Source organism: Rothia sp. HSID18067 (genome assembly GCF_003989445.1).
GTDB classification, from domain to species: Bacteria; Actinomycetota; Actinomycetes; order Actinomycetales; family Micrococcaceae; genus Rothia; species Rothia aeria.
This window is the reverse complement of record NZ_RBMF01000003.1, coordinates 172,598-228,717: the sequence shown is the minus strand read 5'-3', so window position 1 is coordinate 228,717 and position 56,120 is coordinate 172,598. Positions and strand designations below refer to the sequence as shown.

Annotated in this window: 60 protein-coding genes, 2 tRNA genes and 2 pseudogenes (2 of these 64 running past the window's edge); 28 read left to right on the top strand and 36 right to left on the bottom strand. The window is 49.7% G+C overall.

What is annotated here, in order from left to right; translation table 11 throughout:
• Together D8M23_RS09840 and D8M23_RS09835 are read left to right on the top strand one after the other, a co-directional pair.
• Positions 1-363: the 3' portion of a DUF4870 domain-containing protein gene (locus D8M23_RS09840; protein WP_126854628.1), read on the top strand. It extends 246 nt beyond the left edge of the window; 363 of the gene's 609 nt are visible here — the last part of the coding sequence; its start codon lies off the left edge, out of view; its stop codon occupies positions 361-363.
• A gap of 181 nt (positions 364-544) precedes the next feature.
• Positions 545-1,030: a DUF4870 domain-containing protein gene (locus tag D8M23_RS09835; RefSeq protein WP_006888032.1), complete on the top strand. Its 486-nt coding sequence runs from the start codon at positions 545-547 to the stop codon at positions 1,028-1,030.
• A gap of 91 nt (positions 1,031-1,121) precedes the next feature.
• Here D8M23_RS09835 and D8M23_RS12295 read toward each other — a convergent pair whose 3' ends face one another.
• The 3 genes from D8M23_RS12295 to D8M23_RS09820 all read right to left on the bottom strand — a co-directional run bounded on the left by D8M23_RS12295 (position 1,122) and on the right by D8M23_RS09820 (position 13,725).
• Positions 1,122-5,042: a S8 family serine peptidase gene (locus D8M23_RS12295; protein WP_274543025.1), complete on the bottom strand. Its 3,921-nt coding sequence runs from the start codon at positions 5,040-5,042 to the stop codon at positions 1,122-1,124.
• Between the two features lie 436 nt (positions 5,043-5,478).
• Positions 5,479-9,450 (bottom strand): S8 family serine peptidase, encoded by a 3,972-nt coding sequence (locus D8M23_RS09825; RefSeq protein ID WP_126854626.1) that lies wholly within the window; start codon positions 9,448-9,450, stop codon positions 5,479-5,481.
• A 339-nt stretch (positions 9,451-9,789) separates the two neighbouring features.
• On the bottom strand, positions 9,790-13,725 hold the full coding sequence (locus D8M23_RS09820; RefSeq protein ID WP_238693843.1) for a S8 family serine peptidase: 3,936 nt from the start codon (positions 13,723-13,725) through the stop codon (positions 9,790-9,792).
• 331 nt (positions 13,726-14,056) lie between these two features.
• Between D8M23_RS09820 and D8M23_RS09815 the strand changes: the two genes are divergently transcribed.
• The 6 genes from D8M23_RS09815 (at position 14,057) to D8M23_RS09790 (ending at position 18,835) form a co-directional block, all read left to right on the top strand.
• Positions 14,057-14,632, top strand: coding sequence for a DUF4870 domain-containing protein (locus tag D8M23_RS09815; protein ID WP_126854625.1), 576 nt, complete (start codon positions 14,057-14,059; stop codon positions 14,630-14,632).
• A gap of 243 nt (positions 14,633-14,875) precedes the next feature.
• Positions 14,876-16,162 carry an adenylosuccinate synthase gene (locus D8M23_RS09810; RefSeq protein ID WP_023134432.1) on the top strand — a complete coding sequence of 429 codons (1,287 nt, stop codon included), beginning with the start codon at positions 14,876-14,878 and terminating at the stop codon, positions 16,160-16,162.
• Positions 16,163-16,529: 367 nt separating this feature from the next.
• Positions 16,530-17,345, top strand: coding sequence for a class I SAM-dependent methyltransferase (locus D8M23_RS09805; RefSeq protein WP_126854624.1), 816 nt, complete (start codon positions 16,530-16,532; stop codon positions 17,343-17,345).
• Positions 17,346-17,563: 218 nt separating this feature from the next.
• A complete protein-coding gene (locus D8M23_RS09800; protein ID WP_126854623.1) occupies positions 17,564-17,794 on the top strand; it encodes a hypothetical protein in 231 nt (76 codons plus the stop codon).
• 242 nt (positions 17,795-18,036) lie between these two features.
• Entirely contained in the window at positions 18,037-18,360 is a 324-nt protein-coding gene (gene imm45 / locus D8M23_RS09795) for an Imm45 family immunity protein (RefSeq protein WP_080727416.1), read from the top strand.
• A 196-nt stretch (positions 18,361-18,556) separates the two neighbouring features.
• A complete protein-coding gene (locus D8M23_RS09790) occupies positions 18,557-18,835 on the top strand; it encodes a hypothetical protein (protein ID WP_202976135.1) in 279 nt (92 codons plus the stop codon).
• A 75-nt stretch (positions 18,836-18,910) separates the two neighbouring features.
• Here D8M23_RS09790 and D8M23_RS09785 read toward each other — a convergent pair whose 3' ends face one another.
• The gene (locus D8M23_RS09785) at positions 18,911-19,444 is read right to left on the bottom strand and encodes a CPCC family cysteine-rich protein (protein WP_126854621.1); all 534 of its coding nucleotides are present in this window, start codon (positions 19,442-19,444) and stop codon (positions 18,911-18,913) included.
• A 300-nt stretch (positions 19,445-19,744) separates the two neighbouring features.
• Between D8M23_RS09785 and D8M23_RS09780 the strand changes: the two genes are divergently transcribed.
• Positions 19,745-20,386 carry a hypothetical protein gene (locus D8M23_RS09780; RefSeq protein WP_126854620.1) on the top strand — a complete coding sequence of 214 codons (642 nt, stop codon included), beginning with the start codon at positions 19,745-19,747 and terminating at the stop codon, positions 20,384-20,386.
• Positions 20,387-20,660: 274 nt separating this feature from the next.
• Here the strand turns inward: D8M23_RS09780 and D8M23_RS09775 are convergent, their stop codons facing one another.
• The 3 genes from D8M23_RS09775 to D8M23_RS09765 form a co-directional block, all read right to left on the bottom strand.
• Complete coding sequence (locus D8M23_RS09775; protein ID WP_006887525.1) at positions 20,661-20,939, bottom strand: DUF7710 domain-containing protein; 279 nt, start codon at positions 20,937-20,939, stop codon at positions 20,661-20,663.
• Positions 20,940-21,299: 360 nt separating this feature from the next.
• On the bottom strand, positions 21,300-21,773 hold the full coding sequence (locus tag D8M23_RS09770; RefSeq protein WP_126854619.1) for a hypothetical protein: 474 nt from the start codon (positions 21,771-21,773) through the stop codon (positions 21,300-21,302).
• A gap of 756 nt (positions 21,774-22,529) precedes the next feature.
• Entirely contained in the window at positions 22,530-23,141 is a 612-nt protein-coding gene (locus D8M23_RS09765; RefSeq protein ID WP_126854618.1) for a hypothetical protein, read from the bottom strand.
• A 307-nt stretch (positions 23,142-23,448) separates the two neighbouring features.
• On the opposite strand from D8M23_RS09765, the gene D8M23_RS12290 reads away from it, so the two are divergent.
• Positions 23,449-23,577 (top strand): hypothetical protein, encoded by a 129-nt coding sequence (locus tag D8M23_RS12290; protein WP_274543024.1) that lies wholly within the window; start codon positions 23,449-23,451, stop codon positions 23,575-23,577.
• Positions 23,578-23,660: 83 nt separating this feature from the next.
• On the opposite strand, the gene D8M23_RS09755 is transcribed toward D8M23_RS12290, so the two are convergent.
• From D8M23_RS09755 to D8M23_RS09665, 19 genes and pseudogenes are all read right to left on the bottom strand, one after another.
• Positions 23,661-24,110, bottom strand: a complete 450-nt coding sequence (locus D8M23_RS09755; protein WP_126854617.1) for a hypothetical protein — start codon at positions 24,108-24,110, stop codon at positions 23,661-23,663.
• A gap of 108 nt (positions 24,111-24,218) precedes the next feature.
• Positions 24,219-24,806, bottom strand: coding sequence for an RHS domain-containing protein (locus D8M23_RS12205; protein WP_238693842.1), 588 nt, complete (start codon positions 24,804-24,806; stop codon positions 24,219-24,221).
• Between the two features lie 141 nt (positions 24,807-24,947).
• A complete protein-coding gene (locus D8M23_RS09745; protein WP_126854616.1) occupies positions 24,948-25,310 on the bottom strand; it encodes a hypothetical protein in 363 nt (120 codons plus the stop codon).
• 342 nt (positions 25,311-25,652) lie between these two features.
• Positions 25,653-26,138 (bottom strand): hypothetical protein, encoded by a 486-nt coding sequence (locus D8M23_RS09740; RefSeq protein WP_126854615.1) that lies wholly within the window; start codon positions 26,136-26,138, stop codon positions 25,653-25,655.
• Between the two features lie 43 nt (positions 26,139-26,181).
• A complete protein-coding gene (locus tag D8M23_RS12285; RefSeq protein ID WP_274543023.1) occupies positions 26,182-26,313 on the bottom strand; it encodes a hypothetical protein in 132 nt (43 codons plus the stop codon).
• 278 nt (positions 26,314-26,591) lie between these two features.
• Positions 26,592-26,948 carry a hypothetical protein gene (locus tag D8M23_RS09730; protein WP_126854614.1) on the bottom strand — a complete coding sequence of 119 codons (357 nt, stop codon included), beginning with the start codon at positions 26,946-26,948 and terminating at the stop codon, positions 26,592-26,594.
• Between the two features lie 322 nt (positions 26,949-27,270).
• A complete protein-coding gene (locus tag D8M23_RS09725; protein ID WP_202976134.1) occupies positions 27,271-27,867 on the bottom strand; it encodes an RHS repeat protein in 597 nt (198 codons plus the stop codon).
• A 49-nt stretch (positions 27,868-27,916) separates the two neighbouring features.
• A complete protein-coding gene (locus tag D8M23_RS09720) occupies positions 27,917-28,468 on the bottom strand; it encodes a DUF4303 domain-containing protein (protein ID WP_126854613.1) in 552 nt (183 codons plus the stop codon).
• 117 nt (positions 28,469-28,585) lie between these two features.
• Positions 28,586-28,921 carry a hypothetical protein gene (locus tag D8M23_RS09715; RefSeq protein ID WP_202976133.1) on the bottom strand — a complete coding sequence of 112 codons (336 nt, stop codon included), beginning with the start codon at positions 28,919-28,921 and terminating at the stop codon, positions 28,586-28,588.
• A gap of 206 nt (positions 28,922-29,127) precedes the next feature.
• Positions 29,128-29,805: a hypothetical protein gene (locus D8M23_RS09710; RefSeq protein WP_126854612.1), complete on the bottom strand. Its 678-nt coding sequence runs from the start codon at positions 29,803-29,805 to the stop codon at positions 29,128-29,130.
• A gap of 214 nt (positions 29,806-30,019) precedes the next feature.
• On the bottom strand, positions 30,020-30,790 hold the full coding sequence (locus D8M23_RS12200; RefSeq protein ID WP_238693841.1) for an RHS repeat domain-containing protein: 771 nt from the start codon (positions 30,788-30,790) through the stop codon (positions 30,020-30,022).
• Positions 30,791-30,999: 209 nt separating this feature from the next.
• Positions 31,000-31,332 (bottom strand): hypothetical protein, encoded by a 333-nt coding sequence (locus tag D8M23_RS09700; RefSeq protein ID WP_126854611.1) that lies wholly within the window; start codon positions 31,330-31,332, stop codon positions 31,000-31,002.
• On the bottom strand, positions 31,307-31,597 hold the full coding sequence (locus D8M23_RS09695; protein WP_126854610.1) for a hypothetical protein: 291 nt from the start codon (positions 31,595-31,597) through the stop codon (positions 31,307-31,309). The genes D8M23_RS09700 and D8M23_RS09695 overlap by 26 nt, the downstream gene beginning before the upstream one ends.
• A 19-nt stretch (positions 31,598-31,616) precedes the next feature.
• Positions 31,617-31,943 (bottom strand): annotated as a pseudogene (locus D8M23_RS11880) (RHS repeat-associated core domain-containing protein); the annotation flags it as partial.
• Positions 31,944-31,964: 21 nt separating this feature from the next.
• Positions 31,965-32,030 (bottom strand): annotated as a pseudogene (locus D8M23_RS11875) (RHS domain-containing protein); the annotation flags it as partial.
• A 317-nt stretch (positions 32,031-32,347) separates the two neighbouring features.
• Complete coding sequence (locus D8M23_RS09685) at positions 32,348-32,743, bottom strand: immunity 22 family protein (protein ID WP_126854609.1); 396 nt, start codon at positions 32,741-32,743, stop codon at positions 32,348-32,350.
• A 628-nt stretch (positions 32,744-33,371) separates the two neighbouring features.
• Entirely contained in the window at positions 33,372-33,734 is a 363-nt protein-coding gene (locus D8M23_RS09675; RefSeq protein ID WP_126854608.1) for a DUF4259 domain-containing protein, read from the bottom strand.
• 49 nt (positions 33,735-33,783) lie between these two features.
• Positions 33,784-34,146: a hypothetical protein gene (locus tag D8M23_RS09670; protein WP_126854607.1), complete on the bottom strand. Its 363-nt coding sequence runs from the start codon at positions 34,144-34,146 to the stop codon at positions 33,784-33,786.
• A gap of 209 nt (positions 34,147-34,355) precedes the next feature.
• Positions 34,356-34,520: a hypothetical protein gene (locus D8M23_RS09665; protein ID WP_006887054.1), complete on the bottom strand. Its 165-nt coding sequence runs from the start codon at positions 34,518-34,520 to the stop codon at positions 34,356-34,358.
• A 689-nt stretch (positions 34,521-35,209) separates the two neighbouring features.
• Between D8M23_RS09665 and D8M23_RS09660 the strand changes: the two genes are divergently transcribed.
• Entirely contained in the window at positions 35,210-36,685 is a 1,476-nt protein-coding gene (locus tag D8M23_RS09660) for an aldehyde dehydrogenase family protein (protein ID WP_126854606.1), read from the top strand.
• 104 nt (positions 36,686-36,789) lie between these two features.
• Here the strand turns inward: D8M23_RS09660 and D8M23_RS12385 are convergent, their stop codons facing one another.
• The 4 genes from D8M23_RS12385 to D8M23_RS09640 form a co-directional block, all read right to left on the bottom strand.
• Positions 36,790-36,951, bottom strand: a complete 162-nt coding sequence (locus tag D8M23_RS12385) for an IS3 family transposase (protein ID WP_390896176.1) — start codon at positions 36,949-36,951, stop codon at positions 36,790-36,792.
• A 277-nt stretch (positions 36,952-37,228) separates the two neighbouring features.
• On the bottom strand, positions 37,229-37,720 hold the full coding sequence (locus D8M23_RS09650) for a DUF1877 family protein (protein ID WP_126854604.1): 492 nt from the start codon (positions 37,718-37,720) through the stop codon (positions 37,229-37,231).
• A 452-nt stretch (positions 37,721-38,172) separates the two neighbouring features.
• Positions 38,173-38,619: a hypothetical protein gene (locus D8M23_RS09645; protein ID WP_126854603.1), complete on the bottom strand. Its 447-nt coding sequence runs from the start codon at positions 38,617-38,619 to the stop codon at positions 38,173-38,175.
• Between the two features lie 133 nt (positions 38,620-38,752).
• Positions 38,753-39,295 carry an SUKH-3 domain-containing protein gene (locus D8M23_RS09640; RefSeq protein WP_126500654.1) on the bottom strand — a complete coding sequence of 181 codons (543 nt, stop codon included), beginning with the start codon at positions 39,293-39,295 and terminating at the stop codon, positions 38,753-38,755.
• Between the two features lie 268 nt (positions 39,296-39,563).
• Between D8M23_RS09640 and D8M23_RS09635 the strand changes: the two genes are divergently transcribed.
• From D8M23_RS09635 to D8M23_RS09590, 10 genes are all read left to right on the top strand, one after another.
• Complete coding sequence (locus D8M23_RS09635) at positions 39,564-40,085, top strand: SUKH-3 domain-containing protein (protein WP_126854602.1); 522 nt, start codon at positions 39,564-39,566, stop codon at positions 40,083-40,085.
• Positions 40,086-40,347: 262 nt separating this feature from the next.
• On the top strand, positions 40,348-40,743 hold the full coding sequence (locus D8M23_RS09630) for an Imm32 family immunity protein (RefSeq protein ID WP_126854601.1): 396 nt from the start codon (positions 40,348-40,350) through the stop codon (positions 40,741-40,743).
• Positions 40,744-40,771: 28 nt separating this feature from the next.
• Complete coding sequence (locus tag D8M23_RS09625) at positions 40,772-41,005, top strand: DUF7660 family protein (RefSeq protein ID WP_126854600.1); 234 nt, start codon at positions 40,772-40,774, stop codon at positions 41,003-41,005.
• Positions 41,006-41,294: 289 nt separating this feature from the next.
• Positions 41,295-41,498: a DUF4926 domain-containing protein gene (locus D8M23_RS12380; protein WP_039954748.1), complete on the top strand. Its 204-nt coding sequence runs from the start codon at positions 41,295-41,297 to the stop codon at positions 41,496-41,498.
• Between the two features lie 382 nt (positions 41,499-41,880).
• Entirely contained in the window at positions 41,881-42,666 is a 786-nt protein-coding gene (locus tag D8M23_RS09615; protein WP_126854599.1) for a hypothetical protein, read from the top strand.
• 156 nt (positions 42,667-42,822) lie between these two features.
• Positions 42,823-43,434 carry a hypothetical protein gene (locus tag D8M23_RS09610; RefSeq protein ID WP_126854598.1) on the top strand — a complete coding sequence of 204 codons (612 nt, stop codon included), beginning with the start codon at positions 42,823-42,825 and terminating at the stop codon, positions 43,432-43,434.
• Complete coding sequence (locus tag D8M23_RS12375) at positions 43,435-43,704, top strand: DUF7683 domain-containing protein (protein WP_423816636.1); 270 nt, start codon at positions 43,435-43,437, stop codon at positions 43,702-43,704.
• 21 nt (positions 43,705-43,725) lie between these two features.
• Positions 43,726-44,088 (top strand): hypothetical protein, encoded by a 363-nt coding sequence (locus D8M23_RS09600; RefSeq protein WP_126854597.1) that lies wholly within the window; start codon positions 43,726-43,728, stop codon positions 44,086-44,088.
• A 76-nt stretch (positions 44,089-44,164) separates the two neighbouring features.
• Positions 44,165-44,752, top strand: a complete 588-nt coding sequence (locus D8M23_RS09595) for a hypothetical protein (RefSeq protein WP_202976132.1) — start codon at positions 44,165-44,167, stop codon at positions 44,750-44,752.
• An 81-nt stretch (positions 44,753-44,833) separates the two neighbouring features.
• The gene (locus D8M23_RS09590; protein ID WP_126854596.1) at positions 44,834-45,865 is read left to right on the top strand and encodes a magnesium and cobalt transport protein CorA; all 1,032 of its coding nucleotides are present in this window, start codon (positions 44,834-44,836) and stop codon (positions 45,863-45,865) included.
• An 80-nt stretch (positions 45,866-45,945) separates the two neighbouring features.
• On the opposite strand, the gene D8M23_RS09585 is transcribed toward D8M23_RS09590, so the two are convergent.
• Together D8M23_RS09585 and D8M23_RS09580 are read right to left on the bottom strand one after the other, a co-directional pair.
• Positions 45,946-46,605: a hypothetical protein gene (locus tag D8M23_RS09585; protein WP_094758380.1), complete on the bottom strand. Its 660-nt coding sequence runs from the start codon at positions 46,603-46,605 to the stop codon at positions 45,946-45,948.
• A gap of 152 nt (positions 46,606-46,757) precedes the next feature.
• The gene (locus D8M23_RS09580; RefSeq protein WP_238693840.1) at positions 46,758-46,934 is read right to left on the bottom strand and encodes an iron chelate uptake ABC transporter family permease subunit; all 177 of its coding nucleotides are present in this window, start codon (positions 46,932-46,934) and stop codon (positions 46,758-46,760) included.
• Between the two features lie 58 nt (positions 46,935-46,992).
• Between D8M23_RS09580 and D8M23_RS09575 the strand changes: the two genes are divergently transcribed.
• The gene (locus D8M23_RS09575) at positions 46,993-47,883 is read left to right on the top strand and encodes a YwqG family protein (protein WP_126854594.1); all 891 of its coding nucleotides are present in this window, start codon (positions 46,993-46,995) and stop codon (positions 47,881-47,883) included.
• Between the two features lie 90 nt (positions 47,884-47,973).
• Here D8M23_RS09575 and D8M23_RS09570 read toward each other — a convergent pair whose 3' ends face one another.
• On the bottom strand, positions 47,974-48,849 hold the full coding sequence (locus D8M23_RS09570; RefSeq protein WP_094758383.1) for a GIY-YIG nuclease family protein: 876 nt from the start codon (positions 48,847-48,849) through the stop codon (positions 47,974-47,976).
• A gap of 9 nt (positions 48,850-48,858) precedes the next feature.
• Positions 48,859-50,115 (bottom strand): MFS transporter, encoded by a 1,257-nt coding sequence (locus tag D8M23_RS09565; protein WP_126854593.1) that lies wholly within the window; start codon positions 50,113-50,115, stop codon positions 48,859-48,861.
• 279 nt (positions 50,116-50,394) lie between these two features.
• Between D8M23_RS09565 and upp the strand changes: the two genes are divergently transcribed.
• The 3 genes from upp (at position 50,395) to D8M23_RS09550 (ending at position 52,955) form a co-directional block, all read left to right on the top strand.
• Positions 50,395-51,033, top strand: a complete 639-nt coding sequence (gene upp / locus D8M23_RS09560) for a uracil phosphoribosyltransferase (protein WP_006887073.1) — start codon at positions 50,395-50,397, stop codon at positions 51,031-51,033.
• Positions 51,034-51,566: 533 nt separating this feature from the next.
• Complete coding sequence (locus D8M23_RS09555) at positions 51,567-52,322, top strand: winged helix-turn-helix domain-containing protein (protein ID WP_126854592.1); 756 nt, start codon at positions 51,567-51,569, stop codon at positions 52,320-52,322.
• A gap of 102 nt (positions 52,323-52,424) precedes the next feature.
• The gene (locus tag D8M23_RS09550; protein ID WP_126854591.1) at positions 52,425-52,955 is read left to right on the top strand and encodes a SixA phosphatase family protein; all 531 of its coding nucleotides are present in this window, start codon (positions 52,425-52,427) and stop codon (positions 52,953-52,955) included.
• 144 nt (positions 52,956-53,099) lie between these two features.
• On the opposite strand, the gene D8M23_RS09545 is transcribed toward D8M23_RS09550, so the two are convergent.
• Positions 53,100-53,188: transfer RNA gene (locus D8M23_RS09545), tRNA-Ser, on the bottom strand.
• Positions 53,189-53,582: 394 nt separating this feature from the next.
• Here D8M23_RS09545 and D8M23_RS09540 point away from each other — a divergent pair.
• Both D8M23_RS09540 and D8M23_RS09535 read left to right on the top strand, forming a co-directional pair.
• Positions 53,583-54,101, top strand: coding sequence for a DUF4190 domain-containing protein (locus tag D8M23_RS09540; protein WP_126854590.1), 519 nt, complete (start codon positions 53,583-53,585; stop codon positions 54,099-54,101).
• 330 nt (positions 54,102-54,431) lie between these two features.
• The gene (locus D8M23_RS09535; protein WP_006887091.1) at positions 54,432-54,797 is read left to right on the top strand and encodes a hypothetical protein; all 366 of its coding nucleotides are present in this window, start codon (positions 54,432-54,434) and stop codon (positions 54,795-54,797) included.
• Positions 54,798-54,874: 77 nt separating this feature from the next.
• Here D8M23_RS09535 and D8M23_RS09530 read toward each other — a convergent pair.
• Positions 54,875-54,962: transfer RNA gene (locus D8M23_RS09530), tRNA-Ser, on the bottom strand.
• 292 nt (positions 54,963-55,254) lie between these two features.
• Between D8M23_RS09530 and D8M23_RS09525 the strand changes: the two genes are divergently transcribed.
• Positions 55,255-56,120, top strand: the 5' portion of a protein-coding gene (locus D8M23_RS09525) for an NAD(P)H-quinone oxidoreductase (protein ID WP_126854589.1). The gene runs 142 nt beyond the window's last position; the window shows 866 of its 1,008 coding nt (coding positions 1-866); it begins with the start codon at positions 55,255-55,257; its stop codon lies beyond the right edge, outside the window.

The following is a 56,120-nucleotide window of genomic DNA, read 5'->3' as shown; positions in this document are numbered from 1 at the left end:
TGGGGGTTCACCCCGCTCATCCTATGGGCTGTGTACAAAGATAAGCCCGGGTACGGGTTTACTAGGCGAGCCTGCGCCCGCGCGTTTAACTTTACGATGACCGTAATGATTGCTGAGCTCTCGGTGATTGCTTTTAGCCTGCTGAGTTTTCTGGTCTTGATGGGTATAACCGCCGGTAGCCGAGATGCGGCGGCGGTGGCCGCAGTAGTATTCATGATCGGTCTTATAGCGGTGTTGGGGATCGTGACTGTCATGCTAATTCTGGCCCTCATCTTCCCCATTATGGGGGCGATACGCGCCAACCGCGGGGATGAGTACCGGTATCCCCTCCCGCACATAAAAATACTGGATGAAGACGGATAGGTGAACTGTCTCTCATAATACTCAAAAAACGCCCCCACCAAACCATCTGTTAGTGATGGGTGACACATATACGGTGTTGGGTGGCGTATCTACAAGACTATTCATCAAAATCTTGGTAGTCTTGCGGATATGGTACGTACCGCACCGTACCATTCACCGACCAACCGACCGAAAGTACATTATGAGTCAACAGAACTTTGACCCCAACCAGCCGAACTACAACTACAACCCAAATATGCAGCAGGGTATGGGGCAGCAGCCCTACGAGCAGGAAGCCCCGGACGCACGTTCCATGGCAACGTTTGCACACATTTCCCCGGTCCTGTCTCTTTTTGCGCCTCTGATCTTCTGGTTCATTTACAAAGATAAAACCGGGTATGGTCGCACCAAGGCTGCTGCCGCCCGCGCGTTTAACCTGGCGCTCACCTGGACCATTGTGGCGATTGTGTACATTATTGTGTGCGCCGTTATCTTCGGGGCAGGCGCGGCAGCATCAACATCTCGAAATGTTTCTCCCCTGGTGGGAATAGCATCCCTGATGTACTTGCTGATTATCCCTGCCGGTCTTGTAGTTCTTATTTTCCACATTGTGGCAGCAGTAAAAACTAATAAGGGAGAGGACTACAAGTACCCGGTTCCCACCCTTAAGGTTCTGAAGGATAAGTAAAATTACCGTCCACTCAGGTAATAATGAAGCTGTGGCCTGGATTTGTACTATACAGATCCGGGCCACAACTTTATGCGCACACTGGCGAGAATTATCCCCGGTGAAGCACCCGCCGGGCGTACCGGTGAATCATCGTTGCCGCAGCCTCACGCCGCACCGTGGCGGCAGGTTTGAGCAGGGAAGTCTCCTCCATAAATATCTTCTTCTCATACGCCCAGGTGATCTCCCGGTAGAAACGCGCACCGGTGGGCACATCCTCAAAGGGGCTCTTCTCCGGGGGCGTGTAGGCGGGGGAGCCTGCGGCACGGTAGAAGAACGCGGCCATGGCCTCACGGGTGGCAGCCTCATGCGGGCGGAACGTGCCATCCGCCCAGCCGGTAGTAATACCCGCCTGGTGCATCCACGCGATCTCCTTATAGAACGGGTGGTTTGTGGGAACATCCGTAAACGGCGACTGCTGCGGGGGCGTGTAGGCGGGGGAACCGGCCAGCCGGTAGAAGAACGCCGCGGCCGCCCCACGCTCGGTATCTTCACCCGGGTGGAAAGTGCCGCCCGGGTACCCGCGTGTAATTCTGCGTTCGGCCAGCCAGTCAATGTCGGGGGTGGCTGTGTTCGCATCGTTCACGTCCGTAAACCGGGCCCGCACCGTGTTGTGGGTGTTCTCCCCAGAGACATTCAGCACCTGCGCCCGATCACCTGTGGCACCCCGGGCGCCGTTCAGGTTACCAGTGGAATTATGCAGGTGCAGCAGAAGCAGCTTACCTTCTGCCCCTTCGGTGCGGTGCACCGTCAAAGACGCGTTGGGCGCATCAACGAACAGCCCCGGCACGCCTGAGGCGGTACCGGTGAACCAGAAGGCGGGTGTGAACGGGTTGAACTTTACCGCTTCGGTCGCATCAACAATGGGTGTGGTGGCGTACGAGGAGGTGGTGGCCACCGTGTATGAGAGAGCTCCCGGGTTTTGGGCGCTCAGCCCCAGCAGCCGCAGCGGCACCCCCATCATGAGGGTGTTGCTGTCCATGGTGTTCGTGTCGGTGCTGCCCCAGGTGTTATTGAGCGGGTAGAGCGCCCCGTCCACCGGAACCCACCGGCCGTTATCGGCCCGGGAGAGCTGCACCAGTGGGTAGTCCACCCCGGCGGCGCGCATCGTGTGCAGGCGGTAGTCGTTGGTGCCGTCCCCGTCAGTGTCAATAAACACGTAGTAGGTGCTGCGCGGGGTCACCTCGGACCAGTTGCCCCAGGTTGAAATACCAAAATAAAGCGAACCATCGTTCGGGTTTTTGCCTGCGGCGGCCAGTGCGGCAGCATCCGATGCGGCACCCGCGTACTGAATATCTGCCCGCTGGTCGCTGCTGACCGACAGGTCCTCGGTGGGAATATGCCCGCTCGTGACCCCCAGCTCAAAAGCCCCCAGCAGCGACCGGTACCCGCCTTGATCCACACCCGTACCGGAAAGCGGCAGCTGCGCCTGCTGCTGGCCTCGCTCAAACTGCACCTCCGCAGCGGCCACCCGCATCTGTGACACCAGCTTCGGGGCGGCGTGCACCGGCACCCGCAACGTAGTGTCGCCCTCGGTGAGCACCACCTGCCCGGATGCGCTCGTAACATACTGGCGCGCCCCAAAAGCAACCACCTGCCCGTCTTCACCGGTGGAACGCTGGGTGGTGTTTGCGGTCGCCTCAGCGGTTTTCGCCAGGGCGGCGGGGTCCACGGTGAGGGTGACGGTGAACGTTGTCCTCCCGCCCGGGGGCACCGTCACGCTCTCAGGCAGGGAGTAAGCAACCCCCGGGACTTCGGTGCTGGCAGTGTACGAAAGCAGGTAGGTGTGCGCGATAGTGTCAGTATTTTCCACCACCATTTCACGGCGGAGAACAGACACCGGCGCATCCGGGGCGTATTCGAGTACCCCGAACGTGTCTGAAACCTGCTCCGGGCGGGCGGCATTATAGACGAGCACACGGTTATTCACAGCCTTGGCGGAGTCGATGCGGCCAGAACCCACCCGATCCGGTGGGTAGGGGCGGTTGTGGGCATCATGCACGGGGTGCGCGGCAGTGTTCATCAGGGTGGCTTTAAGCTGCTGCGGGGTGTAGCTGCGGTGCTCTTCCACAAGCTGCGCGGCCACCCCGCAGACGTCGGCGGCAGACATGGAGGTGCCCGTGAGCGTACTGGCCCCTGCGCCTGAGCCCGCCCGTGCTGAAGCGATACCGGTGCCCGGGGCAGACACATCGGGTTTAATGCTGCCCCACGAGCCGTGAGCGCCCCGCGCCGATGCCGGGTTAGGCTGATCCGCCGCCCCGGTTTCGATGCGCGCACCGGTGCGGAGAGCATCGTCTAGTCGCAGGGTGAGGGTGCCTGAGGCCAGCGCTGGGCGGATCTTCTCGGCCTGCTCTGAGGGCAGCAGCACCCCGGGCAGGGCCGCAGTGCCGGCGATATCGGTCAGCGGCTGCCTGGTGCCAAGAACCACCCCAGCGCCGCCAGCCCGCTCTACATTGGCGAACCGTACCGCCGAACCGCAAGGCACGGCACCGCTTGTATTGTCCCAGTCAAGGTACACCCATTTCCCGTTGAGCCTGGCGGCCTCTTCAGCGGTGAACGGGGCACACCCGTACAGGTTCGAGGCGGGGGCTTTCACCACCTGGCCGGTGAGCTCACCCTCCCTGTGCCGTGCATAATCATACTTTGTGGTGTACCGGCCGTATATTTCGCTTGTGCCAGCGGGGGAGAGCACTTTCACCCGGTCGGCAGACTGCGTGGCGCCCATAGAATTCGCCACAGTGAGCGCGTACGCGCTGGTTGCCGGGCCACCGGAGATAGAGTAGGTGTCGCCAGCACCGTTCTGGGATGCGGCATTCCCTGCGGCGGTCACCGTAAGAACACCCTGCCGGTACAACTCACCTATTGCATAGTTAGTCGATTCATCGAATACACCGTAGTCGGTTCCGACCGAAAGGTTCACAATATCCGCCCGGTCGCTGAAATCCCCATCGTCGTTCGGGTCAAGCACCCGGTCGAGAGCCTTCAGCGTGAGCGCCGACGTTCCCGCACACCCAAAAATACGGAAGGCCACCAGGCGCGCCTCCGGGGCGGCCCCGGGGGCGATGCGCATCCTGTGCAGCTCATCGGCGCTGAGTGCGGAGTAATCCCCGTGAAAGGCAGTATTGTCCGCCGCCACACCGTACCCGGCGATAGTGCCCGCCACGTGGGTGCCGTGCCCGCTGCAGTCAAGAGGATTCGCGTCCGGGATGGGCAGGGCATGCTCCTTAGTGCTGGCATTGTAGCCATCCCCTGCCATATCGTACCCGCCCACAAGCTTCTGCGGATCGTATAGCCCATCCGGCAGGGTGGCCGAGTCCTTCGCCCGCCGGTGGGCCTCATCGGTGCCGGGCCCGCCCAAATCGGCGTGGGTGTAGTCGATGCCGGTATCAATGACGGCCACCGTAACGTTACGGCCCGTGTACCCGTACCCGCCGGTGTTGTTCTTCTGCGCCCAGGTGGTGAGCGTATCCGTGTGCACGGCGGTACCCGCGTTCTGCGGCCGCACGTTCGTAATAACGCTAATGCGCGCCACATCCTGCCGGGCCGCGAGCTTACGGATCTGTTCAATATCGCCGTAGAGCCCGACCCCGCGCACCGTGTTCACGGTGGTGTACAGTATTTTTGAGCTGGTGGCCTCAGCAGCCGTGCGTGCCCGCTCGTTGACCCAGGCGTGGATGGAACGCACTTCATCCCGTTTGGCCCCGTTCTGCTCCCGGGTGGCGCGGCCGGTCGCGGGGCGGGTGAGCTCATAGGCGCCGGTGCCTTTGAACTGCACAAAAACCGCTGTTTCGCCCGATGCGCTGGCGGCTGAGGGGCTAATAATATTCTGATCTCTGCTGGTTTCTGCGCCCTGCTGGACACTGCTATCCGGTGTATCTGCGGCGAAAACCGGGAAGGCGGTGGTGGTTACTAACGATAAACTCAACGCTGTGGCAAGAGTGCATCTTGCCTGCCCCATGAACTTTCTCACCATAGACAGCTCCTTGATATGTGGTTGGTGCGCAGAGTGAACGAGATAAGAGTACCGAAAACTTTCGATACGTATCGGGCGGCTGTGCAGGGGCACTCACGGTTTAACCACAAAAAACAACAGTAGACTAATAATTATTAGTGCTTCTCCTTGTTTTTACTGGCACTAAGACTAGAAAATATTCGGAATACTTGTGCAATATCACGGTATATGAGGCTTATTTTGAGGTGCGCCTCGCCTGCAGTTTTCTATAACTATGCGGCTCATCGTTAGCGCCCCCACCCGCAGCCACACCCACACCGCACAGAAAAACCCGGCCGCCAATAACCCCTCAGGGGCCACTGACGGCCGGGAAACCAGCCAAAGCGCCAGGCGTCCAGCCAATAGTAGGGCGCCCAATAGCGTAAGACTACGGCACAGACACCCGGCAGCTGGGGCGCTACCGCCTACTCAGCACCTTCTCGTGATATCGGTACAGGAACGCGGCCATCGCATCGCGGTGAATCGGCTCACTGGGGCGGTAGGTGCCGTCATCCCAGCCCTTCGTGATGCCCTGTTCGGCCAGCCACGCGATCTCCTTGTAGAACTGGCTGTCGGCAGGAACATCCGCAAAAGGCGCCCGGGCGGGTGCCGCAAACTGCGGGGAACCCGCATTCCGGTAGAAGAACGCGGCCATGGCGTCACGGTTCACCGAGGCGGAGGGGCGGAACGTGCCGTCGCCGTAGCCGGTGGTGATGCCGCGGGCGGCCATCCACTCAATCTCCTTATAGAACGGGTGGTTCGTGGGCACATCACTAAACGTCGGCTTCGTCGGAGGCGTAAACTGCGGCGAACCATTCAAACGATAGAAGAACGCCGCCATCGCCCCGCGCTCCACGTTCTCGCCCGGGCGGAACGTCCCATCCGGGTAGCCGAGCGTAATCTGCCGCTGCGCCAACCAGTTAATCTCTGTATAGAACTGGTTATCGGCCGGAACATCCTTAAACCGGGCGTCACGGCTATTAGCAGATGCGGCACTCACCTCAACCACCTGGGCACGCTCGCCATGCCCGGCACCAATGCCGCTCAGGTCACCGGTGCCGTTATGCATATGCAGGAACAGGGCCTTAGCCTCAAAAGCCCCCGCCTGCCGGTGCGCCGTCAGCTCAGCGCCAGCACGGTCAGCGAAGAACCCCGGCACACCCGCCGACTCGCCCTCAAACCACACCTTCGGCGCGAACGGGTTGAACGTGGCCTTCTCCGTGCGGTCCACATAATCAGAGCCCTCATTCAACCAGGTGTTCGTGAACACGGTGTAGCTAATGTCCTTCGCGTTCGCTGAGGTCAGGCCCAGATCCTTCAACGGGATGCCCAGCACCATCACATTGGAATCCATCATGTTCGTATCGGTATCACCCCAGGCACTATTGAGCGGGTACTGGTTAATGAAATCCCACTTGTCGCCGGTTGCCTTCCACACCTTCACCAGCGGGAAATCAAGGCCCTTCTCGCGCGCCACCTCAAGCACATAGTCCTGCTGGCCGTCCCCGTTCGTATCAACCGAAACCTCCACGCTGCGCCCAGAATGCAGCACATCCCAGTTCGACCATGTTGAAATCCCAAAATACAGGTTCCCCTCATCCGGGTTCTTCCCGGCAGCAGCCAGCGCCGGGGCATCCGAGGCGGCACCCACATACTGCACATCAACCACCTGATCCGACGCCACCGTGAGGTTCTGCGTCGGAATACGGCCGCTGGCGGCACCCAGCTCAAACACGCCCAGCATCGACCGGTACCCGCCCTGATCCAAGGTGGTGCCCGTAAGCTTCACCTTCTGCTCAGCACCGGTGCCGAACTCAATCTTTGAGGTGTCCGCGCGCATCGCCGAAACCGGTTTAGGGGCCACATGCACCGGCACGCGCATCGCCTCGGCGCCGTCCTCCTTAAACACCACCCGGCCGGATGCGCTCGCAACATACTGGCGGTCCCCCTCGGCGGTGGTTTCGACCTTATCGCCGACGACGTTGCGTGAGCTCTGGTGCTTTTCCAGCGCGGGGTCCCTGGTTTTCTCCAGTTTCGCCGGGTCGATGGTGACGGTCACCGTCACGTTCTTCTTCTCGCCCGCCCCCACGCTCACCGTGGACGGCAGGGAGAAACTCACTCCCGGGATGTCGGTGCTTGCCACATACTCCGGGGTGTAGGTGTGTGCCCGCGAGTCCGTATTGTCGAGGGTGATGTCGCGGGTTACGGTCTGCACCCCCGAGTCCGGGGTGTACTCCAGCACGCCGAACGCTGTTGATACGCGCTCAGGCTGTTTCGTATCGTACGCCAGCACCTTAGCCTCAACAGCGGCCTTGGCGTTAATCATGCCGGACCCTACCCGGTCCACAGCGTACGTGTGCCCCTGGGAGTCTTTCAGGTCGGTGTTCGCCCCGTTCATTAGGGCGGCCTTGAGCATGGTGGGGGAGTAGTCCTGATGCGCCTGCAGCACCAACGCCGCCACCCCCGATGCGTGTGGTGCCGCCATGGAGGTGCCCGTGAACGCAACCCCCTTGGTGCCGCCGCCCACGGCAGCTGAGACGATCTCAGCGCCGGGGGCCGCCACATCCGGTTTAATGTACCCGTCCGAGCCGTGCTGACCGCGCGCCGAAGAGGACACCAGGCTCAGTGCCTTACTGTGCGAGGTGCGGCCCCGAGCCTTGTAGTCGTTGTTCAGCTCAACCCGCAGGGTGCCGTCGTTGATTGCCGTGGCCAGCTTGTCGGTGGCGCTTTTAGAGAGCATAAAACCGGGGATCGTGGCGTTACCCGCGATACCGACCTCGTGCCGTTCCTGCACCGACCCCAGGATGACGCCTTGACCGCCGGCGGCCTCCACATGGTTGAACCGCACCGCTGAGCCGCACGGGAATTTTCCGGTGGCCGGGTCTTCCCAGTCGATGTACACCCACTTGCCCTTAAGCTGCGCCGCGTCCTGCTCGGAGAACGCTTCGCAGCCGTACCGGTTGGATGCTGGGGCTTTAACCACCTCACCGGTGAGCTTGTCGGCGCTTGCAGCGGCGTAGTTGAAACTGGAGGTGTACACGCCGTTCACGAATCCGGCCTGCTGTTCGGGGGCGAGCACTTTCATCTGATCCGTCGGCTGAGTGGTGCCGTAGGCGTTCGCTACTGACAGTCCTGCGGCGGCGTTGGCGGGGCTGCCCGAGTTGGAGTAGGTGTCGCCCACCCCGTTGTAGTTATTGGCGTTACCGGCTGCGGCGACCGTGAATACGCCCTGCCGCGCCATCGTGTTCACAATATACGATTCGGGGTCGTCTACGGGCGCGAATTCGCCGCCTAGCGACAGGTTCACAACGTTCGCCTTATCCGAGAAGTCGCCGTCGCCGTTGGGGTCCAGTACCGTGTCGAGGGCTTTAATGACCATGTGGGTGGTGCCGTAGCAGCCAAAAACGCGAACCGGCAGGATTTTAGCCTCCGGGGCGGTGCCGGGCCCGATTTTCATCTGGTTCAGCTGTTCTGCGGTGAGTTTGGAGTAGTCGCCGCGGAAGGTGGTGCCGTCCTGGTTTACGCCGTACCCGGCGGCTGTGCCGGCAACATGCGTGCCGTGGCCGCCGGACCCGAACCCATCAGGGCGGCAGTCCAGCGGGTTGTTGTCGGGGTGCGGGGTGTTCTGCTCGGTGTTCGTGGAGGAGGCGTTGTAGCTGTCTCCTACCAAGTCCACGCCCGCAGCGATCTTATTGCGGTCAATCAGCCCTGAATCTGCGGAGGGCAGCTCGGGCATGTCTTTCGCTTTCTGGTATGCTTCGGCCGTGCCGGGGCCGCCGAAGTCGGCGTGCGTGTAGTCCACGCCCGAATCGACCACGGCAATGGTCACGTCTTTGCCTGTGTACCCGGTGTTTTCGCGGGTCCAGGTGTTAACGGTTTTGGTGTCTACCACGCTGGAGGCGTTCTGCCGTTCCTTGGCAATAATGGGGGTGATGCGTTCCACATCGCCACGGCGCGCAAGTTCACGAATCTGCGCAGCATTCCCCTGAAGTACCACGCCGCGGGCGGCGTTGTGCACGGTGTACAGCGCCTGGGAGCTGGACTGGCGGGCCGCCGCCTGTGCCTGTGACTGCACCTGGGTTTTGATGGCTTGGACTTCGGCCTGCTTATTAATGGGTGCTTGTTTGTTTGCTAGTACTGCGGGGGATTGGGTTTGTTCGTATGCGCCTTTGCCTTTGAATTGTACGAAGACGACGATATTGCCTTCCGCTTTTTTCATGCCGGGGCTGAGTACGTCCTTGGCGGTATCCCCCGAGGTGACGATACCGGTTTCGTCAGCATGGGGCTGTACGGCTGAGGCCGGTGCTGCGGCGCTGAGGGTGAGGGCTAAGCCCATTGTTGCGGCCAGGCAGCTTTTGGCGAAAAGCCGTGGGGTGGATAGTGGTCTCATGATGGTTTCCTGACTGTAAATAACGTGATATGTGTGATTTATGGCATATCAGTGTGATGTACTTTAGCATGAGATTTAATAATTCCTGGGTGCTCTACTTATCTGTTTTTAAAGCATTGCCCGGGCAATAAAAATCCCACTATTTTTGGTACGCAACGTAAATATGCGGTGTGTAATACCCATCCTCCTCAAAAATATGGCGTTTTAGGTCTGACTAAACCCTGCCGCCCTATGGTGCGTAGCTTTTGGGCGGTACCGCATATGGCGCGGGGCGCCAGCTTCACCCGCACAGGAGAAGCCAGCGCCCCAAACGCAGTAGCGGCTAAGATCCGCTCGTACCTACTTCAGCACTTTATCGCTGTAGCGGTACAGGAACGCGGCCATCGCATCGCGGTGAATCGGCTCACTGGGGCGGTAGGTGCCGTCATCCCAGCCCTTCGTAATGCCCTGTTCGGCCAGCCATGCGATTTCCTTGTAGAACTGGCTGTTGGCGGGTACGTCCTTGAAGGGGGAGGCTGCCGGGGCTGCGAACTGCGGCGAGTTGGCGTACCGGTAGAAGAACGCGGCCATAGCGTCGCGGTTCACCGAGGCGGAGGGGCGGAACGTGCCGTCGCCGTAGCCGGTGGTGATGCCGCGAGCAGCCATCCACTCAATCTCTTTGTAGAACGGGTGAGACTTCGGAACGTCACTGAACGTGGGGTTATCCGGCGCGGTGAACTGCGGCGTGCCTGCTAGGCGGTAGAAGTACGCGGCCATTGCCCCGCGCTCCACGTTCTCGCCCGGGCGGAATGTCCCATCCGGGTAGCCGGTGGTGATGCGCCGCTGCGCCAACCAGTTGATTTCTGCGTAGAACTGGTTCTCGGCCGGAACATCCGTGAACCGTGACGGTGCCGGGTCGAGCCGCTGCTGCTCGGTGACCTCCAGCACCTGGGCACGGTTGCCTGCGGCACCGTTAAGCCCGCTCAGATCACCGGTGGTGTTGTGCATGTGCAGGAACAGGGCCTTCACATCAGTCGCACCTTCGGCGCGGTGTGCCACCAGCTCGGAGGAAGGCGCATCAGCGAAGAAACCCGGAACCGTCGCGGCGGTCCCAGAGAACCACAGCTTCGGGTCGAACGGACGGTAGTTAATCCAGCCGGTCTCGCTCACGTTAGTCCAGGCGTACTGGGTGGTGGCCGAGACACTGTACTTAATGTCTTTCGTCTTCTCGGCGCTGAGCCCCAGGTCCTTCAGCGGTACCGCCATCACGAGGGCGTTGGAGTCCATCATGTTCGTGTCGGTGTCGCCCCAGGCGTTATTGAGCGGGTAGTAGGCGATCTGCTCCAGGTTGCCGTTCTTGTACCCGTACAGGCGCACAATCGGGAAGTCGATGCCTTTCGCGCGGTCGGTGACCAGCATATAGTCGGCACGGTTATTCCCGTCGGTGTCAATATTCACGGTGAACGTGTTCTCTGTTGAGACCACATCCCAGTTAGCCCACGTCGAGATACCGAACGCAAGCAGCCCGTCATTGGGGTTACCGCCGGATGCTTTCAGCGCGGGTGCAGTCGATGCGGCACCCACATGCTGCATATTCGCTTTCGCGTTGCTGCTCACATCCAGCTTCACCGGGGAGGTGCGCTCAATTGATGCGCCGTGCTCGAACGCCCCCAGCAGCGACTTGTAGCCGCGCTGGTTCAGCTCAGTACCGGTGAGTTTCAGGTTTGCCTGGTGCTCCCCGGCGGGGATCTCAACAGAGCTCCCCTCTACCTTCATCGCTGATGCGGGCTTAGGGGCCGCGTGGATGGGCGCACGCAGGGTGGCTGCGCCCTCAGTGAGCAGAATACGCCCCGACTCTGAGGCAATGAACTGGCGGTACTGTTCGGGTACCAGCTCTGTGCCGTCACCGTACGGGTCCACGGAGTTATGGGTTTTCTCCATGGCCGGGTCCATGGTCTTCTCCATGGCAGCCGGGTCAATGGTGATAGTGACCGTGAAGTTCTTCTTCTCTCCGGGGTTTACCGTAATATTCGACGGCAGGGAGAACTCCACCCCCGGCATGTCGGTGCTACCCGCGTACGAAATGTTGTACGTGTGGGTGTGCGAGTCGAAGTTTTCCACCGTCATCTCGCGGGTTATGGTCTGCTTGCCCTCGTTCACCGCGTATTCGAGCACCCCGAAGGTCTGGGACACCTGCGCGGGCCGGTCGGCGTTATACAGCAGCACTTTCGTCTCTGCCGCAGCCTTAGCATCAATACGCCCTGACCCCACGCGGTCCACCGCGTACACGTTCCCGTCGGCGGTGCGCACATCATGGTTGGCGCTGTTCATAATCGCGGCCTTGAGCTGGGTGGGACCGTAGGACTGGTTAGCCTGCAGCACCTGGGCGGCCACACCGGCGGCAAACGGGGCCGACATGGAGGTGCCCGTATACGAGATGCCGCCCGTCCCGGTGCCTACCCGCGCCGAAGAGATATTGTTGCCCGGTGCCGCCACGTCGGGTTTCGTGTACCCGTAAGTGCCGTGGTAGCCGCGGGCGCTGGAGGCGGTCAGCTGGTCTTTCTTATTGCTGGGCACACGCAGGGATTCTTTCAAATCCGCGCCCAAGCGTACCTTCAGCTCACCGGTGGCGGCGGCTTCACGCACTTTAGCGGAGGCGCTTTTTGCCACACGGAACCCGGGGATGCTCTCATTACCGCCGATCGGCAGGGCAGGTTTCTCTTCCTCTGAGGAAAGGACTACGCCTTTACCGCCAGCCTTTTCGACGTTATCGAACCGCACCTTAGAACCGCAGGGGAGTGAACCGTCTGCGTTGGCCCACTCGAGGAACACCCACTTGTCTTTAATCTTCGCGGCGTCTTCGGCGCTGAACGCCTCACACCCGAATTTATTCGACTCGGAAGGGGTCACAACCGTCCCGGTCAGCGCCTCAGGTTTTGCCCCGGTGTAGGTGTACGAGACGGTGTAGTCGCCGGGGACTTTACCGGCCACGTTTGCCGGTGCCTGAATCTCCATGGAGTCCACCGCGTAGGAGGAGCCGATGGAGTTCGCCACTGTCAGCGCAGAAACCGCGTTTGCGGGCTGGCCCGAATCGGAGTATGTGTCGCCGCGGCCGTAGTAGTCGGTTGCGTTACCGGCTGAAACAACTGCGAGCACGCCCTGACGGTTGAGGGATTCAACGGCGTATGCGTCGGCATCATCCGGTGGGGAGAACTCGCCACCGATGGAGAGGTTCACAATATTCGCCCGGTCCGAGAAATCCCCGTCACCGTTCGGGTCGAGGGTGCGGTCAAGCGCCTGAACAACCACAGCGGTGGTGCCGGTGCACCCGAACACGCGGAAACTATACAGCTGCGCCTGCGGTGCCACGCCGGGCCCGATTTTCATCTGGTTCAGCTGTTCTGCGGTGAGTTTGGAGTAGTCGCCGCGGAAGGTGGTGCCGTCCTGGTTTACGCCGTACCCGGCGGCGGTGCCGGCAACGTGCGTGCCGTGGCCGCCAGCGGAGCAGTCGATGGGGTTGTTATCCGGGGCGGTCTGGTTTGTACCGTCGTACGAGTCACCCACCAGGTCGTAGCCGCCTATGTACTTCTTGGCATCGTACAGCCCCGAGTCTGCGGCAGGCATCTCGGTGAGCTTAGTTGCTTTGTTGAACGCTTCGACCGTGCCGGGCCCGCCGAAATCGGCGTGCGTGTAGTCAATACCGGAGTCTACGACTGCGATTTTCACGTCTTTACCGGTGTACCCGCTGTTTTCACGTGCCCAGTTTTCCGCCGCACCGGTATCAACCACGGAACCGGCGTTCTGCTTCTTTTTCGGCACGATTGGGGTGATGCGCTCCACCTCGGGGTTATTGGCGAGGGCGCGGATCTGCGCCGCATCACCCTGCAAAGCCACCCCGCGCATTATATTGTGCGTGGTGTACAGCGTTTTCGCACCGGTGCTCTGGGCTGCCGCCTGTGCCTGTGATTGCACCTGGGTTTTGATGGCTTGGACTTCGGCCTGTTTATTGGTGGGTGCTTGTTTGTTGGCTAGTACTGCGGGGGATTGGGTTTGTTCGTATGCGCCTTTGCCTTTGAATTGTACGAAGACGGGGATATTGCCTTCGGCCTTCTTCATGGAATCCGAGAGTACGGCGTGCTCACGGGAATTCCGGGCGATGTCCTGGGCGACTGGCGTGTCGGGATCACCAGCGGGTGCCGCCGTCGCGGGCAGTCCCGCTGTGATGGCCATAGTTACACCCAGGGTTGCCGATAGGCAGGCTCTTGAGAGGCCCCGTATCGGAGTGTTTTTTGGCATGATGCTCCTCGAATGTATGAGTGATAATGCGGTGCGACGGCATCGCCGCACCTCGAAGAAGCTGAGAGATGAACACCACATTACACCAGTGTGTGAGAAAAAGTTGTATAGAATACATTGAGGTTTATTTCATTCAATGAATGAAGGTGAATTATCTCTCAATGTTTTATTTGCTTTACCGGGAGCAGAGGATATTTGTTTGAGAATGAGGATCAAAAACCCTGTGTGGACAAAAATCTTCTGCTCGCGCCCTTTCAGGTGCATCCCTTAAAATGGTGTTTACCTCACAAACAACCGTGCGGCGTCGAAAACCGCACACCTAAGGAGCATCATGAGTCAGAATCCTTACGAAAATAACCCCTACGATAAGAACCCTGGGAATGGGCAGAACCAGCAGCCGCAGGGATACCAGCCGCAGAACCAGAATCCTTATGAGCAGCAGGGGGCACAGTACCAGTACCAGCAGAACCAAAATCAGTACGATCAGCAGGGGGCACAGTACCAGCAGGATCCGTACGGGCAGCCGAAGCCTGGGGCGGTGAGCGCAGACGATAAGAACATGGCGTTTCTGATGAACCTTATTTCTGCGGGCGCCACGTTCCTTTCGGCAACCACTATTGGTTTCCTGGCGCCGCTGATTTTCTGGTTTGTTTATAAAGACAAGCCGGGCTACGGGTTCACGAAGGAAGCATCCCGTCGTGCCTTTAACTTTAACTTCACCCTGTGGGTTATCACCATGGCGTCGTGGATTCTGGCAATTATTACCTTCGGTATTTTGATCTTTATCCCGCTGATTGTGATGCTTCTGGTGACTATTGTGCTGATTGTCTTCCACATTATTGCCGCTGTCTCAGCAAATAAGGGCGAAGAGTACGAGTACCCGCTGACTTTCATTAAGATCCTTTAATATTCTCTGGCTCTCGTATCAGCCGATTATTACGGGTGCGCACTCCCTGCAATGTCTTGGGTGCGCACCCGTTTTTGTGTCCGCAGCAGATGCACGTGCCCGCCGCGAAATTTGGCGACTGCTGCTAGTGCCGGCGCGGGCGGTGGGCGGTATGATTAATAATTGTGTGCCCGCCTCGGCTGGGTGCGGGTTGTATGGCGCGTAACCGGCGCGGAATGTGAAGCTTAACAAGGAGCGCAAGAAATGTCAGCTGTCGTCATCGTGGGTGCCCAGTGGGGCGATGAGGGGAAGGGCAAGGCAACCGATTTGCTCGGCCCCCGCGTGGATTACGTGGTCAAGCCTAATGGCGGCAATAATGCTGGCCACACGGTGGTGGTGAATGGGCAGAAGTTTGAGCTGAAGCTGCTTCCCGCTGGCATTTTGAGTGAGAACGCGACCCCCGTGATTGGTAACGGCGTGGTGGTGAACCCGGAGGCGCTTTTCGCCGAGATTGAGGGTCTGCAGGCGCGTGGTGCCGATACTTCTAAGCTTAAAATCTCTGCGAACGCCCACCTGGTGGCCCCGTACCATCAGACGATGGATAAGGTCACGGAGCGTTTCTTGGGTAAGCGCGCGATTGGTACGACTGGGCGCGGTATTGGGCCCACCTATATGGATAAGGTGGGCCGTTTAGGTGTTCGCGTGCAGGATATTTTGGATGAGTCGATTCTGCGGCAGAAGGTTGAGGGCGCGCTGCGGCAGAAGAATGAGCTGCTGGTGAAGGTGTATAACCGCCGCCATGTTGAGGTGAACGAGATTGTGGATTATTTCCTCTCGTTCGCTGAGCGGCTTAAGCCCATGATTGTTGATACCACTCAGCTGCTCAATAATGCCTTGGATGAGGGCAAAACCCTGCTTATGGAGGGAGGCCAGGCAACCTTCCTTGACGTCGATCACGGCACCTACCCGTTTGTTACCTCTTCGAACCCGACTGCCGGGGGCGCCTGTGTGGGTTCAGGTGTTGGCCCCACCCGCATTTCTCGCGTGATCGGTATTCAGAAGGCATACACCACCCGTGTGGGTGCTGGCCCGTTCCCCACTGAGCTGTTCGATAAGATGGGCGAGTTTTTGCGCACGACCGGCGGCGAGTTTGGCGTGAACACGGGCCGCCCGCGCCGCTGCGGCTGGTACGATGCGGTGCTTGCGCGTCAGGCGGTGCGCATTAACGGGTTTACTGATTTGTTCATTACTAAGCTGGATGTGCTCACTGGGCTTGAGAAGATTCCGGTGTGTGTGGCGTATGAGGTGGACGGTGTTCGGTTTGATGAGGTGCCAATGACGCAGACCGATTTCCATCACGCCAAGCCGGTGTATGAGTATTTTGACGGCTGGAGCGAGAACATTTCGGATGCGAAGTCTTTGGCTGACCTGCCGGAGAACGCCCGCAAGTATGTGCATAAGCTTGAGGAGCTTTCTGGCTGTCGTATCTCGGCGATTGGTGTGGGTCCGGACCGTGACCAGACTATTGTGGTGCGTGATCTGATCGATTAGGTTTTTCTACGTGAAGAATACCGGCAGCGGCGCGGCTTAACCACGGTGCGCTGTTGTGGGTGCCGCAGCTTTGAAAGCTGCGGCACCGCGTGTATCTGGCCGTGTTTACAATGCTTTTACCGACCGGAGGAGCCGCTTTGCCGTTTCTGCGGTTGCAATATAACAAGGTTTGTGGCTGTGCAGCACGAGGCCTGAAATACCTGTGCTGTGTTTTTGACAGCATACCCCTTAAAAATCGTGGGTGATGGAGATAAAATACACACAAAGTAACCCATCTCCATGCGTATCCCTGCTGGTGGGCATCTGGGGCGTAGCCGCCTCTAGCTACTGGGGGGGTATGTCGTGGACTCCGCCAAAGGAGCGTGCCATGCTGCACCTTGAAGATTCTGTGAGCGAGACCTTACTGATTCCGCTGTATATGAAGCATCTTGCCTCGCAGATGCCTAACCCGGTGATTCACGATGAGGCGGCTACACGCCTGGTGCGGCAGCTTGATTACGATTTTTCGAAGTACGACCATATTATTCACACCGTTGTTGGTACCGCGATTCGCGCGGATTACTTCGACCGGCTAACCGCTGATTTCATTCAGCGCCGCCCTAACCCTGTGGTCGTAAACGTGGGGTGTGGTTTGGATAGCCGCCGGGAACGTATCGGTGCTGCTGCCGACGGCGTACCGTTTTACGATATTGATTTGCCTGAGGTTATTGCTCTGCGGCAGAAGCTGCTGCCTGCGCAGCGGGGTGAGACGCTGCTGGCCACTTCTGCTTTTGACGCCGGGTGGATGGATGAGCTGAACCGCCTGCACCCGAACGCCCAGTTTTTGCTGGTGATTGAGGGAGTGCTCATGTACTTTGACCGGTACACTGTGCGCGCCCTGTTCTGCGATCTGGCGCGCCGTTTTCACCGTAGTGAGGCAGCATTCGATGTACAGAATTCGTGGATGGTGAAGAACTCCGACAGGCATGAGGCGCTGAAACATGTGCGTGCCCGTTTCGTTTTCGGCTGTGACGATGACCTGGAGTTTGAGCGGTGGGCGGATAATCTGCACCTGATGAGCGTCAAGCGCCTGACAGTTGATTTTCCGACGTGGAAAAGAAGCGGCTTCTTGTTATCCCTTATCGGGCGGCAGATCCCAGCCTTCCGGGACTCCACCCGTATGCTGCACTACCGGTTGGACTAACGGGTACTGGGCGCGGCGGCAACAGCTGCTGAAAGGATGACTGAGCTGTGTATGATCAGGAGCTAACCGGGTTTTTCAAGCGGCACAATATTGAATATGCCCGGTTAGATGAGGAATCTTATAAGAGCTACTCATCTATGAAGGGTTTCCCTTTCACGGGTTCTAGAATCGCGTGGAGCAAAATAAAGAACCACCGTTGCCGTCGTCTACATGAAACATTGGAGTTTGTAGAAGATATAGAGGTCATTCTTCAGCCCACCGATTTCTGCAGGTTCATAGTGGTGGGAAACGATTTTGAGGGCGGGTATCTGATTCAGTGCTCTATACAAAGTGTTCGTTCACTAATTGATTTTCTCGTGGAGTATCCGGGGGAAAATTATCTGATCGACACTCAGGAAAAGTGGTGTATCTGTGTCTACGACTATCTGGACTTTGGTACGGTGGATTAGTCTTACTCTGAGCGGAGATAAACTGCTTCTAGAAAATCAAGATGGGTTAGGGTATAGGCTTGTGGCTTCCATGGAGAGAAATTTAACATATAGTCATAACCGATGAGGGTGCCGAGTAGGTTTATGTATCAAGGTTTTAAAGGGAACCACATGTTTTAATTCTTCATCCGCTTGTGGGAGATGCAAATATAAACACCACCATAGATACATAATATTCTAATAGGAGAATATAAGGGGTAATAGTGCAAAAACTAGTTAATTATCATAGTGATTTGAGGCATGGTGCAGTTTTTAGGTTTCCCGGTTCATACCCGCACGAAAAATATGTTGATTTAATGCTGGTCGAATTCCCAAATAGCGACAGAAAATATGGTTTTGTGGTATCTACTGGGTATAAGGCCGGGCTAATTCTGGTGATGCTCCCGCAAGAAGCTGAATTGGAACATTCAGCAGGGGTAAGCAGGCAATGGGTGATAGATAATTGGAATAAATGGATCTATGAAACCTGTAGTGTTGATGATGTCTACGTAGATAAAAACTATCCGGTTCCAGCTAGCCTTATCTAATACAGGCAGCTCATAAAAAATGAGTTTGGATATAATGCTAGGCATTATGCGACTAAAGATTATCATGGTAAAAAGAAGTCAAAAGATATAATGAATTTGTTAAAGTACTATAAGTAAGTTAGCGATGGGTTATCGCTGGTAAGAATCTTGCGACAGAGCAATAAGACGCGGATGAGGAATGAAGAAAATTAAGCTGATGCCTGACTACCACTGCTTTCCGTTATGGCGGATAGATGATGATATTTGCTGCAATATAGACCCGTATTCTCTGCCGGTATCCAATATGTTGGCTGAAGAATTAATAAATTGGGCAAATGAATATGATAAAACACTAAATATGAACGATCCTGTAAACTCTGGATTTGAAAATACAGAAAAAGAGCAGGCTTTTATAGATAAAGGAAATAACTTATTTAAGAGATTGAAACATGAGCTCAGGAGTCAATACACAGTGGCTTTAAAAATTATTGTATGAAATACACTGTTATAAAACTGAAAACGCGGCTTTTATCCCTGGGGGAATAAGATTTTCAGATTCATGAATGGGGCATCAAAAAATATCAGCCTTCTTGTTAAAGATGTATTTTTCTAATTCGGCCTTATCATGGTTAATGAAGAACTTATTTCTGTATTCAGATAAGGTACTGTGGTTTGCGGAGGAGTATGACAGTTCATCGCCGCCATGGCCCTCCCAGTAACAAATAGAACAAATATCATAACTTAACCTACCTGACAAAGCGTAAAAATAACAGCAGGGGCATTTGATCTTCCTGCCTATTTCATCCCCATAGACCTCTATCCTCTTGAGGAGAACATTGCTAAGTTCCTTTGATAAATAATTATTATTTAGAATTGAATTTTGATGAATCAGCCCTGAAACAACTACAGGCTGGAAAAATTCACTATAGTATTCTACGTCGTCAAATTCATGTGTGCTTAGGTAATCTATAAGTTCTTCATTTAAATACTCAGGTTCAGATTCATAAGAATACCAAAAATCTAACAACATATTCATCTTATCAGCATCAGATATTAAATTACTCTGATGTTCAGAAAGTATTTTTATAGCTTCTTTTCTGTTCATGATAATATCTCAGATAGGCGTTAAAATTAATCATATTTCCTCTATACTAACATACTTAATCTATAGTTTTGTGTTTATTCAGCAGGCAGCACACCACCGAGTGGGTATAGCAAATACGTAGCGTGTTTTTGAGTGCACCCGGTGATTTTCTGATGGCCTAATAGTGAGTGCTCACCATAGCGTAGTCTTTTAGAAAATTTATCTAGAGGATAAAGTGATAGTCGTGCATGGTATTATATGGTTTGTGCGCCCGCAGGGCTAAATATATTTTACTGAATAGCAAGAGGAAATAGGTGAAATATGGGTAACTCGTATATTGATATATCTGTTCTAGAGAAAAAGGAAACCTTTTTTATTGAGCCTTTTGAGTGGGTTCATCCAGAAAATGTTACTGGATTTTCGCGAGAAACTGTAAGAAAAGAAAATATTAGATCGTATGAAGAAGATGATTACAGTAGAGATTCTGATACGGCAGATATTATTGTTGCCTCATACTTGGAAGAATGCCTTTATGTCGATTCAGGTAATTATATGATTTTCCTGGAATATGGGATATGGCTAATCACAGAGCTCTATAGTAGTTATGTGGTGCATATTTTTCCTAATGATATGAGAGAGCATCTTCCCAGAGAGTCTAATAAACTAAACCATATTTTTGATGAAATCTACAAAATATTCTTGACTAAAGATAAAGAAGGTGAGTATCATTGTGCCAATCTATTAAAAATATTTATTTTTGAAGTTTTTCAATTTGGCAGTGAATGGGGAAATTTTGATATAAAACATATTGATTGTGACAGTATGTTTTCGGAAAATAACCTAATTGAGAGTGCTGCCGAAGGTAAATTTTTATGCTCATATTTAAATGAAGAAAATTTAGCTAAGCTGTCAGCTCTAGTTGACTATAGTAAAGGACATATTCCCCAGTATAAATACTGCTGAGTTGGAGATCTGGTACTGATGCTTCAGATTTTCAATATGCGATTCAGAATTATTTAGGAATTACTCAGTATAATTCCAAGTTTTCTTCAACTGATGCTATTTCAACGGGGTATTAATGCAAAATCCGGGCTAGGTAAGGTGCTTAGCGCTAAATGTCGGTGATATGTGCGAGGTATCTTGTTCAGGGAAACCAAGATTACTTATAATAACTGATCGACTTTTTCACCATTTAAACGTACCTTATTAGTTGATTATATTGGTGGTTTATGGTGTTCTAACCCTCTTCAACTCCATCAACGTATTGAGAATCCTCAATATGAACGGTTGAGAAGCTCTGGATAAAACCAGGAGTTTTCTGATCATCTCTTTTGGGCTTAAACAATCCTTGTGTAATAGCCCAATCATATATAGATATATCAAGAGGGTACTTCGATAGTATCCCGCTGATTTTATACTTTTCTATCCAGCGAACAGCCTTCTCTCTAGACGAAAAGATAGCAGACGGAAAACTGGCGCTGCTTCCTTGAACAACCCATATATACAATTCATCCATTGGTATGTCCTTTCGCGGATGACCGTATCTCTTTTCGCACTCGAACAATACCTGCTTCTCGTCCTCCTTGTCCACCTCAGGTAGCGGGAACAGTCACCCCTGATCGTTTTATATAGGCCAGCCCTACCGCATCACAGGTAATGCTCTACCAGCATCACGCTTCAGCATCCGCCGAACGAACCAGGCCTCAGAACGGAGCAACGGATCCATACCAGCGGCAGGATGCCCCTTGCAGGGGGGGGGAGCTGTAGATGAGGCGCTGCTGGTTTTACTGGCTTTGAAATTGAAAGGCTGACTTGTAGTTAAGGCGCGCCAAAAACTATAGGCATCAAATGCAGGGTACAGGTGCCGGGTAATTTTTTATATTTGTTTGGCATTTATGTATGAGTATTTAAAAGCAGCAAAATTTATTACCAAATCAACGTCATTGTCAAAGCAAATAATGTGTCGATATCTTTTTGTTTGCTGGTCCCATTGTAATTCATGAACCAGCAGGTCATTCTGCAAATGCTGTTCATCAAAAATTTCAAGAGGTATTTTCTCGAAAAAAGCATCATAATAATTTAGAATTAATACATTTTCCCAGTCGGCTAATAAGAGCCTTAGTTCTATACTGCTATTCGTGTTTTCTACGGTTTTTAACTCCCGAGAAATTTTAAAATCCTGAATCCAAGAATCATGAAGAGTCTTTTCCCCGCGAAGTTGGTACTTTCTTTCATCGGAAAAGAATTCGTAAATATAAGGATCTATCTCATCTCTTATATCTTTTAGATAGCTAAAGTACTTATTGAATTTAGTAACACCAAGTTTATTTTGGTATATTCGATTTATCATATTTTCAGCACTCTACTTTCAGTATTAAATATATTTAGTTGATCTGGTATCAATCGCGATACCTCTACAAGAATTTTCTATAGAAACAGAAATTCCCTCAGGTTTCATTTTTATCATGTTTCTTAACGATTAATCTGAAGCATATTTACCCAGCTCTTTTTCTAAATTGAAAGTTTTACAATTTGCTAATCCTAATGGATCAATCTATATTTTGTGAATCAGGAAATAATTTATAAAAATTCTCTCTACCCCAACCTAATTAGAGTCTGATTAACAGACTAACCTGATTCGAGCCATAGTATCTGAAAAAATTATAATGCATCCTTGTCTTGTGATCACAGTACTGGCTCTGCAGATTGGACGGTTGGTGTGCGCCATACCCGTTACCTCGTTTTTCTCTTTCAATTAGCCTTTGTCCATACGTCTGCCTAAGGCAAGGTATCGTAGGAGGTCTCTCTTCTACACCGTCTTTAGAAGATTTTTGCTTGGCCAACTGAGCGTGCTCATTGTAGAAAAAGTTCTATACACATCAGGCAGTACTGATAATCGATCCTCTGAATCTTGCCGTCTCGGGCAAGGGTGCGGATTAGCCGTCCCGGTATGTCGCGTTTGAACTCGGTGGTCCGCAGTGGGGCTTGACCTTCAGAGGCGTCTGAAAATAAATGTATTTCAGGCGACTTCACGAGGTTGTGGAGGGCTTGGCCCAACCTACACGTACTATATTTGAACTTTAGAGATTTTTAATATATCTAGTTATTAAGTGTAATTTTTTTGTAGCCAAATTGTTATTAACCGTTCAAGACAGTCTTGAATGGGATAGGGAAGATTGAAACTCCATTTGTAATTAATTTTTTCTTTAGTGTCAATGAAAAGATTTCCATTTTTAATATAAATAGACTTTAATTGATATTTTTCAGATGGTTCTGGAAAACGTTTGGTAATTGAACGTTGATATTGATTATTATATATTATTAACATTTTTTGATCATTGCCCACTGAAAATTCTATATCCGAGCTATCATCAACGATTAATTCTATAGGGTCATAATTAGTTTTAAAATTTATTTTTAAATCATTTATTATTTTAATTAAATGGGCTAGTTCAGCAGCCCCTTCAATGCTGGAACAATCAATTTCAAATAGGGTGTTATTCTTTTTAAAAAATGATTCAAATGAAAAGATTTTATTTTTAATAGTAATATTTTTTATGGGAACCAATGTTTCATCTGAATATGGAGTTTCATCAATGAACATCGAATTTTTAAATAACCGAAAGATTTCAGCCCCGAGATTAATGGTTAGCCATCCATATTGAGGTTGATACTTTAACTCTAAATAAGTTGCTTGTTTTTTAATATTTCTCATCATGGAATCCTTTATAGGTCGACAAACTGATTAGTTTTCTCAATCCTTCAAATTGTTTATCAGAGTGAGCTGTATTTATCGACTTCCTTTAAATTTCTCCAAAACTTGCGCTGTTCCTTTTGTGCTGCTTCAAATATATCATGTCACATTTAGCACGTGCTTGTAATTCTTTATTTTGGAAATGACCAGTTCTATCTTTAATCCTAACATCTGCACCTATGACCTAGGGGTTCGCGAGTTCGTAACGGCTGCGAGTTTACCCTGTGTCCGGTAGATTTCGCGGTGAAGCCTGTCGCGTTCGATATCGGTGATGACTTTATCGTCAAAGCTAGAATTTGGTGCAGGTGTCCGCCGTCGTAGCGTAGATATTGATTTGACCGGCTTCGGGCAGGATGGTGGCGGTGCGGTTGCTGTTGAAGTCGTAGTGGACGATGCTTAGGGAAAGGTCGTCTGAAAATTTATTTCAAACGACCTTGATGTTTGGTTTGGGTCTCGGTCCAACCTATGGCTACTACGCCTGCTTCATTCAAGTCCATAATCAGGAATAGATAGTTGAAATGGAGATAATATTAAAGACTCTCCGCTTTTAATATTTTTCACATGAAATAATACAAGACCCATTGTCCAGCGTTTATCAGTTGGAACACCTAAACCGCACTGTTCCTGTTCATTAATTGAAAAATGAATTCCCTGTTTATTTTCAAACTGAATTAATCCATCTTCTAGAATACCAACAATAGCAAAAGGTGGTATCCACATTGCCTGTATAGCATAGGAATCAGTATCGAATGCTTCAAAATAAAAATTGTCTAATACTCTAATATTTTTTATTCTTTCAATAATAAACTTTTCATACTCTATATAATTTTCTATTATCTCATAAGGATTTCTCATAAAATCAAAACAATCAATAAACTCATACGAATAAGCAAAAAAATTTCTAATATCTTGTGGCTTATAAGGTAACTTCATTATATTTCTTTCTTAGAATATCAATATGATTTTCTCGGCAAACCGTCGAACGTTTTCAGGAAATCGTGATTCCTGCACCTTAAATGAAAATAAGTCATCTCCTTTTCGTTAGCAAATCAGTAGCAATAAAAGCATTAATAATTGAATACGGGATCCAGCTCGTGCCTTTATAATACTGGTTTTGCAGGCGGAAGGGTAGGCGGTATCCGTTACCCTAGTTTCCTCTTTCAGACGATCCCAGGTGGTGTAGTCGCCGTACCACAACAGATTGCCGTGGATGCCGGTCATCTCTTTCGGTATGCTGATTTGGTCGCAGTGGAAGTAGTAAGTCTGTTGCCGGTTTTCGTTTTCGGCATTGGTGCGGTTATGTACTGGTGCCAATGGTTCGCAGGAATCTTGGTTGGCACAGATATAGGTATAGTGGCCTTTGTAGGTGTACTCCTGAAGTAATCGGTTTCCGTCCCAGACGAAATGGGTATGTTTCGGATCGGTGCTTGTCCAGCCCAGTGTGTTTTGTCGCTCTTTTGAGAGGCGGATATGACGACCGTTGCGGTCGAGCTGGGCGACCAGCTGGAAAATACCGCAGCCAGAATCGACTTCGGCGAACAGCAGCCGTGCGCTGCCGTCGGGGGAAGCGATTTGGATTTGGTAGAGGTCGTCTGAAAAACAGAAACCGAGTACGTGCGTTCCGCACACACCCTACTTTAGGATTAGCAGTTTCATACAGGCTAAGGGGTGCTGCTTGCTACGCATACTAATGTGACCTGCATTAGAAAATGCGAAAATTATAAACAATGTTAACTTTTTTGCACTAAAGTTTGCTGAACACTTTCGGATTTATACTCGAAAATATCTAAACTCAAACTTAGGAAAATAATCATCAATATGATATTCAGCAATTAAAGTTAGATCGGAAGGCTTATCTTTAAGAAAAATATCAAATTCGACAACATATAATTTTTTCTCATCAACAGGTTGGATAAAGCACAAATTTTTATTGGGATCTTTAATATCCGGTAGTGGAGGTAAATTCAATTCAGCTTTATTTGATGTAAAATCCTCAAAGATGATTTCATTCATTTCATTAAAAATTTCAACAGAGATATCATATTTATCACTTAAAACCCTTAAATTGTCTTCTTTAAAATAATTTAAAAATTCAGCAGCCTCTTTGTATATTTTAGTTTTTATATCAAGCATGATATTTCCTTCCTATCTTCTAATGTGTTTTACCCTACTTCTGGGTATAGATGTTCTCGAATTATCGTTGGCACCTATTCCAAGTAGATATTCTTTTGCTTTAAGAACCAAACATACTGCAACATAAGGGGCGTAACTAGCGGCCCGAAGAACACAGTAAGAAACCACTATTTCATTTTTAACATCCCTCCCGCAGGATGTGTTCGCTTCACCTGTTGAGTTGTATAGTGTGGAGTTCCCCTAGGTGTTTTGTCGGTATTTCTTACTCGCATGACAACAGCAATTGCATTACCCCTATCATAACCAGCTAAGACTTTCATGGCAGAACCTTGATATTTTTTGTTAATTTTTCCATATTTTTATATCTTCTCTATAAGAATCTATTTTTTCTAGTTCCTGAAAATACTCATCAGAACTACCACCTCTATTTTTTGTACACAATAATCTAATTAATGATGATGTTAAGTCAATCATGTCCATATTTTGATATTCTTTATCTAACAATAAATCAGATATTTGTCTGAAATCATCTTTTCCTAAATCAAAAGACATTAACTCCTGTGCCGCAATAGACAAGGTCATCTCTTCATTATCTAGGTAGCTTTCTACTATTAGTTTTACTATTTTATCTTTTGTTTCTCTATTATCATGCCGAAATCTAGATAAAAATTTTAATATTTCAACTTTTACAAATTCATCTACATCTATAGAAAATAGCTCTCCTTCCAAATAATTCAAAAATTCTACAGACGGATTACCACTAAAATCATCAAGCAAATCCATCTTTCCATCATCGCCCAAATTTTTATAAAGTTCTATGCTTTTCATTCTTAAATCCCTTTTAAATACAATGTCATAGTATTGTATTAATCTATTTTTCTAATTTTAATTGATAAGTAATTTTAGTTGTTTCGCCAGGCGTTTTTAATATATTCTTAGCTATTCTATCTGCTTGACCTCCTGCAATAGATTTTATACGTTTATCACCTACCTTATAAACCAATCGGATCCTGATTCATAAACTTACCATAATCAGGCTCATAATACCGTATCAGTTATAGTACAGCCCCGCCTCTTGGCCGTAACACTGGCTCTGCAACCGGGAATAGATGGTGCGCGTTCTGATAGACTTTTTATCCTCTTTCAGACGACCTTAAATGAAGGTATTGAGGGCGTCTGAAAAGCAGAAGCTGCGTGCGTACGTACCACCCACACTCTGCATCAGGATCGGAAGTTTCATGCGGGCTACAGCTTCTTAAACGGCTAATGTTTTATGTATTCCTATTCTACTTCAACCCACTCTTGTATATCATCAATTACTGATTTAAACCATTCCCAAAATGTTTTGTACGTTTCTATAATTTCAAACCCTTCAGGAGTCCAACCCTGAATTAAATATATTTCATTAAACTCATTTAAATTTTCATCAAAATTTATTCCCGCCAAAGAATCACAATCTTGTCTCTGAGCAAAAACTAATATTTTTTTATCAGTTCTCCAATTTTTATGCACCCAAAAAATTTTTTCTTCTGAAAGCAGATACCATGGTTGAAGCTGTGAAAATGGTTCATAACCAAAAATACTCTGCTTTTTTACCCATTGATATCCAGTAGGTAACAACTCTTGATAATTATTCATAACTTACTCCTTGAATCATTTTTTCGGCTTTGGAAGACTAGGGGTGTTGTAGTACCCAATGGAGGTAATTTAGGATTTTGATTCTCTGATCTATAGGCAACCGTCTCTCCCCAAATGATTGAATCACCGAACCTACCAGTCATACTCGATGGTAATGACTCATCTATTCCATGCACTCTAACAGGAATTGAGCCAATACCTAACTCCAATGTAATTGCTGCACGAGCATGGTCAAGAGTAACTAATCCTTCACCCATCTCAACAACATCAATAGGTTCTCCCTGATAACCATTTTCTCATGCTTTCTCTCATAGTATCTGCCCTACCACGACCACCTGTTGTTTGTGTCCACTGCGAGTTCGTAGGCGGTTTTGGCACCGAGTCCGTCGATGTGGGCGGTCAGTCGGTTGAGGCGGTCGTATTCGAAGGTTTCGTGACTGCCGTCGGGGTAGTCGGTACGGACGGGGTTGCCCGCTGCGTCGTAGTGGTGGCGGGTAGTATGGCCCAGCGCATCGGTAACGGTTTCGAGATCGCCGTATTCGGTGTAACCGAAACGGGTGGTTTCGCCGGTACAGTCGGTAAAGCAGACGAGCTGGTCGAGTGTGTCGTAGTGTAGGCGTCGGGTTTTGCCTAAGGCGTCGGTAATGGTTTCGGGCAGCCATTGGGCGTTGTAGCCGTAGCTAGTGGTGTAACCGGCGGGATCGGTAATGCTGACGAGGTTACCGCGTCCGTCGTAGGTGTAGGCGGTAATCCTGCCCGCGGGATCGTTAACGGCAACCAGCAGGTTGAGGGTTTCGTGGTAATCGATTTGGGTGCTGCTGCCGTCCGGCGCGGTGATGGCGATGACGTTGCCTTCGGGTGAGGCGATTTGGTAGAGGTCGTCTGAAAAACAGAAACCGCATGCGTGCGTACCGCACACACCCTACGTCAGGACTGAAGGTTTTGTGCGGGCTACGGCTTGCTGTTATTTAAGAATAACGATTCTTAAATAACCGGAATTTTTCTAGAGAATTTAGTTTCTCAGCAGAATAATTTTCCATGAGTTCTGCATTATCACTATCCGCAAGAGAAACATAAAATATTATGTTTTTTATTTTGTCTTCATCTATTTCATTTAATGCTAATTTAAATCCCTCAATAATAGAGTCATATACATTTGCTTGTATAATTTCAAAATTATCATCTAATAATTCTTGAATTTCATTTAAAATTTCTTGAATATCATGGTTAAAAGGCTTATCAATTTCATCAGGAACTTCACCTGTTCCTATTTCAAATTCTGGATAATACCATTTAACAAAAGAATGTTCTTCAGATGGAAGTGATTTTTTTAATTTCTCATAATGAGAAATAGTATTTGCTGCCCAACCTAAATACTGGCAATAATCGTCAATGTATAACACATACGCAAAAAGATTATTATTTTCATACCTTGAAAGGACAAAATCTAATGAAATTAATGCACCTTTTTTAACTTGATGAATTAAATTTTGAGTAATTTTATCATCTAATGTCTTCATTTTCAAACCTCATAAAATTTTTTAAGTTAACATTTTTTGCTGTGAGAGCCATATTTACCAAATACTTTACCACCAAGTCTTATCAGTTGCTTTCTCATATATTTATCTGCTTGCGACTTATTCATCACACCCAGTTTCATCCATGAAACCGTACACTTCCGTCCGCCCCAATGCGTCGGTAACGACGGTATGGTCTTTGCGGTAGCCGAACGTCCATTCTTCACCGAGGTTGTTGCTGCTTTTAAGCACTTTGCCGTCGGTGTCGTAACGGTCGTATTCGTAGCGGGACACCAGTCCGTCGGGCTGACTGTGTTCGACCATGATGTGGTTGCGGTAGGCGAAACCGCGCAGTTTTTTGCCGTCGCATCCGTAAACGGCGGTTAAATCGCCGTAGCCGTAGCGTACCAGTTCCTTGCCGTTGAAGGTGACGGAGGTGAGGCGGTGCGCCGCCATCGGGGGAGGCGATTTGGCAGAGGTCGTCTGAAAGTCGGTTTTCAGACGACTTCTATGTTAACTGCTAATGAGATTGTTAAAGACAAATGATTCAGACGACCTCAAAGAAGATAGTGAGATCGTCTGAAAAACAGAAACCGCGTGCGTGCGTTCCGCACACATCCTACGTCAGGACTAAAGGTTTTGTGCAGGCTACGGCTTGCTGTTCAAACATCTCTTGTTTTTTCCAAATCAGCGGGAGTTAAAACAATTTTTCCCGCAACATGTTTTTTTAATAAGTCCACAAGTTTAGTAAATCTTTTTTGATAGTACTCGCTTTTTGTTCTTTTCAAGAACTTCTCATATTTTTCAATTACTATAGAAACCTGTGCATTACTCATTGAGCTAATTTCATCATCAAACATAAGCGAAAATTCGGAAAATGATTTATTAGCAGGAGGAAGATCTAAAATAGAGACTGCATAATCAAACCAATCGGGCTCTTCTTTCAAGAGTTCAAGATAAAGGCATATTGAATTCCAAACTACAAGACGGCGGATTTTTTTACTCTTATGGTTCCTGAACTTACTTAAATAATTAAAACATAAAAGTTTGCACTTTTCTTGAGTGGATAAAAAACCAAACCAGCCTAATGCGTGCAAGCAGTACCATAGGGTTTTCTCATCCTCCGCATATTTGTCGCCAAACGCCATGGCTAATTTTAAGCAGTCGATATTCTCCGTGAACTCAGACGGCATCCGATGATAGCAGGCTATCTTGTTCATTGTCGAGGCAGTATCAAACGGAGTGGAGTCTGTCTCTTTATCGTTTAAAAATGCAGTCAGATAGTCTAACAACTTCTGGAATTGCTTGGGTTTTCCCAATTCTCTGCTGATATATTTCATAGTATTGCCTCTCGGTTATTTACAGTTCTGCTTGGGACACTTCCTAGCTTTCTTTTTAACCCTGTTTTTCAGATTGGGTTAGTGAAGTTGCATTTTTCATTCTGTCGCTTATTTGTTTTTGTTAAAAATGTTCTTCCATACTTGTCTTTATTATTGGTAAATTTATCTTTGTGATAACTATGATAATAACCTTCAACTCTCCTGCGCCTTTTGTTCAGCATATTTCTATTTTCATCTTTCCAGTCATGCAACAACCCCGCACCCTCCATATCTCGGGTAGCTCGATAGTTTTTAGGTCTTCAATGTATCGGGCATCATCAAAATCTTTGCAGCCATCGGCATGTTCCATTATTCGGTCGATGGCTTTACGTTTCGTAATCCCACGATAAACTAATTTACCATTTTTATAGAGTTCGTAATAACCATATAAACCTAATGGATCGACCCAAGCTAGAGCATTCGGCGCAAACCCATACAAGTGTTCCCCACCAAGTAATTTAATAGGGTCTTGATTCACAAACCGCCCCGCCTCAGGCTCGTAATAGCGCATCAGGCTGTAATGCAGCCCTGTCTCTTCATCATAATACTGGTTTTGCAGTCGGAACGGCTGATGCGCGTTCTTGTAAATCCGCTCATCCTTTTTCAGACGACCCCAGGCGGTGTATTCTCCGTACCATAAGAGATTGCCGTGGATGTCGGTCATCTCGCGTGGTGTGCCGATGTGGTCGGTGTGGAAATAGGCGAGGTATTGAGCTTCGTCTTGGTTGTTGCTGCCTTTACCCCTCCCTTCGGACGCTTTGTCGGAAAGGATGTTGTGGGCGGGGTCGAAGGCGAATGTTTCGCTGCGGCCGGTTTGGCTGTTTCTGGCTTCCTGAATGCGTCCGATTTTCTCGTAGACGTAATGGAGCTGCTTCTTTGGTCGGCGTTTTGGATCAGGTTGCCAGCTTTGTCGTAGGTGTAGCGGCGGTTGAATACGGTACGACAAAGGTCGTCTGAAAGTTGTGTTTCAGACGACCTCTATGTTGACTAGTGACGAAGTTGCTAAAGAGCAAATATTTCAGACGACCTATTGAGATCGTTTGAAAAGCAGAAACCGCATAGGAACGTACTGCACTCACCACACCAGAATTAAAAGTTTTATATATGTTACGTCTTGCTGGCGTTGGTAATCCAAACTACGCTTGCAGACTACATTTACAATAAATCAATGATGTCCAAAGCTAAAATATCTTTTTTGGTGAGCTTTTTTCTGTATCTATGCCTTAGATTTAATTTTACATTCTTGAATTCTTTATTATCGGTAAAAGAAAATTGATAAATTTTATTTTCTGTTCTATTAAAAATATACCCATAATATTTATTTTCATAGGTAGAATTTTCAACAAATTCTAGAAAGTAAATAACAGAATGTGGAGGAAAATGTTCTATTACGGCTTTCACCAAGTTTCTTTTTTCAGAATGTACATGTTCATTAGTATCTAAAATATCTTCTAATAAGATTTCATTTGATAAATCTAGTGGTTCCATAAAAATCCTTATTTTTAAATGCGGTAATTAAACGGCGTAGTATACCCATACGTTTAGCACTTTTTTGATATCTGCCACACATAGGTCTACTTGCAGCCATTGATTCTATTTTTGCCCCTCTTTTTCTTGCTTCCCTCATCAATTTTCGTTCTGCATCGTTTAAATGATTCTTATCGCTGCGATGTAGATTATTAATAACCTCATCTGCACCTGCGGCGTTTCTTAGCGCTGGTCTAACGCGTCCTCCTTTACCTGCAGAAGCCATCCAGATTTGGCTACGACCATCAAGTTGTTACTCTTGCAATTGCATAAGTTGTATTTCTTATATCTCCTTTAGTTAGGTTTGAAACAACTCTAGCCATTCTGCTTGTTAAGTCAGGGTCACTATGCAAGCCTAACCAATCAATCCATCCACTTGTATTCAGCGCAAAGAGATAAAGACTGTCTCCACCCAACAACCCAATCGGGTCCTGATTCACAAACCGCTCGGTCTCAGACTCGTAATAACGCATCAGGTTGTAATGCAGCCCTGTCTCTTCATCATAATACTGGTTTTGAAGTCTGAACGGCTGATGCGCGTTCTTGTAAACCCGCTCATTCTTTTTCAGACGACCCCAGGCGGTGTGTTCGCCTTACCACAACAGATTGCCATGGATGTCGGTCATCTCGCGTGGTGTGCCGATGTGGTCGGTGCAGAAATAGGCGAGGTATTTATTCTTCTTTGTTTTGGTTGTTGTGGAAGACTTTGGCTAGGGGGGGGCAGCCTTTGTAGGTGTACTCCTGAAGTAATCGATTGCCGTCCCAGACGAAATGGGTACGTTTCGGGTCGGTGCTCGCCTATGCCAGTTTGTCTTGGCGTTCTTTGGAGAACCTTCGTCCGAACGGGCCGTAGGCGTATGCCCAGATCTCAGGGCGGTTGCCAACTAGATAAAATATGTTGTTAAAAACAAAAATACCGCCTGAAAATTTTATCTAAAACTTTTCAGACGGCATTAGTGCTTACGCTTTTTGCATATTAATCTCCACGAAACTCACCGATATATGTTAAACCATTATATTTTTTATCTGGAGAAATTTTTAAGTCAGGGTCTGAATACCATAAGACAGCATTACCTTTTGTAATACCCAGCTCTTTACATTTTGCTTTTACGGCTGGTAATTCAGATTCATCTATCGCAGCTTCAACTAATAATTTATTCAAAGAAAATACTTTAGGAAATAAAGGAATAATTCCAATATAGTCTTCATCGTATTCTTCATCTAATCCAATATCTTTACAAAAAGGGCAAAACACGCCCTCTGGCAAACTATCTTGTTCGAAATACTGCTCATACTGATCTTCTGAATCTGTTACAGTTCCTAACCACAAGTGTACCCTGTCGAATCTGTCGTCATCTTCTTCCAAAAACATGATATTTTCCTTAATTGAATTGTTAAACAATTATATTCATCAACCATCTACTGAATTACCACATATACCACAGACTAATGGAAATCTTCCTATCATGCGCCGATCATGGTGTTCTGTGAGTATATCTAATACCTCTTACTGCGTTGCCCGAGTTGAAACGGTTGCCGAACAATCGGATAGCGAGTCTGGTCGACATCGCGCTGCACCTGAGACAGAGCGACAAAACCAAATTCAAAAACCACTACTTCGGTGGAAGGTCTGCAGTACATAAGGCGCTGTATATGGCTACCATGGTGGCAACACAGTTCTGAACCGCTTATTCGTCGCCGTTACGGCGTGTGTGCACAAACTGCTGATGGTACTGAACGCCCGGATGCGTGATTACTTTGCCAGAAAAACATACTGCGGCAAACCGGTCCGGTCAGCAGATGGTAAACGAAACGCTGATAGCTGCCGTTGGTGTCTTCTACGGCCACTAGCGAAGAGGAAGTAGCGGAAGTAGCCTTCACGAACCGTCCTCTGCTACCAGCGGCGCAAAACGCAACGGCAACGAAGCGTCCAGCGAGTTGTATAAACAATGCAACAACGGTTTTTAATGTCTAGTAAATTTTTATTTAGAAGATATATCCTATATAATTTTTTTGATTTCTATGATTTGATTTTCTACCTCAGAGATAATTTCAGGATCATTATCCCATATGTCTAAGAACTCCCAATCGCTATTTGGAGGATTTATCATATTTTCAAGTATTGTCAAAACCCTCTTAATGATTATGCTTCTTTGATCTAGAAAATCCTCTGGACATGTATAAGGTGAACCAAAACAAATTAAAATATGTGCGATCACTCTTATTGTGTCGTAATTTTCGTTCCTAGGATCAAATTGCTCCACTTCTTTAACTAGGAGTTCAAAGCTTTTAGTGTCCCAAAATTGATGTAACCAATCTGCTGCTTCGTCGTTTTCGTAAAATTTATATCCCCAAGCTCCCATAAAAATACACTCCTTATTAAAATCTAAAAATAGACTATTTATTTAACGTTTATAACCAGCTTATTGAATGACCGTACTTTTTTATCTCTCCAAATAGTTTTTCGGAATCATTTTTAATTGAATCACGATACTTTTTCTGTAACTTTTTTTCGGCTCTTACAAACCATTCATTAAAAATAATTTGCCATTCAGAAACTCTTTGTTTTTTTATTTTTAAGTTGGCGTCATCGGGAAATTTTTTAGCAATCATGAGTAACATGTCTAAATACCCTAATAACTGTTGGGCAGGTTCATCAGTACCTTTCATCCATTCAATAACATCTTCGATTTGAGATATTGAGAAGTGCAAATACGCCAACCCAACAAGATCAGCTCTATCGTTCTCATAGATTCCAGTTCCATATACTTTCATTTTATACTCCTAATTTTATATTCATATTTCTAAGGTTATTAAGGACGTGGGTAACACAATCCAATTTCCAGCAAATACCCCCTACAGCCACATTGTCCCATTAACCTTAAATTATCTCTCCAATCTTGTACATTTGACCTAAACTGATACAGATCCTCTCCACCTATAACCTAATCGAATTCTAATTCACAAACCGACCCGCATCAGGTTCATAGTACCTGAAGAAGTCGTAGCGCACCCATCTCACGGTCACAATACTGGCTTTGCAGGCGAAAGGGCTGGTAAACAGTATCCGTTACCTTGGTTTCCTCTTTCAGACGATCCCAGCCGGTATAGATACCGAACCACAGCAGGTTGCCGCCCTTATCGGTCATCTCCCTGAGATATTGATGTGGTCGCAGTGGAGGTAGTTCACTTCCTGAGGCTTTCGTCTGCGGCATTGGCGACGGCGCGCACGGCGGACGGCTTGCCCATGCGGGCTGCCTGTTCTCGGCGGTTGACCTGACCGTTTTGCCGTGTGGGATTTGGCGCAAATCCTTGCCACGCTTCATTCTGAAACGATGTTCCGGGTGTGCAATGCAGTATCGAAAGAACGGCGCTTATCAGAAAAAATATTCGCGCAGCTGTGCTTCGGTTTGCATCAAATGGTCATTTGTGCCGATGCGCAACGGTAGGTTTAACAACCGCTGCAAGTTCTTTTGTTCGCGCTTGACGCGCCTACTGCCTACAAATTTGAGTAGGCACAAACCCTGCTGGTGACGCAGGTAATTATGTCGCCCAAAGCTCCGGAAAATTTGGGGGTCAGAATGGTGCTGTTCATAAGATAGATTCCTTGGTCTCAACCAAACAAGGGTTGTCTGAGAACTTAAAGTATTATTAATAAACCGCCCTCGTCCCCATACGTCATCAAGATTTGCCTGGCTGCGTTTTATACATATTTGGAATTTCGAGAACGCTCTCATTTTTAATGCTTGAACCGAAAGAGAAAAAATACTATCCTGTTTTTAGGTGACGTTGGAGATAACGTCCAGAACCCAAGAAAGGCAACGAAGGGGACAGCATCATGGCAAAAGATCTAAATGTGTTCGATAAAGAGTATGGCCTTTTGATTAACGGCGCGTGGACGAAGCCCGGCGCGCTTTTGGATTCTTACAATCCCGCCAACGGCGAAGCATTGGCGAAATTTACCGACGCGACTGACGCCGATGTCGATGCCGCCGCCGCCGCCGCGCAGGAAGCATTCAAAACATGGCGCAAGACCACCGCAACCGAACGCGCTGCCATACTCAACAAAATCGCCGATGTGATTGACGAAAACTTGGAATTGTTCGCCCTGCAGGAAACGCTGGACAACGGCAAACCCATCCGTGAAACCCGCGCCGCCGACATCCCGCTGGCTTCCGACCATTTCCGTTATTTCGCCAGCGTCATCCGCGGCGAAGAAGGCACTGCTACCCAGCTTGACTCCGAAGATCTGTCTATCGTACTGCGCGAACCTATCGGCGTAGTCGGTCAGATCATTCCGTGGAACTTCCCCTTCCTGATGGCGGCTTGGAAAATCGCACCCGCACTTGCCGCAGGCTGTACCATCGTCATCCACCCGTCTTCCAGCACTTCGCTGAGCCTGTTGTCGCTCGCTCAAAAAATTAACCACCTGCTGCCTAAAGGCGTGCTGAACATCATTACCGGACGCGGTTCGAAATCCGGCGAATACATGCTGCACCACAAAGGCTTCAACAAACTCGCCTTCACCGGCTCAACCGAAATCGGCCGCCGCATCGGCATCGCTGCCGCCGAAATGCTCATTCCCTCCACCTTGGAGCTGGGCGGCAAATCCGCCAACATCTTCTTTGACGACATGCCGTTCGACAAAGCCCTCGAAGGCGCGCAAAAAGGCATTTTGTTCAACCAAGGCCAAGTGTGCTCCGCCGGTTCGCGCATCTTCGTACAAGAAGGCATTTACGACAAGTTCGTCAACGCCTTGGCGGAAGAGTTCAAGAAAATCAAAGTCGGACTGCCTTGGGAAGACGATACCCAAATGGGCTCGCAAGTCAACGCCGGCCAGCTTGAAACCATTTTGAAATATGTCAAAATCGGTGAGCAGGAAGGCTGCCGCATCATCACCGGCGGCAAAAAGCTCGAAGGCGAATTGGGCAAAGGTGAATTTGTCGAGCCGACCTTGATCGAGGCTGACAACAACAACGCCCGCGTTGCCCAAGAAGAAATCTTCGGCCCGGTTGCTACCGTAATTAAATTCAAAACCGAAGAAGAAGTCGTCAAAATGGCCAACGACAGCGAGTACGGTTTGGGCGGAGCAGTTTGGAGCAAAGACATCAACCGCTGCCTGCGCGTCTCCAACGCACTGGAAACCGGTCGTGTCTGGGTGAACTGCTACAACCGCCTGCCCGCAGGCGCACCGTTCGGCGGCTACAAAACTTCAGGCATCGGCCGCGAAACCCACAAAATGATGCTCGCCGCCTACACGCAGGTGAAAAACATCTACATTTCCACCCGCGAAGAACGCGAAGGGTTGTATTAATTGCCTGCTGAACGTTGATTGAAATAGAGAAAGGGTTGTCTGAACATCTGGAGTCGGGTTGAACTGACCCCCACTTGGGCAATCGGACACTCATAAAAGTCTATTCAGGCACTCTGCATAAGCTGGGTTCTGTTGTATGTAAACAGGACCCAGTTTTTTATTTTCAAACTGTATCGCTCCCGGTTATAGTAGTCCAAATAATCATCTATCTGTTTCATCAGTTCGTTCACCGTCAAGTCTCCTCCACTATAGAAGCATTCCGTCACACGGGAAAGAAGCTCTCCGCTGGTGCTGGGGCTATGATTTAGATCTGGCCATTTTGGTTTCTGCTTGCGTGTACATGATGGGGCGATTGTTGTGGGTTTAGGTTCCACCGAACTGACAGGGGAGAGACTGCTGCTTCATTGCGTACAGGACAGAGGCTAAACACCTAATCGCCCCTATAAACACTGTTGATAAGGCCGTCAGACAACTATAAGGGCTGAAAGCGTCCTTGCCTGCGGGCGCAACCCCACAAAACGATATTTTCATGATGCCTGAAAATCAGACAAGGTAGTTAATCACAGCATTGCCAGCGTTGGCTTGGACAGCATAGAAGGCTTGCAAGGCGTGGAAGTCATCGAGTAACTCTCTGCGAATTTCGGGACAGTCTGTCCATTCACCTATAGGGTGTAGGTCATGCATATTTTCGGGTTCGTAGCGCGAAAGTAGGGCTTCATCGCTGATCTGCGCGAGTTCGGAGGCAACCTGGATAACTTCGTCCACAGTCAGGTAAAACGCTGGGGTGATGCCAGTCTCGTGTTCAGGATCAATGCACTCTCCACTGATAATAGTGCGGCTGGTGAGAATCTCGCTATTCCAGGCGCCTGTTTCGTCGCCGCCAAGCAGGTAGGTGAGCGCACCCCAACAGTGGATAACCAAAAAATCTGGAGTTTCTTTTTCAGGGTATTCCAGAGTATCCAGCATACTGCTGTCGGTTTGGCAGTTTCGCAGAAATTCGGGGGATACTCCGTGCAGCATAGCAAACATACTCATAGTGTGTCCTTTCAAGGATAGGGCGGGAAACGGAAGTTTCAGGCTGCCTGAAAGTGTTTTTCGGCGCGGTCGACGATAACCTATGAAAACATAATACACGGTAGGATAAATGAGATGTCTGAGCAGCAGCAGAACAGTAATCAACACCAGTAATCAACTATCACGGACACATGAGCAGAAAGTGTCGCCTACTTTCTGCCGGACCGGATCTATCCTCCAAAACCGACTATATTCAACGTTATTTTCTCTAGAATCTGCCAGCTTCTAGGTTCATGCAAAGCTACCTCGGCATATTTACACTGGAAGCAGACTGAAGAAAATATCTGAAAAGCAGAATCGTTCAGGCGTCCTAGAAAATCTTATGTATGGTTACGTCCGATGGCATGGGCTGACCGCACCTACATGAACTACCCGCAAAACCAAGCGTCCAAAATAGGCTATACTTATGTAGTTTAATAATCGAAGATTGGCATCATCCGAACTTCAATGTCATTTTCTTCTATAAAAATATCGATCACTTCGCGCCGATTTAAACAAAATAGTGTTATATCTAAAGATTTTTGCTCTTTTGCGTAGCTTTTTAAGAACTCAGCTAAGTTTGTAATCTGAAATGATATGTATATAGGACTATAATCATAGTAAATAATCAAAAATTCGTTTTGCGGCGCACAAATAAAATCTAGAGATTCTGCCAAGCTATCTATACGCACCCCATAAGGGAACCTGAACCGTGGATTTTCTTTGTATATATCGTTTATATCAAAATCAGAAATCCATTCCGTGTTATATGGACTATCTGCTGATACTGACAACAGATTAATGCCAATCAATTTTTCTGTCATTTTTGTTGCATGCAGCATGGATAACTTATTTTGCAGTTTTTTGCTGCTAGCTTCCATATTACCACCCTATGATATAGAAAATACTCCTAGAAAACTAAAACAAGTGTTTTTAAAAATTTCTGTGATGAGATCAAAGAACCACTCATTATTTTCCATCTGCTGCGCATCTTTCTTTAGATCCAGCGTGTGCTTACGGAATATCCCTGATGTTCATATTCCCCGGTAAAACGCCTTGGTCTGACTCCACAAATAGTTCACCATCGTCTTCTACAATATACGATTTCCCAGTTCTAAATATTAAATTATATAGTCCTTCATAGAATTTTCCTCCCAGGTAGTACAGGTCGCCAGAATCAGGGATAAAATAAATTCTCCCCAGATCATCAATAAGAACTTCTCGGTCACCCGCAAAACCAAAATTTCTTAATTTTCTACCAACAGATTTTTGATAATATATAAAATCTTCATCATTCAGTGAATAATCGGATAATTTATTTGTGGTTTCTCCAAAGCTATGCAGTACTGTAGATAGAAAGACACGGGCATCGCTGCGATAATAGGCATCATAGCTGACTGTTAAATACCAGATTTCTCTCAGAAAATTTTTTACCTCATCAGGCAATTCCTCCAAATGGGGCGGCAAGGACTCTAGAATAATATCTCTATTTTTATACCACCCTGAAGAAATCATTTTCTTGAAAAAATCTGAGTGTATTTCATACGGTTGCTTCATTTATACAATCCTTTTATTTTACTTTTCCACATAAAGTATCTTCCCAACATTGTTGAGTACTGTAATGTATTATATATGATCACTGGATAATTCGACACTACAGCACAATATGCTATGTGGGCGTACAGGAACCAACAGGGTATTTATTTATAAATAAATCAAAGGACGGTATAAATATCTATTTTCTTTTTATGGGTAATGATTTACCTGGCTACTGTACCAGAGACCAGGATGTTTCTGATAGAGAGGCGCTAAAACTTTACTTTCAATGGTAGAGCCTTATTTGTATGATAAAATTTATTTAAAAGGAGAACAAGTAGTTAGGGGAGTTATAATGAGAAGCTTTTATTTTTCTTCTCCGGTTAGAGAGCTTCTATATCGAGATGGGTGGCGTCCTAACCGTAGAATTAATATAAACCATTTTGAGAACATCATTTCTTTTGATGACGGTTACGTATTAGATAGCTTTTCAAGAAATTTTTTATGTAACTTTGGGAACCTCGAAATTCATCATGACCAGTACCGAGGAAATGGCAAAGACTCTTCAATATTTAGCCCTAATTTAGCACTTGCTAATTCACCTATTATGAGAGAAGAATATTCTGAGATCACTAAATCTTCTTTATGTCCAGTAGGGGTTGGATATTCTGAGCACTTAACATATTTTTTAAGTCCTAAGGGTCAAATGTTTGGTGGTTTTGAGAGCTACTTTTGTCGAATTGGAACTACGGTAGAAGATGCTTTTGAAAATATTTTCTTTCGAAAAGATTTCCAAACCCTTGCAGACTAAAAATGCTATCTAGGCGCTTCTTTTTGTCCTGAAATAAAGGAAATAAAGTAAGGTCGGGCCGATAAACCTACTAGGGCGGGAGGAGATGTTTGTAAGTTATCGAGATGAATATGCAAGAGCAACCTGCTCTGCGATAAGAAACATGGATTCGTCTAGCTCTCCTTTTGAGCATTACAGCTGGTAGAAAAGAAGCTATAACCTGTTTGGCAAAGGGTTACGTATGATTTTACTAATTAACTAGCAGAAAAGAAAACGGTAAGGCATGGAAGAGATATTTATTAATGGAAATGCGGAAGAAACTCAAGTTGAAATTTCAGGGACAATTCTGTCCCTGACGACTTTAGGAGATATTTTGACTCAAACTACCACTACAACAACACTAAATCTCCAGACTTGTTCAGATAAATTCTATCCAAGAAATTTTGAGTCTTTACAGATAATTTATCAGGAAGACCAAACTAATAGAGTTTCTGTCCAAATCAAGGGCAATAAGTTTATTATTAAAGGAAACAGCATAGCATTGAGCATACTAGGAGATTCGCTAAATAATTTTTTCGATAAGGAGAGTAAAAAATATGACCATTTCCATATAGATTATTATGATGGGAATGAAGTTCTTACCCCAACTAATATTTCATTGATTTTTATGTGTTTATAGATAAGAACCGTTCGATAAGGATTTAAATATGGAAATTAAAAACCGTGATGATTTTTTAATCTTCTTACAGAATTTTATTAATGAAACGGATGCAGGAGAGTTTGAAAATAATACCTTGAGCGGATTCTTGGAAGCTATGAGATATTGGATTAAAGATATGGACGGGTACTACAAAAATGTAGGTAAAGAAGAAAACTTTGATGAAAACATAAAGTGGAGCGTTTTGGCAGATATTTTTGAAGCAGCACGGATATACGAATAGCGCTTTAAAGGTAAAACAATACTTATGGAAACGATTGTTTTTAACGCTTAGTAAAAATAGCAGAGTACAATAAAACTCTCGGCTGTGTTTCTGTGCATCTTTCAGACCATACCGCAGATGCATAACGTCAATGGTGAGAACGAACAGAACTTGTAGAGACTAGACGGTGAGAATTTTATAATGGAACACGAAATAGACATGGTTAATCTGCGAGAACGATCATGACGAAATTTTATTTATAAAGAATTCTAAATGGCCTTTATAGGTAAAAAGTTTAAGGAAATGTACTATGCAATATTCCATTCTAGAAGTTGTTCAACTACAGCAAGACTTCCCTAACCTTAGTCTATTTCGAGGATCTATCGGTACAGTTATAGACACCTATATGGATCCTCATGAAGCATACGAGGTGGAATTTTGTGATGATAGGGGAGCAACAGTTGCTTTACTAACTTTGAGGCCGGAGCAGTTAAGAAGCATAAGTAACCTTTAAAAAGCTCGACTATTTTTTACCTTAGAAGTTATATATTAATTCTTCTGTTCTTGCTCATCCTACAATGTATCGCTGCAGTTATCTGAATTATCCGCTGATAAGCCGTTGAAGCTAAAAGCAGGTTTAATTTCAACGAACAGTACGATCCGTGCTGTCTACCGTGAAGCTCGACCGCTAGGTTGTTTGTCCCAAGCTTAACTTCAACATGAATGCAGCCCGTTACTTCCTATTTTCCTATCTGTTAGTCCTATAAGTATATAATTAAATACTTTTTGAGTAGATTAAGGTGCGGTAACATCGCTATCTATGATGAAGATACTGGTAGAATGATTAAGGCAGTGTTATCAACACTGCGTAGCAATCACCTTTGAAAGAGGTTTTTATGAATACCCTACGTCACCTTCCGGTACCGATCTCTGCTGCTCTTGCTATGATACTGGCTCTCAGCGCCTGCTCCTCAGCGAGCAGCAGCGGGAAATCTTCGTCTTCCGAAACCAGCCAGTCAAACGCTAGCGTATCTACCGCGGATAACGGATCGCCTAGCGCATCACCGCTGACAACTACTTCTAGTAGCCCTAGCACTTCTTCACCAAGTCCAAGCGCTACCTCAAAGGCTCTGACCGATGACAACAAAGCTGGTAAGCCACGCCCAACCTCAACGTACGGAGAGAGCATCAGTGAGGGTGCGACGATTCACGAGGATGGTTCTTGGGACTACACCAATAGTTCGGGAACGTTACATGTTAAAGCTGATGGCACGTGGAACTGGGAAGGCAACAACGGCGATAAAGCCAGCCTAAATGCTGACGGCAGCTGGGAAAATTTTGAAGTACATGGAAATGAGCGCTCTCGTGTGAACCCTGATGGTAGCTGGGTTCAGGTACGTGACAGCACCGAGAGAGACTTGATTAAAGGTGCTCAGGGCATGGAAGTGAAAGCTGACGGGACATGGCGTGAAGTGAACTCGTACGGCACCTACTATGGAACCGCCGACGGCAAAGTTTATCAAGAACGCCCAGGCCAAGAGAAACATGAAGTTAGTAAAGAGTCAACCCCCACATCAACTCCTGTTCCACCGGTCCTATATGCCCCCGGCGGTGTAGGCGGTAATAGCGTTATTCCGCTCAAGCCGCGTACCCCGCTCGAAGCTGGGGAGAAAGCAGAGTAACTCTGGGAGGCCTCTGCCTCGGTTCTTTGTGGTGGCGCATCCACATTTATAGGTGGATGCGCCACCTGCTGGAACGTTCCGCTCTATCCTGAAGATGTGAAGATGATGGGGCCCCAACACCATTTATGGTGAAGTACCCTCAAGGCAGCTAAGAAAATGGCAATATTTAAATTAGCAATATCAGAAAACCCTACTATAAGACCTGAAAAGCGGCTTCTGGGAGAGCTCTGCGAGAATTTAGAATTCTATGATGATTATGATCCCAAAGATCTGCGTGCATCTTTTATTGAAGCTTGTAACCTTGTGTGTGCAGAAATCTTACCCGTAGGAAACAGTGAGCTGACTATTCAAGGGTACGGATTAGAATGGAAAGAATATAGAAAGTACTTAGACAATATATTTCCGGAAATATTAGACGCTATTTCTGATCTGAAAAATAATAAACCAACAAAATTAGTGTTCTATGATGTGGGGAGCGAAAGGGGTATTAAATTCTTTCAAGGCGGTAACGGGTCGACTGCAAATTCTGTTTACTCTAAATGTTATTCTCTAACAAGCGATAAAGATATTGGAGTGGATGAGGTTATTGACAGAAACAATTTGATAGACCAACTTATATCTTTAGTTGGCACGTTCGTAAAATTTTCTGAATCTTATTACCCGTCAGTGTATGCAGACTTTCTCTACCCTTATTTAAGGGAGTATGACTTAGGCACAGTCATTGAAGGGGCTGAAGCAGGAGCCATAGGACCTTGGGGAGTAAGGTAGGTGTGCATCATAAAAAACGTTGTAAGATACATTTCAAAATTTGAAAAAGACGCAGATATTTTTATTGAGGTACTAAAATTTAAAAACGAGCCACCCCTTGATATACTACAAAAAATTTTTAATGAAACTGGCCCTATGTATAATGAATACCCAATAACACATGAGACTGCTGAAAAAATCGGGCACTATGTAGATGGAGAGCTAAAGACGAGTAGCTACGACTATTTCTTATCGTGTGATGAAGATGTGCAAACACTCGAAACGTTGTAGGAACCTCGGGGAATAATCACAATGACAGATGAATGGACAGCATGGGATACGAATATTGATAAATATAAAGCATTGGAAAAATATATTGAAAATATGTTTGTGTATCTACTGAAGGAAGTTTCATCCCATACGAGTGATTGGGTTTTTCCTTACTTTAAAACCACATATACTGACGGAACTCCACTGATGGATGGAAACCCTATATTCTCTGCGAAAAACACCAGCACTAAGAGAATTATAAAAATTATTGTGGATGACGGCTACGACGATATATTCGAATATGATAGTTTGTTCGCAGAGAACTTGCTGCACACGATAGTATCTCCCAGCGCATTAATCGACAAAGTAAACACGCCACTAAAGGACTTTTTCCTCCTGGAATAGTGGTTAATTGATTTACCCACTCCGTCCCGCAGGTAAATGCAGTCTTGAAGATTCCAGACGCTGCTAGGATATGCTCATGAGTACACGCCATAGCTTCACCCTCCCTGAAACCAGCCCGACGCAGCGCACAGCAGTAGGGGAGCGGATCCTCATAGGGCGCGATGCAGGATACACTCAACCAGTAGCCACCCCTGACGGGATACCGCTGGCACTTATTGCGTATATCCCGCTCCCTGAACTATTTAAGCTCGTCCCCGAACTCGCCCTGCCCGTCCCCGCCGAGCATCACGGCAAAGCAGTGTACGTGTTCTCCTACTACGATGAACACGACTATTTTCTTGGTAATATCACTGAGCTACAGCCCGCCCTGCTAGACACATGTGTCGAAATCGTCCACAAGAACCTGCACGACTTTGACCACCAGAAATTCTTCACCCCAGAATTCAACACGGACCCGGACGCGATGAGCTTCATAGGCGGCAGCCCCGTATACCTGCAGCACACTCTCCCAGATGGGCTGGATGACTACGTATTTGTGGGGCAAATCTCCGGTGCAGATCTACCCAGTTCCCTTGATGATCTGTTCTACCTCACCGAAAACGTGGGGTATATCTTCGTGAAAAAAGACCTCACCGGCGGGCTGTTCTTCGTGCAAGCCACCTAAATTTTCCCAGAAAGGCACACCCCAGCCCCCAGTATCCCCGTAGTGGCGTTGGCATTTCACCTACCCTTTACACTTAAACCTATGTCGTATCTCACCGGAGCCATCTACCCAACCCACGGCGAAACCGTCCTGAACGCCCCGCTAGAAACAGCCGTTGAAGCATACCAGGCGGGTGCCTCTGCGGTCGCTCTAGGGTACATCTCGCCCACCGACACTGAGCTCGCCCACCTGCAAAGCATCTTCAAACTGCACGAGCTCGCCATCGAAGACTCCATGCTGGGGCACCAGCGCGCCAAACTTGAACGGTACGGTGACTCCCTGCTCGCGGTGGTACGCCCCGCCGTGTACCTAGACGCAGAAGAAGAAGTGCACCTGGGTGAGGTGCACCTTTTCGTAGGCCGCAACTACCTGGTGTGTATCGTACAAGATAAGCTGCGCACACCAGAACGTATGCGTGAGGTTCTGGGCGGGTTCTTCGCCGAACCCGACGCCAGTATCGCCCGGCTACTGCACCGTATCCTCGACAACACGGTAGACCGGTACATGCCGGTGCTGTCTGGGCTAGAGACTGACAGCGACGAAATAGAGGATGCGCTTTTCACCGATGGCGGTAAAAACCGCGGTATTTCCCAGCGTATCTACGGGCTGCTGAACCAGGTGATTGATTTTCAGCGAGCCTGCAAGCCCCTAGACTCCATGCTGGTGCGCATCGTTGAAGACCTGCGCATCGGTGCCCTAGATGCCTCCCCGCGCCCGGGTGCTACGCCTCGGCGGGTTGAGGATGAAAGTGTTGAGTTGCAGCGCCAGTTCCGGGATGTGCACGATCATGTGATGCAGATCAGGGACCGGCTAGAGGATTTACGCACGTCGTTGCAGAACGCTTTGACGGTGCACGATACGCTGGTGGCGCAGCAGCAGAACGAAGACATGAAACGTATTTCGGCAGGTGCAGCGATTCTGGTGGTGCCCACTATTATTGGTTCCATTTACGGCATGAATTTTGAGTACTTGCCCGAACTCAAATGGGAGTATGGGTACCCCGCGTCGCTTCTGTTGATGGTGTTTGCCTGTGTGGGGGTGTACTTTTTCTTTAAGAGGCGTGGCTGGTTCTAGGCGGTATACCTGCTCGGCTCAGCAGGAGAAGTCGCAGCCATGAAGAGCGCCTTGGAGCACCAGTAGGAAATAGGCGCTCCTTAGGCTGCTTCCGCATAATCCTGGCGAATCCGCCGCAGCAAATCCCGGCGCTGCCGCTTAAACTTAGTGACCGCGCTCTTAGGGGATGCGAGCCAGTGAAAATCTGCTTCGCTGGCGCTTAGGCCAAGCATCGCAACATCCAGCATCCCCAGGGCAAACAGCAGGTTCTGCCGGTGCACCTCAAACATGCCGCGGGTGCGGCGCGACTCGCCCGCAATCAGATACCCGTCAATCTGCAGCACCTCCTTCGCCCAATGCTCATACCAGCGGCGAGTGCCCGCCGGGCGGCAGCACACCTTCGTCACAGCAAGCTTAGTGCCCATTACCCGCTCAATACGCACCGCAACCTCAAGGCCCCGCTCATTCGGTGCCGGGAACCGCAGAATCAGGGCGTTGCGGGCAGCCTGGCGCATATCGGCGAGGGTCTCAGTAAACGAACCGAGCGCAGGGTGGGCGTGCATGCTCATTACCCGGTCATACACGTGAGAAGGGCGAGCCACATTAAACGCGCGCCCGGCGGTAATAACCTCCGCAATGGTGCGCCCAATAGCATCAATATTGTAGACGTTGGTGGTGAGAACGGTGCCCGCGTTCATGAGGAACTGCAAATCGGCATTAACAACCTCGTCGGCGAGGCACAGAGTCTTCTTCTCTACCATGGCGGTGATTTCCTTCCGGGAGCTTTATCTGATGCTCTTACGCTACAGCCGCCCCCTGACGGTTTAAGAAGATTTTTCGGTGCGGTGCCCCCAGAAATAAAATTTTTGAGCATTTTTAGCCCATCATTTTCCGGCCGCGGAGGGCGTGTAAACTACCGCACTTTACGCAGAAGCCACAGCATGTACACCCCACCGACCGCCCCAGTGGCCAGCCCCACCGGGATCTGAAACGGCGCCAACACCCGCATCGCAGCATAATCGGCAACCACCAGAATGACCGCGCCCAGCAACGCAGAATGCCACATCGCCGACTCCAGAAAAAGGCGCACGGCACCGCAAAATGTGTTCTGATGGTTGTAGCACTGAACCAACCACCCGGAGGAACATATGAATACCACCGAGCAGAATGCGGACAAAAACACCGAAGTGCAGGTGCGTCGAGTCCTCGACGTTATGAATCAGGGAAAACTCAAGCAGGCTATCAGGATTACGGCAACCCCATCGCAGCAGCCGCTGCCGAAGACCGCCTCCAAATTCGGGGGAGTGCCGTACCTGCCTGTGGGAGAATCCGCACCGATGAATGCATCCGGCCAGCCCTTGGGCATGATCGCGCAGATTAACTGTGCGCAGCTGCCGCAGAATAATATTTACCCGAAGAGCGGTATGCTTCAATTTTGGATTGACCCTCACGACACCGTGTGGGGGTATGACTATAACAAGCCTGCGGTTCAAGAGAACTGGCGGGTGATCTACTACGAGAGTGTGGGTGAGTCGAGCCCGGATGCGCCGCTGCCGGTGGTCGACTGGGACACGATCGGTTGGCCTATCGAACCGGAGAGCGTGGAATTTGCGCTCTCGTTCAGCCTGGTTGAGCAGGGTGTTACCGGTACTGCGCACTACTATTATCCCGATTTTGCGCGAGTGTGGGACGAGCTGTACCCCGAGGATAAACTGCCCACGGGAGACGACGAGCGGGCAAGGATTCAGCGGACAAACGCCGTTGAGGAGCTTACTCTCCCGTATGAGGAGAGCGATGAGTACTCCCGCATTGGCGGCTACCCCTACTTTATTCAGAATGACCCGCGGGATTTCGACGAGAACCTGCAGGGGCACACGGTGAACCTGCTGACCATCGTTTCTGAGGCGGACTGGGAGTCAGAGGAAGAAACCCCGGAACTTCTCTGGGGTGATGCGGGCTCCGCGAACTGGCTGATAACGCCCGAACAGTTGGCAGCGCGCGACTTCTCAAATGTGATTTTTGAGTGGTCATGCGGCTAGAATGAGAAACCCCCGCTGAATGTTATGTGGTGTCCCATAGCGCTGTTCTGAGCAGGCGGTAGCCTCTCAAACATGCGGTTTGGGGCGCTTCTAGCTGTTGTCACTCTTCATAATGTCACCGAGGGTTTTGCCGTTTTTGTCTTTCCACATGTCCAAGCCGTTAGCGGAACGCCCGAGTACAAATGTAGCGGCTGTTGATGGGGCTGGAAAAAGAATATCCTCAGTGGTCTTCCCGGAAACTATTTTATAAGCATTTTCGAGCTCTTCCCGTTTTTTGAGCAACGAAGGAGGGAACGATTTCTTGGGGGCAATTAATTTACTACCTGTATGCAAAACAAAGCCTTCATCATTGCGCTGTCCGTAGGCAATAGTTGCTCCCCCTAACTGTATATGTAGACTTTGTGCCTCCGGATCATTTTGGTTTTGTTTCTGTTGAGATTCGGGTAGCATTGGCTCAAACATGCGGTAACCCATGGAGCCAACAACGAGACGCACGTACTCAATAAACTCATCGAGTTCTGCCTTCTTCTCTTCTGTCACATTCCCATGAGAAGGCACCTGATTATTTTCAAGGGAATATCGGCCGGACTTCAGAGCCAAGTCATAGAATGAACGTTCTAGATATGTGATGTCAGTAGCGCCGAAAGAATTGTTGGATGTTAACACGAGGATTGCTCTGTTCCAGAACTCTTTAGACCTTTCATGTTCTTCGATCCTTCCGAGGAGTCCCTTACCATTTTCGCGTTCCCCAGCTTGACCGATATAAATAATATCTTGGTTATTTTCTTCACTTTTACCGAGAAGAAAATAAACTCCAGTGGAGTGTAACTCTTTGCGTTCACGCTTACTCTGTTCTAAATGTGTGCGGGGAAGGCTATAGACAAGCCCCGTCCAGTTCGTCAGGCTCGCTTTGATCCGCCCCGTTGCGTCACCATCCATAAGAAACAGCTGAATTGTTTTTTGCATAGGCTCAGTCTACTGCGCCACCGGCGGTTTGGTTCCGCCCCGCCTGCTGGAGACGATCGGGGCGATAGCGAGCCACAGTGCCGTGCCGATGAGCAGGCATGGCACCGGGTTGTATGCCTGACCCAGTAGGTACCCCACTAGCAGCCCTAAGAGTGTACCGGCTGCACTGAATGTGAATGACCAGCTCATAATGCGTGCGAATTGGGCACCTCGAAAATATGCCTGTCGGTGTGTTTCTAGTACTACTGCCCGTGCCCGGGAGGCTGCCGCGTTGAGGAATACAAACACTGGTATGAGCGGTGGCAGGATTGTGTCTGTCAGTATGCCTGTGGCGAGTGCTCCGGTGAGTGCCGCAGAGAATAACGCGGCTGTTCTCAGAATCGGTGCGGTTTCACCGGCCTGTCGTAGCCATTTTCCTGCCTGTGGGCCGAATGCGGCGCCTAGTCCGAACACTGTTAAGACAAGCCCCATCCCTGTGTAGGCGGTATTGTCTGTGCCGGGCAGAGGCACCGCGGGTCCGTGGTTTGCGGCCCAGAGGATGAACAGTTCCCCGCTCATGGTTCCAGCGAATGCTATGGCGAGTGAGACGAGTGGGGAGGCAGGGCCTGAAGTGAACAGGTCGTGCAGAAACTGCCGGAGCGGCTCTTTATGCCCGGTGGCGGCGAATTGACTTGCATTTATTGTGGTTGGTGGTGGCACGGGGTAGGTGTGCCGCGCCCGTGCCCGAAAGAGTGCTGCCGTGAGGGAGAGCGCCGTGTTGACGGCTAGTAGTGTGGGGATTGAGACCCCCGCTAGGAGTGAGCCTGCTAACCCTGCGACGACGAAGTTAACGATCGCTTGGATGGTGCTGAGTGAGGCGTTGAATGCCATTGCTGTGTCTTCATTAATCTGTGCGAAGTGTGCACCGTAGAATTCTTCGGCGATGTCGGTGAAAGCTAGGATGAGCAGGTCAATGAGCGTATAAGCATAGACTGCCCATATGGCCTGGTGGGGCGCTAGGAGTGTGATGGTGAGGGCTAAAATGCTCAGCACGGTTTCGGTGCTGTCGCAGGCGATGAGTACCTTATCGGGGCTGTGTTTGCCCATGAGTTTGGCGATGGCGGGGAACGCGAAGGCTGAGAGTCGCCTAAGGGCTGATAGGGTGAGGAGCGCGCCAACGCTGACTACTCCGGCGGCAGTGAGGGCGTTGAAACCATATTCGACAGTGTTGTTACCCAGCGTTGACAGCAGTAGCCCGAACACCATGATACGGCGTGTGCGTCTCATGAGTATGGCGCGCGGTGGCGGGGCGGGTGTACTGTGCATAGGTTTGGTGGGGTAGAGAGAGTATTTATGATGTGCATCATAGCATGGTGGTGGGTAAGGGGATGAGAGGCAAGCCCGCTGGTTCTGGCTGAAGACGGCTTGTTTTTCATGTTTTTAGCGGGGCAGCTGGTGCCGTTGTGCGCAGGCGCGGTTCGCGTGTTCGGGGTGTTTGAGGGTATGCAGTGTTGCGGCGCTTGGTGCTTGCGGCGTGTGTGCCCGTGTTTGGATTAGACTTGAATCATGCGTATTAAGATTCTTGACCACCCGCTGGTGGCGCATAAAATCAGTGTGCTTCGTGATAAAAATACTCCTTCGCCTACGTTCCGTCAGCTTGTTGATGAGCTCGTGACCCTGCTTGCTTATGAGGCAACCCGTGAGATCCGGGTGGAGCAGCGGGAGATTGAGACCCCGGTGGCCCGCACCGTGGGCACCATGATTGCCAGCCCTAAGCCGCTGGTGGTGCCGATTCTGCGTGCCGGGTTGGGGATGCTGGAGGGTATGACTCGCCTGGTTCCGACCGCTGAGGTTGGGTTTTTGGGTATGGCGCGTAACGAGCAAACCTTGGATATTGTGACCTATGCTGAGCGTCTTCCGGAGGACTTGACCGGTCGGCAGGTGTACCTGTTGGATCCTATGTTGGCTACCGGCGGCACTCTGATTGAAGCCATTAAATTTCTGCGCCAACGCGGTGCTGAGTCTATTACGTGTGTGTGTCTCATTGCTGCGCCTGAGGGTATTGCGGCCCTTGAGAAGGGCGTTGAGGGGTTGCGCAATGTTGACTTGTTCTTGGCGGCGCGGGATGAGCGGCTGAATGAGAAGGCGTATATTGTGCCCGGTTTGGGTGATGCGGGCGACCGCCTGTATGGGCTGGCGGAGTAGCTCATAACTTTTGGTGCCCGGCTGTATTAACGCCTTCACCGGTGTCGTGAAGGTCTAGGCGCGTGCTGTGGCGCGGGGCTCGGCGGTTGTGGAGCTCCGCGCTGACGGTGTCTTGGCGGGGCAGCTGGTGGGGATTTGTTTCTCAGGTTGGCGGGTGTAAAAATTTTTTGCATGCTGGAAAGTGTTTCAACGGTGCCGTTGGGAACTTCCCTTACATGCGGTATAGTGCATAATAATCCGTAAATATATTGAATATTTAGGGAGTTAAGTGAATACTCATGCTAGATTTGGTGGTATGGGCTGCTTTGCTTCCCCGTCCATAGCCTCATCGTCATGAGGGTGATGTAGCTATAGATGATACCTCCACGTTCTGAACCCGCTTGATTTATGTGACAAATAAGAGAAATATTAAATGTACGGTGGGTATCGCTGAGTCCATTCGTGGCTCGGCAGTGCAGGCGGGAATCCGACGTGACATAACGGACGCCCGTATATCAGCCCCCTACGCTTCGAACTGCGAGAGAAGGATGCATATGTCAGGTGCAGTACCAGGGTACGTTCACATTTCCCAGCGTGGACGCGCCGCTAAGCGCCAGGCTCCCCAGCCCAGTCGCCCGCAGGCGCCTGCGGCTACTCTGCGACCCATGACTTTCACTGCTAATGACCACTCACCCAAGGGCGGCGCGCACGAGAATGAGGCGCGCGGGTTCGTGCTGTATGTGGGCCTCAATGAGGAGCTTGCGGCGGCCAACGGTACCTCCCTAGTGCGTATCGTGCAGGATTTGCGCAATTACGCTCACCGCCTAGCTCCGGAAGCGGAGTCTTATGCTGCGGTAGCGCTGGCCCCCACCAGTGCGGAGGGGAGCGACCTTGAAGTAGTGCGGAACGCGCTGGGAGACCCCACGGCTGTCTACTATCAGCCGGATGCAAACACCCATGTTGAGGTCGAGTCGCAGGCCACGCATACCAATGGCGTGCTGATTGATCTGGCGCGACGTGAGGTGTTCTTGGATGGTGAGCCGCTTATGCTCACTTTTAAAGAATTTGAGCTTCTGGCGCACCTGGTGGAAAACTCCTCCCGCACGGTCGGCCGTGATGAGCTGCTGGACTCGCTGTGGAGCGCCGGGGACGAGCACCCGCACGAACGCACTATTGATGTGCATATTCGGCGTCTGCGCTCAAAGCTGGGGCGCCTCTCAGGTACGGTGCGTACGGTGCGTGGGCAGGGGTACCGGTTCTTTGAGCATCCAGAAGTTGTGGTGTGGGCGGCCCCTGAATATTCCATCTAACCCCCTAGTAGCCGCCCGATGTGTTGAAGAGTCTGTGGCGGTGCCCCGTGCTTGTGGTTATGAGCGCGGGGCGCTGTTGTGTGCAGCCTGTAAGATGAGGGTATGACTGAGATTTCTTCCCGTATGAAGCGGGATGTGAAACACCTGATTCTGATGCGCCATGCCGAGGCAGACTGGGGCTTGAATGATTTTGATCGGCCGCTGACAAAGCGCGGTCACCAGCAGGCGGCACAGGCGGGGGCGTGGCTTGCTGAACGCGGCTATATTCCCGAGCAGATCATGGCATCGGCCGCGTTGCGAACCCGCCAGACCACCACCTGGGTTTCGGACGCGCTGGGGGAGAAAGGCCCCACTGCGCACCTGGACGAGGGGCTGTATGAGGTGGGCGCATCCCGCATTATTGCGCGTATTAACGGGGTGTCAGAGAACGTTCGTTCGGTACTGGTGGTGTCGCATTTGCCGGGCATCCAGGATGCGGCTATCCAGCTGACCCACCCCGACTCTGACCAGAACGCGGCCATGGAGATGTTTTACGGGTTCCCCCCGTCGTCTGTGGCAGTGTTTGAAGTACCTAGGGAGTGGGCGCTTCTGGACGGGGCGGATGCGCACCTTATTGCGTTTAAAAGTTTCTAGCCCACGCTTTAGGGCATGGTGGCTGGGGAGCGTGCGTGCTTTAGGGCTAAAGCTGCTGTCTGGCAGGGGCAAATAGAGTAAAGAATGGTTATAAAGTGAGCCCCCGCACGTGCTGGTGCGGGGGCTCAACTATTATTCACAATGCGGAGACGGGGGGATTTGAACCCCCGGTCGAGTTCAACCCCGACCCTTCATTAGCAGTGAAGTCCATTCGGCCGCTCTGGCACGTCTCCAGCGATGCACCGCAGTGCATCTCTACAAGAATATCGTTCGTTCTGGCACAGGTCAATTCCCCCGGCACCTTATGCGGGCGCATAAGAAAGCACCCCACAGTTAGGGGCTCTAAAAATACCGGCTGCCACGCTGCTTGATATACACCTGAGCCTCACCCACAGGGTGACTAATAATTGCGCTGCCGAGCCTCGATATAGATATAAATCGGTGGAGAAAAGGGAGGATACGAGGCGCTGGAAACAGCGAAACAGGTGGCGGTGAGTGATGGCCCACACGGTGCCAAAACCTGTGTTTTATACAGGCGAGTAGGTTAAACTATAGGGGTTATGCCCCGCTCGGTGAGGAATGGCCGATACGGCGGTTGTTTGCAAAAGTCACCGAAAGGACAGCCCGATGTCACAATCCCCTTATGATCCACAGCCTGATAATGGCTCTAATTCCTATAACTCATCATCGGGGCAGACATACCAGAATCAACAGCCCGCATATCAGCAGCCGACGTACCAGCAACCCACCTACCAGCAGCCCATGTATGCTCAGCCAATGATGGCTGTAGTCCCTAAAACCCCGCAGCAGATCGCCGGTGAACAGGCAGCGCAGACATCGATGACACTCGGTGTTATTGGCATTGTGCTTCTACTCACCGGTGTGGGCGGCGTTGTTACTGTGGTTTTGGGTATTATCGGGGTGAAAAAGGCGGCTGAGGCAGAACGTCAAGGAGTTCCCGCTACAGGCGGGAAAGTGATGGGGTGGATATCCCTCATCGTCGGGGGCCTAACCACGTTGTTATTTATCTTGTTTATTGGCTTCTTGATCTTAGTCACCATTGGGGTGATTTCAGCAGGCTCAAGCTCGACAAGGAGCTACCTGGATCTGGCGTATACCTTCGCCCCGCTCATGTCTCTTTTCTAAGACAAAATGTAGGTGTCTCATAGTCCCGCACCAGTGACTTTCTGACCGGAGGCTCCCTCTCGTACGATACGGGAGGGAGCCTCCGGCCTTTTGGGCTTTTCATCGGGGCCTTCGCAGCACCGGGCGTGCTCTGTGCGTTGAGGAAAGAGAGCGGAACATGAATCGATGATGCGAGCCCATCTGGGAGTTAAAACCGAAATTTAATGCGATGCATGGGAACGGGTGGCGACGCACATAACTTTTATCTCGGGTAGAATAGGTGGTACCGAACCGATAAATATACACGTGGCCGCAGCACACGTAGGCCGCATCAACCGCATAAGGATTCAAATGTCTGAGACTATGACTCTTGCGCCCTCCTCTTCCGCCGATGAGCAGACCTTCCGGTACTCTTCCCAGCTCGGCCCTCACACCTATTCCGTTCCCGTAGTACCCCAGATCCCCAACCCCGAGGCTGAGGCCGCCGTTAAAAAGATCAAACTGTTTTCGACCGCCGCGCTCATTGTGGGTGTGTTGGGCCTCTTCTTTTACCTGTATGTTGGGTTCATTGGTGCCGCCGCTATTGGTGCTGGGGTCGTCGCACTCACCCTGAATAAGGGGTATGAGAGCCGTGGCCTGGCGATCGCGGGCATCCTGCTTGGTGCGGCTGGGATCAGCATGTGGGCGTTCTCCCTATACATGTTCAGCTCGTTCTAATAGCCTGAAAAAACGTCTTGAAATAAGCAAAACCCCGCGCCCCGTATCTCTACGGGTTCGCGGGGTTTTAGCGTGTGCGGATGGTAAGGGATTTGAACCCTTGAGACGGGGTTACCGCCTACTGGTTTTCAAGACCAGCTCCTTCGGCCGCTCGGACAACCATCCAGATGCTTTACTATCATACCGGCTCAAAGCCGGGTGTTGATAAAAGCTACCAGCTGATTATCGCACGAGGGAAGCTTTTCTGTAAATTGCGCCCTCCTTACATGCCCTGCCTCAGCCCGGGTGTGAAACACTCGGAAGCCTCCGCGCAGCAGCCTGGCACCTATTGCGGTAGTGTGCAAACATCCCGCCGAATAAGAGCTGAACTTTGTGGGTTGGGTGCCTCATGGACGGTTAGCGGGCCGGTAGAGTGGAAGCCACAACCCCGCACAAAAAGAGCAGAAGGAGCAAGCGCATGCGCGCCATGATGGAGGAAACACACGGGGCGCCCGAGGTGCTGCGTGTTAGCGAACAACCCATACCCGACCCCGCCCCGGGGCAGGTGCTCATTCGGGTGCGTGCCGCCGGAGTGAATCGTGCCGATGCCCTGCAGCGGCGGGGGTATTACCCGCCTCCACCGGGGGTCAGCAGCATTTATGGGCTTGAGGCGGCGGGTACTGTTGTCGCCGTCGGTGCGGGCGTTTCCCCGCAGTTGGTTGGCTCGCCGGTTGCAGCGCTTTTAGCCGGTGGCGGGTACGCCGAATACGTGGCGGTTGATGCGCGCCACACATTCGGTGTTCCTGAGGGGATGAGCTTCACCGAGGCGGCCTGCCTGCCTGAGGTTGCCGCCACCGTCTACTCGAACCTAGTGCTCACTTGTGGTATGAGCCTTGATGCTGCCGCCCACCGCGCGTCGGGAACCAGCGTGCTTATTCATGGGGGTGCGGGTGGTATTGGATTGCACGCGGTTCAGCTGGCCAAGGCGGTTGGTGCTCGCGTGTTCGCCACCGTTGGTACCGGCGCGAAGGGTGATAGCGTGCGTGCGGCTGGGGCTGAACCGATCATCTACTCTGAGCTGTCATTCCGTGAGGTTATCGCCGAAAAGACCGGCGGGGTCGGGGTGAACTATATTCTGGATGTGGTGGGCGGGGCGTACCTAGACGATAACCTACGCTCTCTCGCCACTGGGGGACACCTGGCAATTATTGGTCTGCAGGGCGGGGCGAAAGCCCAGGTGAACCTGGGGCTCATGCTCACTCGCCGTCTCTCGGTGCACGCCACCTCCCTCCGAACGCGCAGCGCCGACGAGAAAGCACGCATTATGGCTGGGGTACGGCAGCA

Coding starts and splice junctions, on each gene's coding strand:
- D8M23_RS09835 (WP_006888032.1), top strand. CDS start 545: ATGAGTCAACAGAACTTTGACCCCAACCAGCCGAACTACAACTACAAC.
- D8M23_RS12295 (WP_274543025.1), bottom strand. CDS start 5,042: ATGGTGAGAAAGTTCATGGGGCAGGCAAGATGCACTCTTGCCACAGCG.
- D8M23_RS09825 (WP_126854626.1), bottom strand. CDS start 9,450: ATGAGACCACTATCCACCCCACGGCTTTTCGCCAAAAGCTGCCTGGCC.
- D8M23_RS09820 (WP_238693843.1), bottom strand. CDS start 13,725: ATGCCAAAAAACACTCCGATACGGGGCCTCTCAAGAGCCTGCCTATCG.
- D8M23_RS09815 (WP_126854625.1), top strand. CDS start 14,057: ATGAGTCAGAATCCTTACGAAAATAACCCCTACGATAAGAACCCTGGG.
- D8M23_RS09810 (WP_023134432.1), top strand. CDS start 14,876: ATGTCAGCTGTCGTCATCGTGGGTGCCCAGTGGGGCGATGAGGGGAAG.
- D8M23_RS09805 (WP_126854624.1), top strand. CDS start 16,530: ATGCTGCACCTTGAAGATTCTGTGAGCGAGACCTTACTGATTCCGCTG.
- D8M23_RS09790 (WP_202976135.1), top strand. CDS start 18,557: ATGCCTGACTACCACTGCTTTCCGTTATGGCGGATAGATGATGATATT.
- D8M23_RS09785 (WP_126854621.1), bottom strand. CDS start 19,444: ATGAACAGAAAAGAAGCTATAAAAATACTTTCTGAACATCAGAGTAAT.
- D8M23_RS09780 (WP_126854620.1), top strand. CDS start 19,745: ATGGGTAACTCGTATATTGATATATCTGTTCTAGAGAAAAAGGAAACC.
- D8M23_RS09775 (WP_006887525.1), bottom strand. CDS start 20,939: ATGGATGAATTGTATATATGGGTTGTTCAAGGAAGCAGCGCCAGTTTT.
- D8M23_RS09770 (WP_126854619.1), bottom strand. CDS start 21,773: ATGATAAATCGAATATACCAAAATAAACTTGGTGTTACTAAATTCAAT.
- D8M23_RS09765 (WP_126854618.1), bottom strand. CDS start 23,141: ATGATGAGAAATATTAAAAAACAAGCAACTTATTTAGAGTTAAAGTAT.
- D8M23_RS12290 (WP_274543024.1), top strand. CDS start 23,449: ATGACTTTATCGTCAAAGCTAGAATTTGGTGCAGGTGTCCGCCGTCGT.
- D8M23_RS09755 (WP_126854617.1), bottom strand. CDS start 24,110: ATGAAGTTACCTTATAAGCCACAAGATATTAGAAATTTTTTTGCTTAT.
- D8M23_RS09745 (WP_126854616.1), bottom strand. CDS start 25,310: ATGCTTGATATAAAAACTAAAATATACAAAGAGGCTGCTGAATTTTTA.
- D8M23_RS09740 (WP_126854615.1), bottom strand. CDS start 26,138: ATGAAAAGCATAGAACTTTATAAAAATTTGGGCGATGATGGAAAGATG.
- D8M23_RS09730 (WP_126854614.1), bottom strand. CDS start 26,948: ATGAATAATTATCAAGAGTTGTTACCTACTGGATATCAATGGGTAAAA.
- D8M23_RS09720 (WP_126854613.1), bottom strand. CDS start 28,468: ATGAAGACATTAGATGATAAAATTACTCAAAATTTAATTCATCAAGTT.
- D8M23_RS09715 (WP_202976133.1), bottom strand. CDS start 28,921: ATGGCGGCGCACCGCCTCACCTCCGTCACCTTCAACGGCAAGGAACTG.
- D8M23_RS09710 (WP_126854612.1), bottom strand. CDS start 29,805: ATGAAATATATCAGCAGAGAATTGGGAAAACCCAAGCAATTCCAGAAG.
- D8M23_RS09700 (WP_126854611.1), bottom strand. CDS start 31,332: ATGGAACCACTAGATTTATCAAATGAAATCTTATTAGAAGATATTTTA.
- D8M23_RS09695 (WP_126854610.1), bottom strand. CDS start 31,597: ATGGCTTCTGCAGGTAAAGGAGGACGCGTTAGACCAGCGCTAAGAAAC.
- D8M23_RS09685 (WP_126854609.1), bottom strand. CDS start 32,743: ATGTTTTTGGAAGAAGATGACGACAGATTCGACAGGGTACACTTGTGG.
- D8M23_RS09675 (WP_126854608.1), bottom strand. CDS start 33,734: ATGGGAGCTTGGGGATATAAATTTTACGAAAACGACGAAGCAGCAGAT.
- D8M23_RS09670 (WP_126854607.1), bottom strand. CDS start 34,146: ATGAAAGTATATGGAACTGGAATCTATGAGAACGATAGAGCTGATCTT.
- D8M23_RS09665 (WP_006887054.1), bottom strand. CDS start 34,520: ATGACCGATAAGGGCGGCAACCTGCTGTGGTTCGGTATCTATACCGGC.
- D8M23_RS09660 (WP_126854606.1), top strand. CDS start 35,210: ATGGCAAAAGATCTAAATGTGTTCGATAAAGAGTATGGCCTTTTGATT.
- D8M23_RS09650 (WP_126854604.1), bottom strand. CDS start 37,720: ATGAGTATGTTTGCTATGCTGCACGGAGTATCCCCCGAATTTCTGCGA.
- D8M23_RS09645 (WP_126854603.1), bottom strand. CDS start 38,619: ATGGAAGCTAGCAGCAAAAAACTGCAAAATAAGTTATCCATGCTGCAT.
- D8M23_RS09640 (WP_126500654.1), bottom strand. CDS start 39,295: ATGAAGCAACCGTATGAAATACACTCAGATTTTTTCAAGAAAATGATT.
- D8M23_RS09635 (WP_126854602.1), top strand. CDS start 39,564: ATGGTAGAGCCTTATTTGTATGATAAAATTTATTTAAAAGGAGAACAA.
- D8M23_RS09630 (WP_126854601.1), top strand. CDS start 40,348: ATGGAAGAGATATTTATTAATGGAAATGCGGAAGAAACTCAAGTTGAA.
- D8M23_RS09625 (WP_126854600.1), top strand. CDS start 40,772: ATGGAAATTAAAAACCGTGATGATTTTTTAATCTTCTTACAGAATTTT.
- D8M23_RS12380 (WP_039954748.1), top strand. CDS start 41,295: ATGCAATATTCCATTCTAGAAGTTGTTCAACTACAGCAAGACTTCCCT.
- D8M23_RS09615 (WP_126854599.1), top strand. CDS start 41,881: ATGAATACCCTACGTCACCTTCCGGTACCGATCTCTGCTGCTCTTGCT.
- D8M23_RS09610 (WP_126854598.1), top strand. CDS start 42,823: ATGGCAATATTTAAATTAGCAATATCAGAAAACCCTACTATAAGACCT.
- D8M23_RS09600 (WP_126854597.1), top strand. CDS start 43,726: ATGACAGATGAATGGACAGCATGGGATACGAATATTGATAAATATAAA.
- D8M23_RS09595 (WP_202976132.1), top strand. CDS start 44,165: ATGAGTACACGCCATAGCTTCACCCTCCCTGAAACCAGCCCGACGCAG.
- D8M23_RS09590 (WP_126854596.1), top strand. CDS start 44,834: ATGTCGTATCTCACCGGAGCCATCTACCCAACCCACGGCGAAACCGTC.
- D8M23_RS09585 (WP_094758380.1), bottom strand. CDS start 46,605: ATGGTAGAGAAGAAGACTCTGTGCCTCGCCGACGAGGTTGTTAATGCC.
- D8M23_RS09575 (WP_126854594.1), top strand. CDS start 46,993: ATGAATACCACCGAGCAGAATGCGGACAAAAACACCGAAGTGCAGGTG.
- D8M23_RS09570 (WP_094758383.1), bottom strand. CDS start 48,849: ATGCAAAAAACAATTCAGCTGTTTCTTATGGATGGTGACGCAACGGGG.
- D8M23_RS09565 (WP_126854593.1), bottom strand. CDS start 50,115: ATGAGACGCACACGCCGTATCATGGTGTTCGGGCTACTGCTGTCAACG.
- upp (WP_006887073.1), top strand. CDS start 50,395: ATGCGTATTAAGATTCTTGACCACCCGCTGGTGGCGCATAAAATCAGT.
- D8M23_RS09555 (WP_126854592.1), top strand. CDS start 51,567: ATGTCAGGTGCAGTACCAGGGTACGTTCACATTTCCCAGCGTGGACGC.
- D8M23_RS09550 (WP_126854591.1), top strand. CDS start 52,425: ATGACTGAGATTTCTTCCCGTATGAAGCGGGATGTGAAACACCTGATT.
- D8M23_RS09540 (WP_126854590.1), top strand. CDS start 53,583: ATGTCACAATCCCCTTATGATCCACAGCCTGATAATGGCTCTAATTCC.
- D8M23_RS09535 (WP_006887091.1), top strand. CDS start 54,432: ATGTCTGAGACTATGACTCTTGCGCCCTCCTCTTCCGCCGATGAGCAG.